Source organism: Bradyrhizobium sp. SZCCHNS1050 (assembly GCF_032484785.1).
Lineage (GTDB): Bacteria > Pseudomonadota > Alphaproteobacteria > Rhizobiales > Xanthobacteraceae > Bradyrhizobium.
On sequence record NZ_JAUETR010000001.1, the window covers coordinates 2,132,050 to 2,188,839 of the forward strand.

The following is a 56,790-nucleotide window of genomic DNA, read 5'->3' on the forward strand; positions in this document are numbered from 1 at the left end:
TCCCTCGATGCGCTGGAGCATATCACCGAGCCGCTTCAGATCGAGCAGGCCGGTGGCGGCATCGGCGCGCGCCGCGCGCAACAGCATGTGATCGGGCTGATGCCGGCGCAGGACGTCATAGACCAGATCGGTCGAGAACAGCACCTGGCGGCGCGTCTTCTCCTCGGTCGTCGACCGCCGCGCGATCAGGCCGGAGATGATGGCGCACGAGCGGAACGTGCGCTTCATCAGCGCGGATTCGGCGAGCCACGCCTCGAGATCGTCGCCAAGCATATCCGGGTCGAACAACGCGGCGAGATCGAGCCGCCCCTGTTTGACCATCAGCGACATGTCGCCGAGCCCCCACACCGCAAGCGCATATTCGTTGGCGACGAAGCCGAGCGGCCGGGCGCGCGCCCGCTCGAGCCGGCGCGTCAGCAGCATGCCGAGCGTCTGATGCGCGAGGCGGCCCTCGAACGGATAGCAGACGATGTAGTGCTTGTTGGAGCGCGGGAAGGTCTCGACCAAAAGCTCGCGCCGGGCCGGGATGCGCGACACGTCCTTCTGCAAGGACAGCCAGTCGCGCACCTGCTCCGGCAACGCGCTCCAGGCGGTGCGGTCGTCGAGCAGGCCGCGCACGCGCTCGGCGAGATAGGTCGACAGCGGAAACTTGCCGCCCATGTAGGACGGCACCTTCGGATCGGAATCATTGGCGCGCGACACATAGACCTGGTCCTCGGCCAGCGCCTCGTAGCGCACGATCTCGCCGCTGAACACGAACGTATCGCCGAGGGTGAGGCCTTCGATGAACGCCTCCTCGATCTCGCCGAGCAGCCGTCCGCCGCGCGCGATCGCGCCGGTCGTGCCCTTGGCCCCGCCGCGCGAGCGCACCAGCCGCACCTTCAGCATCGCCTCCTCGACAATGGTGCCGACGTTCAGGCGATAGCTCTGCCGCACCTTGGGATTGGCGACGCGCCAGCGCCCCCTCGCATCCTGCTTGATGCGGGCGAACCGCTCATAAGTCTTCAGCGCATAGCCGCCGGTGGCGACGAAGTCGACGACATCGTCGAAATCAGCGCGCGACAGCGACGCATAGGGGGCCGCCGTGATGACCTCCACATAGAGCTCGTCGCTGAGAAACGGCTCGGCGCAGGCGCAGCCGAGCACGTGCTGCGCCAGCACGTCGAGCGCGCCGGTACGCAAAGGCGGCGTGTCCTGCGCATTGTCGGCGATGGCATCGATCGCGACCGAGCATTCCAGCACCTCGAAGCGGTTGGCCGGCACCAGCACCGCCCGCGAAGCCTCGTCGAGCCGGTGATTGGCACGGCCGATGCGCTGCATCAGCCGCGAGCAGCCCTTGGGCGCGCCGACATTGATCACGAGATCGACGTCGCCCCAATCGACGCCGAGATCGAGCGAGGAGGTGCAGACGACGCCGCGCAGCCTGCCGGCCGACATCGCATCCTCGACCTTGCGGCGCTGCGCGACGTCGAGCGAGCCGTGATGCAGGGCGATGGCGAGATTGTCGTCGTTGATGCGCCAGAACTCCTGGAACAGCATCTCGGCCTGACTGCGGGTGTTGACGAACACGAGCGTGGTCTTGTTTCGCTTGATCAGCTCGTACATCTCGGCCAGCGCATGGCGCGCGCTGTGGCCGGCCCACGGCAGCCGCTCCTGTGTATCGAGCATCTCGACCACCGGCGGCGCGGCGCCGCCGGCGACCACGACGTCGGCCGCGGCTATGCCGCCGCACGGCTGCGGCACCAGGAAGCGCGCGAGTTGCTCCGGCTCGGCGACGGTCGCCGACAGGCCGATCATGCGCATGTCCGGCGCAAGCCGCCACAGCCGCGCCAGCGCGAGCGACAAGAGATCGCCGCGCTTGGAGGTGACCAGCGCATGCAGCTCGTCGAGCACGACGCGCTTCAGCGAGGAAAACAGGAACGGCGCATCGTCGGACGACAGCAGCAGCGCCATCTGCTCCGGCGTGGTCAGCAGGATATCCGGCGGATAGCGGCGCTGCCGCTGCCGGCGGGACACCGGCGTGTCGCCGGTGCGGGTCTCGACCTTGATCGGCAGGCCCATCTCGGAGATCGGCGCCTCGAGATTGCGCGCGATGTCGACCGCGAGCGCCTTGAGCGGGGAGATGTAGAGCGTGTGCAGGCCGGCGGGTCGCGGGATGCGGTTCACCGTCTGCTTGCTCTTTTCCGTGTTCGGGAGTTCGACCAGTGCATTCGGCTCGGTGCCGGGTGTCACCATCGACACCGCCGCCGGAGGCCCCCCTCCCCGCCGTTCCCCCACAAGGGGAGCGGGAGTGGAGAGAGCGGATGTCTTGGCAAGAACAGAACGATGCTTCGGCGCGACGGCGGAGCCGAGCTCCACCAAGGTCGGCAGGAACCCGGCGAGCGTCTTGCCGGCGCCGGTCGGGGCGATCAGCAGCGCCGAGCGTTGCGCGCGAGCCTTCTCCAGCAGTGCCAGCTGATGCGCGCGCGGCGCCCAGCCGCGCGCTGCGAACCATTCGGTGAAATGGTCGGGCAGCGGAGCGCTGGGCTCATTCGAGGCTGGTGAGGTACGGGGCGGCACCAGAGACAGGTAGGCAGTCCCGCGCATTTCGTCGAGGGCCGCAGTACTTGCACCGGCCTGCCTCCCCGCCCTCTGCCGTCGTCCCTGCGAGCGCAGCGACCCATGCAGCGGGATCGATCGGTGAGACGCAACTGCCGGTCATCGTCCCACCCGAGCCGGTGGTTATGCGTTCGCAGGGACGACAGCAGAGGTTCGGGCTGCATCCCTGACACCATCGTCTTTGCGAGGAACGAAGCGGCGAGGCAATCCAGACTGCGTCCGCGAAGGAAGTCCGGATTGCGTCGCTTCGCTCGCAACGACGACTGAGACGCAGCGCCACGCCTACTCCGTCATCGGCTTCTCGGAGATGCTCCAGTCCTTGCCGTCGAAGATCGAGATGTAGAGCGTCTTCATCGGCGTATAGTCGTCCGGCGTGTAGGCGTAATTGACGCCATCGAGGAAGAAGGGCGAGTGGAAGCCGGCGAGTGTCGTGGCGTGCTTGAGCACGTTCTCGCGGGTCAGCGTGTCGCCGCAGCGGCGCAGGATCTCACCCATCGACACCGCCTGGCCGTAGCCGGCATAGGCGATGGTGTTGTCGGGATCGATGTTGGGCAGGTACTTGGCGCGCAGCGCCTCGAAGCCCTTCACGTCGGGATCGTCCTTCCATTGCGGCACGCCGGCGTCCTTGGAATAGCGGATCGCGACGATGTCCTTGGCATTCTCGAGGCCGGCGGCAGACAGGATCGAACGGCCGGTCGAGCCCGCCGACAGCAGCTGCAGCGGCTTCCAGCCGAGCTCGGCCACCTTGCGGATCGACTGCGACGAGGCCTTGCCCGTGCTGATGTTGTAGAACACGTCGGCGCCCGACTTCGACAGGTTGATCAGCTGCGAGTCCACCGTCGGCTCGGTGAGATCATAGGTCTGCTCCATGATCACCTGCGCCTTGCCGCCGGCGTCGGCCAGCACCTTCTTGAACGGCTCCAGGAAGTCACGGCCGAAATCGTCGTTCTGATAGAGGATGCCGATCTTGGCTTCCGGCTTCACGCTCAGCACATGCTTGGCGAGAATGCGCGCCTCCGTCGGATACAGCGGCAGGCCGGCCATGGTCCATTTGTAGTTCTTGGGGTCGTTCCACTTCGAGGCGCCGGTGTTGAGCAGGAGCTGCGGCACGCCCTTGGAGTTGAGGTATTTGTGCACGGCGGTCTGCGGCGCGGTACCGAGCGAGCCGTACAGCGCCAGCACCTCGTCCTGCTCGACCAGCCGCCGCGTCGCCTCGACGCATTTGGGCGCGCTATAGGCATCGTCCATCGTCAGGAACTTGACCTTGCGCCCGTTGATGCCGCCCTGCTCGTTGAGCATCTGGAAATAGGCCTCGCCGACACGGCCGAGCACGCCATACAGCGAACCGGGGCCGGAATGCGGAATGGTCTGGCCGATCTTGATCTCGGTATCGCTGGCGCCGGCATCATATTTCTTCTCGGCGGCCCAGACATGGGGCGAAGCGATCGTCGAGGCGCCGATGGTCGCAAGCGCGGTGGCGCAGAAATCGCGCCGCGTCAGATGTTTTTTCATTTTTGTCTCTCCCTAGACTGCCGACATTTTTTGGCATCGGGAGAGCTGCGGCAAGAGCGAAGTTGCCGCATTGGACGCCGCGTGCAGCGCATTCAATAGCGTCTAGACTCAAGTCCTGGCCGCGACCACGGCCAGCCCGCGCACCGGCAACTGCTCCTCGGTCCGCGGCGACGCCGGCGCGAGATGGGCCAGCTTCAATCCCGCGGCTGCGATCACGCCACGGACATATTCCGCGCCATGGGCATAGCGCAGCCCCTTGCCCATGATGACACCGTCGCCGTCATGGGTCTCGACGGTCAAGGCCAGCAGTCCGCCCGGCCTCAGCACACGTTGCGCCTCGCGCAACACCGGGCCGAGGTCGCCGACATAGACCATCGCATCGGCAGCAAGAATGAGATCCGCAGACGCATCGTCCTGGCGCTGCAGCCCTGCGGTCATGTCGTCGACCTCGAGCCCGGCGTAGAGCCCGGTGGCGCGCGCTTCCGCGATCATGCCGGCCGACAGGTCGATGCCGATGATGCTGTCGACGTTCTTGGCGAACGCCGCCGCGCCCAGCCCGGTGCCGCAGCCGAGATCGATCGCGCGCTTGAAGTAGGCCGGCTTGCGCTCGGCCGCGCGCACCGCGAGCACCGCCTTGAACAGGATCGCCGGCGCGCGGTAGTTGAGCCGCTCGGTCAGCTCGGCCTCGAAGCGCGGCGCATACTGATCGAACAGCGACTGCACATAGGCCTTGGGCATGTCCGACAGCGGCGCGGCGCCGAGCTGCATCAGATGCACGGCGGCGCCGTGACGATCATCCGGATCGGCGGCACAGGCGTTCTGGAAGGCCGAGATCGCCTTGTCGGTTTCGCCCAGACCGAGACGGATCTTGCCGAGCTCGAACCAGGCCGAGGCGAAGTTGGGGGCGACCTCGATGGCCTGCTCCATCACCTCGGCGGCCGCGACCAGGTCGCCCTTCAATTGCAGGTCGCGGGCGAACTCGTAGCGGCGGTCGGCGATCAGATCGCCGGAGGACAGGAACAGGCGGTGGGGCATGGGAACCATCGTCGTCAATGCGAACTTCTCATCGAGGAGATGGATGCGCGGGTCAAGCCCGCGCATGACGAGATGGAAACTGGGACGGCCTGAAAACGCGTCTTGCATGACCTATATGACCCACATGCGTCCGCAAGACATTCTGCTGCCCGTTCCGTCCGGCCTCTGCTGCAAGGCCGGCGGCTTTCACATCGATCCCGTGCGCCCGGTCGAGCGGGCGCTGATCACCCATGGCCATTCCGACCACGCCCGCCCCGGCCACGGCGCGGTGCTGGCGACCCAGGAAACGCTCGACATCATGCGGCTGCGCTATGGCGACAACTTTGCAGGCTCCACGCAGGCGATCGGCTATGGCGAACGGATCAGGCTGGGTGACGTCACCGTCAGTTTCCACCCTGCGGGCCATGTGCTGGGCTCGGCGCAAATCAAGGTGTCCTGCGGCGGCACCTGCATCGTCGCCTCCGGCGACTACAAGGATGCGCGCGATCCGACCTGCGCACCGTTCGAGCTGGTGCAATGCGACGTCTTCATCACCGAGGCGACGTTCGGCCTGCCCGTGTTCCGTCACGGCGACGCGGCGCTGGAGGTGAACAAGCTGCTGGCCTCGGTGGTGCTGTTTCCCGAGCGCGCGCACCTGGTCGGCGCGTACTCGCTCGGCAAGGCGCAGCGTGTCATCGCGCTGATCCGCGAGGCCGGCTATGATCGGCCGATCTACCTGCATGGCGCGATGGACAAGATCACGCGCTACTATCAAGACAAGGGAATCGCGCTCGGCGAGCTCCGGCCCGTGAAGGGCGTCAAGAAGGCCGAGCTTGCCGGCACCATTACCCTGGCGCCGCCGAGTGCGACCTCCGACCTGTGGACCCGCCGCTTTCCCGATCCCGTCACCGCCTTCGCCTCGGGCTGGATGCGGGTGCGCGCACGGGCCCGGCAGCGCGGCATCGAGCTGCCGCTGGTGATCTCGGATCATGCCGACTGGGACGGGCTCACCACCACCATCGCCGCGACCGGCGCAAGCGAGGTGTGGGTCACCCATGGGCAGGAGGACGCGCTGGTGCATTGGTGCCAAGCCAAGGGACTCGCGGCCCGGCCGCTCGATCTGGTCGGCTACGGCGACGAGGAGGAAAGCGAGGTGGTGGCCACGGAGGACGCCGAGGCATGAACCGCTTCGCCGAGCTGCTCGACCGCCTCACCTATGAGCCCGGCCGCAACAACAAGCTGCGCCTGCTGACGTCGTATTTCCGCGAGGTCGAGGATCCCGATCGCGGCTACGCGCTGGGCGCGCTCACCGGCGCGCTGTCGTTCAAGCACGCCAAGCCGGCGCTGATCCGCGACCTGATCGCCGCGCGCACCGATCCGGTGCTGTTCGCGCTGTCGTATGATTATGTGGGGGATCTCTCGGAGACCGTCGCGCTGATGTGGCCGAAGGGCGTTCACAATCAGCCGGGCGTCGCGGGGCACCCCCCTCCCCAGCCCTCCCCCACAAGGGGGGAGGGAGCGCAGTTCGGCGCGGAGTTGCCGTCCCGGACGATATCGAGCACCGCTCCCACCTCACTTCTGGCGTCCCCAAGCACCACTCCCTCTATTCCCTCCCCCCTTGTGGGGGAGGGGCAGGGAGGGGTGTACCCCACGGGCGGTCTCACGAGGGACCCCACACCCGGCCACAACAACCCGCCACCGCCGACGCTGACCGAGGTTGTCACCACCTTGCGCACCCTCGGCAAGACCGAGATGCCGCGGCAACTCGCGCAATGGCTGGATGAGCTCGACGAGACCGGGCGCTGGGCACTGCTGAAGCTGGTCACCGGCGCTTTGCGCATCGGCATCTCCGCGCGCCTGGCCAAGACCGCAGCGGCCGCGCTCGGCGACAAGGACCCGCACGAGGTCGAGCTGATCTGGCCGGGGCTGTCGCCGCCCTATCTCGACCTGTTCGCCTGGCTGGAAGGCCGCGGCGACAAGCCGGTCAATCGCGATCCCGCGCCGTTCCGGCCGGTGATGCTGGCGCATGCCGTCGAGGACGACGACTTCGCCGGCATGAACGCGGCCGACTACATCGCGGAATGGAAATGGGACGGCATCCGCGTGCAGGCGGTGAGCGGCCGCGAGGCCGACGGCCGCGTCGTCACACGGCTGTATTCGCGCAGCGGCGAGGACATCACGGCGAGTTTCCCGGACCTGCTGCCGTCGCTGCATCTGCCCGGCGCGCTCGACGGCGAGCTGCTGGTGGTGCGCGATCACCGCGTGCAGAGCTTCAACGTGCTGCAGCAGCGGCTGAACCGCAAGACGGTGTCGCCGAAGCTAATGAAGGAGTACCCGATCCACCTGCGCGCCTACGACCTGCTCGGCGACGAGGAGAACGATCTGCGTGAGCTGCCGTTCGCCGAGCGGCGTGAACGGCTCGAGGCTCTCATCAAGCGACTCGACGAACCGCGTGTCGACTTGTCGCCGACCATCGCGTTTTCCACCTGGGACGAGTTGAAGGCCGCGCGCGCCGATCCCGCATCTGCCGGCGCAGGAGACGATGCCGACGCGGTGGAAGGCGTGATGCTGAAGCGGCGCGACGCGCTGTATCTGCCCGGCCGGCCCAAGGGACAATGGTGGAAGTGGAAGCACGATCCGCACATCATCGATGCCGTGCTGATGTATGCTCAGCGCGGCCACGGCAAGCGCTCCTCCTATTACTCCGACTACACGTTCGGTGTCTGGACAGCGGGAGACGGCGGCGATCAGCTCGTGCCGGTCGGCAAGGCCTATTTCGGCTTCACCGACGAGGAGCTCTTGCAGATCGACCGCTTCGTCCGCCGCAACACCACCGAGAAGTTCGGTCCCGTGCGGCATGTCGTGCACGAGCCCGAGCAGGGGCTCGTGCTCGAAGTGGCGTTCGAGGGCCTGCAGCGCTCGCCGCGGCACAAATCCGGCATCGCGATGCGCTTTCCGCGCATCAGCCGGCTGCGCTGGGACAAGCCGCCGCGCGAGGCCGACCGGCTGGAGACCCTGGAGCGGATGTTGAAGAGCGAGGCGCCGGCGTGACAGCGCCGGGAACATTAATTGCCGGTAACCGGCTTGCGGCGCTGAGCCGGGTTCCCCACCTGCCCTGCCGTGCCTTATAATCGGGATCGCGAATCCGACGAACCCGCCTGGAGACGATGCCATGTCGAACGACGTCAGGGACTATCCGGCCCGCGCCCGCAGCTCGGATGGCCTGTACCGTTTTCTCGGCGGCTCGCCGCTGTCGGTGGCGTTCCGGCTGGTGCTGCTGTCGATCCTGGTCGGCGTCGTGCTGTCGGCGATCGGCTTCGATCCGCTGAACATCCTGCACAGCATCCGGCTGCTGTTCATCCGGCTCTACGAGCTCGGCTTCGACGCCTTCAACTGGCTGTGGCGCTACTTCCTGCTCGGCGCGGTGATCGTGATCCCGGTCTGGCTCCTGTCGCGGCTGTTCGCCCCGCGCGGCCGATAGAGAGCCACAGCCGATGCAGCTCCGCTTCGTCGGCTGCGGTGACGCGTTCGGCTCGGGCGGCAACTCCAACACCTGCTTCCATCTGATCGGCGCGCAGACGAACCTTCTGATCGACTGCGGCGCCTCGTCGCTGCCGGCGCTGAAGCGGCTCGGCATCGCCAGCAACGCCATCGAACTGATCCTGATCACGCATTTCCATGGCGATCATTTCGCCGGGCTTCCCTTCCTGCTGCTCGACGCGCAGTTTTCGAAGCGGACGCTGCCGCTGGTGATCGCCGGCCCCGCCGGCATCACGGCGCGGCTGACGCAGGTGATGGAAGCGCTGTTCGAGCATTCGTCGCGCACGCCGCGGAAATTCGAGCTGTCCGTGATCGAGCTTGAACCGGAGCAGACGACGCGCATCGGCGAGGTCTGCGTGACGCCGTTTCCAGTCGTCCACGGCAGTTCGGGCGGGCCGTTTCTCGGCTACCGGATCGAGGCGGAGGGCAAGGTCGTCGCCTACACCGCGGACACCGAATGGACGGAGAGCCTGATCCCGCTCGGCCGCAACGCCGACCTGTTGATCGCCGAGGCCTACACCTACGACAAGGCGGTGAAGAACCACCTCAGCCTCGCGGTGCTGGAGGCGCATCTCGACGCGATCCGGCCGAAGCGGCTGGTGCTCACCCATATGAGCGACGACATGCTGGGCCGGCTGGACCGCATCGGCCACGTGGCCGCGCATGACGGCATGAGCATCGACCTCTAGCCGGGAGGCGCGAAAGGCCGCTAAGAACGGCAGAAGCGCGCGTGCCGCGCACATTGCCAATCAACGGGCCATTCTTGACCGCTTCAGCCAAAGTCACGACCGCGCAGGTGTTCGACATCGCGGGGCCTGCGATGATCGCCAACCTGACGACGCCGCTGATCGGCATCGTCTCGACCACGGCGATCGGCCGGCTCGGCGAAGCGGCCATGCTCGGCGGCGTCGCCATGGCCTCGGTGATCTTCGACTGCCTGTTCTGGCTGTTCGCGTTCCTGCGCGCCAGCACGCTCGCCTTCACCGCGCAATCGCTCGGAGCCGGCGAGACCGACGAGATCCTGATGGTCCTGATCCGCGGCCTGGCGCTGGCCGCACTGATCGGCGTCAGCCTGATCGCGCTGCAACTGCCGCTGGGGGCAATCATCTTCGACCTCATGGGCGGCAGCGACGCCGTGCTCGGCGCGGCCCGGACCTACTTCATGGTCCGGATCTGGTCGGCGCCGCTGGCGCTCGCCAACTACGTGCTGCTCGGCTGGCTCGTCGGACTGGCACGCGCACGGCTGGCGCTGGGCATTCAGGTCGCGATCAACCTGATCAACATGGCCGCGACCATCCTGTTGGTTCAGATGCTGCAGGCCGGCATCGCCGGCGCGGCGATTGCCGCCGTCATCGCGGAGACGGTCGGTGTCGCGATCGGCCTCGTGCTGGCGCGCCGATTGGTCAAGGCCGACGCCCGGATGTCGCGGGCGGCGCTGCTCGACCGAGCCAAGCTGATGCACATGATGGCCGTCAACCGCGACATCATGATCCGCACTGCGGCGATGATCGTCGCCTTCCTGTTCTTCACCTCGCAGGGCGCGCGCGCCGGCGACACGACGCTGGCCGCCAACGCGGTGCTGAACAATTTCCTGCTGATGGCCGCGTTCTTCCTCGACGGCCTCGCCAACGCCGCCGAGCAGCTCTGCGGCTATGCGTTCGGCGCGCGCAACCGCGACGCCTTTTCCGGCGCCACAAGGCTGGTGCTCGCCTGGGGCTTCGGCTTCGCGCTCGCGGTGGCCGCGATCTTCGCGCTGTTCGGGCCGGTGCTGATCGACGTGATGACGGCAAGCGATGCGGTGCGCCGCGCGGCGCGCGACTATCTGCCGTTCGTGGTGGCATCGCCGCTGCTGTCGGTGTTCGCCTTCGCATTCGACGGCGTCTATATCGGCGCCACCTGGGCGCGCGACATGCGCAACCTCATGGTGGCGGCGCTGGTCGTCTTCCTCGGCACCTGGCTGGCGCTGCGCGGCTTCGGCAATACGGGCCTGTGGATCGCGATGCTCGGCTTCTACGCGGCGCGCGGCGGCTTCCAGGCTGCACGCTATCCGGCGCTGCTGCGGGCGTCGTTCAGCAACAAACAGAGTTTGTAGAGGGCGCTGTATCGCGCAGCGCGCTCTGCGATCTCGCTCGCCCTACACTCTTCGCCGAAGATCAAGCGCGTCTAAACCGGCCAATCCTCGGCGGTGATCGTCGCGGCGTCCGCACCGACGATCTCCGACAGCGAATCGCGTCCCGTCCGCAGCAGGGTCGAGGTCAGGTCGGCCTTGATGCTCTCGACCAGGCCGAGGCCCTTGTAGACCAGCGAGGAATACAGCTGGATCAGGCTGGCGCCAGCGCGGATCTTGGTGAGCGCGGCGCCGCCGGTGTCGATGCCGCCGACGCCGATCAGCGGGAACGCACCTTCGACGCGCACGAAGGTCTCGGCCACCATGCGGGTCGACAGCCGGAACAGCGGCCGCCCGGACAGGCCGCCCTGCTCCTTGGCGCGCAACTGCTCGCGCAGCGAGCTGGGCCGGGCGAGCGTCGTGTTCGACACGATCATGCCGTCGACGCCGCGCGAGCGGGCGACATGGACGACGTCGTCGAGCTCGGCGAGGCTGAGATCGGGTGCGATCTTGAGCAGGACCGGCGTATCGCCGGCTTTCCGCCGCACGCGGTCGCGCGCCTCGAGCACCTTGGACAGCAGCTCGTCGAGCTGAGACGCCTGCTGCAGGTTGCGCAGGCCCGGCGTGTTGGGCGAGGAGATGTTGACGGTGAAATAGCTCGCCACCGGCGCGAAGGTCTCGATCAGCCGGACGTAGTCGGCGACACGGTCGACCGAATCCTTGTTGGCCCCGACATTGACGCCGACGATGCCGCCCTGGTGGGCGCGCCCGGCCAGGCGCCGCAGCACGATCTCGGCGCCGTCATTGTTGAAACCCATGCGGTTGATGACCGCCTCGTCGCGCTCCAGCCGGAACAGCCGCGGGCGCGGATTGCCGCTCTGCGGCCGCGGAGTCACCGAACCGATCTCGACGAAGCCGAAGCCGAGCCGCAGCAGCGCGTCCGGCACCTCGGCGTTCTTGTCGAAGCCGGCGGCCATGCCGACCGGATTCGGGAAGTTCAGGCCGAAGGCGCGCACCGCGAGCTTGGCATCATCCGGTCGCGGCTTGATCGCCGGCAGCAGCTTCAGGCCCTGGATGGCGAGCCGGTGCGCGTCCTCGGCGTCGAGCCAGCGGAGCAGCGGCAGCGAAAGCTGGTCGAAGGCGCGAATCACGGCTTCAGGTCCGGAATGTCGTGGCCGCCATCGGCACGGCTGTGCATCTGGTGCACGCCGGTCACGGCGCCGAGATCGAGCTCGCCATACAGATGCGGGAACAGCTCGTCATTGCGCGAACGCTCCCAACGCAGCGCATGGCCGAGCGCGTCCGCCTCGACCTCGACCAGGAACAGCGCGCTCTGCCCCGAAAAGTGCTTCCGCGCCGTCTCCGGCACCTGGGAGGCGGTCGAAAAATGGATGAACCCGTCGCGCAGATCGTCCGCGCTGCCGCGGTAGACGCCCAGCCGCTCTGCCTCGCGCCAGGCCGAAGCTGAGCAGATTTTGTAGATTTTGGGCACCTTTGCGCGGTCCTGGCTTGAGCTTGAGTTTGCTGATGTTTTCGGGAGCGGCCGACCGTATCGGCAGGGGGCAGCGAACTCAAGCATCGTTTGCCCGGGACAGTCCGGCGGCCGACCCGCTCAGGTTGTATCCGAGTGATGCGAGCTCGCGGGGATGCAACCGGTTCCTCAGCAAGAGTTAACCCGATTCGGCTTTCCTGTTGCGCGCGATTCGCAACCGATCATGCCCGCGCTTGAACCTTTGGAGATTGTCATGGACCGCCGCCACGTCTTGAAGGCCCTTGCGGGGCTCGCCCTGTGCCCCGTCTGCGCTACCCCGGGCTTTGCCGCCGAAGGCGCCCCGCATTGGAGCTATGAGGGCGCGACCGGGCCGGCCAAATGGGGCGATCTCGATGCGGCCAACAAGGTCTGCAGCGTCGGCACCCAGCAATCGCCCATCGACATCGAGCACTCGACCCGGGCCCAGCTTCCCGACTTCCGACTGAGCTGGGCCAGGACCGCCGACACCATCGTCAACAATGGTCACACCATCCAGCTCAACTTCGCCGACGGCAGCAGCACCATGAAGCTCGAGGGCACCACCTACAAGCTGCTGCAGGTGCATTTCCATCGTCCGAGCGAGCATCAGATCGGCGGCAAGAACTATCCGATGGAGGCGCATTTCGTGCACCGCGCCGCCTCCGGCGGCCTCGCCGTCGTCGGTGTTCTCATGACCACCGGGCGTCCGAACCCCGCCTTCGCTCAGATCGTCGCGACGATGCCGGACAAGGAGGGTCCCGCGGTCAAGGCCGATCCGCGTATCAACCCCAACATGATGCTGCCGGCGCGCCGCTCCTATTATCGCTATGCCGGCTCGCTGACGACGCCGCCCTGCTCAGAGGTGGTCGAATGGCTGCTGCTGAGCGAGCCGGTCTCGGTCGCGGAAGCGGACGTGGCGAAATTCGCCAAGCTGTATCCGATGAACGCCCGCCCGGTGCAGAAGCTCGACCGCCGCTTCGTGCTGCAGGGGGCGTAGGACGCAGGCCGCGCAGCGGGCGAAGGCGCCGCCGCGCATTCGGCCGTCGTCTCGGCGAACGCCGGGACCCATGCCGCGGAAGCTTGATTGTCTTGGAAGGTGGCGGATATCAGCCGCCTCACGACGGCCGGTGGTTATGGGTCCCGGCGCAAGGCCGGGACGACACCTTTGGTGGCGCGATGAGCTTGGCAATCACGCGCTGCGTGCCAATGCCCCGTCGATCATCGCCACCGCATTGTTGACGCCGTAGACCGCGACGAAGGACCCAAAGCGCGGGCCCTTCTCCTGGCCGAGCAGCACCTGGTAGAGCATGTTGAACCAGTCGAGCGAGACACCGGGGCGGCCGTCCTTGCCCTTCTTGGCGTGGTCGAGGAACGGCTCGCGGCGGCCGATCTCGTAGACCACGTTCTGAATGTCCTCGGCCGTCGCGTCAGCCGGCAGGTTCGACAGCGCATCGCGCAGGTCCTGCAGCGCCACGCGCTCACCCTCGGTCGGCTCGCGGAAGGTCTTGGTCGGCGCCACGAAGTCGCGATAGTAGTTGATGGCGTAGCCGACCATCGCGTCGAGCTTGGGATGGGTCTGCGGCGTCACGCCGGGCCGGTAGCGGCCGATGAACCCCCACAGCGTCTCGGCATTCTCCGCGTTCGACGACGACACCAGGGTCAGCAGCAGCTGGAAGGTGACGGGCATGTCGGCCTTCGGCGGCTTGCCGGAATGGATGTGCCAGACCGGGTTGCCGAGCTGCTGCTTGGCGTCCTGCTTCGGAAAGCCTTCCAAGAACTGCTGGTAATCGTCGACGTTGCGGGGGATGACGTCGAAATACAGCCGCTTCGCCGCCTTGGGCTCGCGATACATGAACAGCGACAGCGATTCCGGCGAGGCGTAGCGCAGCCATTCGTCGATGGTCAGGCCGTTGCCCTTCGACTTCGAGATCTTCTGGCCCTTCTCGTCCAGGAACAGCTCGTAGTTGAAGCCCTCCGGCGGCGTGCCACCGAGCGCCGCGCAGATCTTGCCCGACAGCTTCACCGAGTCGATCAGGTCCTTGCCGGCCATTTCATAGTCGACGCCCAGCGCATGCCAGCGCATCGCCCAGTCCGGCTTCCATTGCAGCTTGCAATGGCCGCCGGTGACCGGAACGGTCATGCGCTCCCTGGTTTCGGGATCGTCATAGGAGATGGTGCCGGCCTTGGCGTCGTGCTCGACGATCGGCACGTACAGCACGAGGCCGGTGCGCGGGCAGATCGGCAGGAACGGCGAGTAGCTCGCCGCGCGCTCCTCGCGCAAGGACGGCAGCATGATCGCCATCACCTTCTCCAGCCGCTCCAGCATCCGCAGCAGCGCCGCGTCGAACTTGCCGGAGGTGTAGTACTCGGTCGACGAGGCAAACTCGTAGTCGAAGCCGAACCGGTCGAGGAAGGCGCGCAGCCGCGCATTGTTGTGCGCGGCGAACGAGGGATATTCGTTGGAGAACGGGTCGGGGATTCGCGACAGCGGCTTGCCGAGGTGGGTGGCCAGCATCTCCTTGTTCGGCACATTGTCCGGCACCTTGCGCAGGCCGTCCATGTCGTCGGAGAAGGCGATCAGGCGGGTCTTGATCTTGTCCTCGGTCAGCACGCGGAAGGCGTGGCGCACCATGGTGGTGCGCGCGACCTCGCCGAAGGTGCCGATATGCGGCAGGCCGGACGGACCGTAGCCGGTCTCGAACAGCACCTCGTCCTTCGGATTCTTCTTCAGCCGGTTGACGATCGCCTTCGCCTGCTCGAACGGCCAGGCGTTGGAGTTTTCGGCAAGCGCGCGCAGGTCGCTCGGGCTGGTTGGGACGAGATCGATCGTGGACATCGTGAAAAAGACTTCTCCGAAGACGTCAGTGCAAAACAGAGGTCATGATACCCGTCATTCCGGGGCGATGCGAAGCATCGAACCCGGAATCTCGAGGTTCCGGGTTCGCGTCTTCGACGCGCCCCGGAACGACGGCAAGCGCTAGAACGGGCTGATCGAGAAGTAGCGCAGCCACAGGTCGGTGTAGCGGCCTTTTTCCCAGACCCGGAACAGCGCCCAGTTCAGCGCCTGGCGCAAGAGGTCGTTGCCCTTGCGCACGGCGATGCCGACGCCCTCGCCGAAATAGCGGCTTTCGACGAAAGGTCCACCGGAAAAGGCGCAGCAATCGCCGGAATCGGTGCCATTGACCCAGAACGCCAGCGAAATGCCGTCGCCGAAGATCAGGTCGACCTCGGCCCGGCGCAGCGCCTGCCGCAGCGCCTCGTCGTTCGGATAGCTCTTGATCTCGGCGTCGGTGAACATCGCCTTGAGGTAAGCCTCGTGCGCGGTGCCGGCGACGGCGCCGATCTTCTTGCCCTCGAGAAATTCGGGGCGGATCTCGGTCATGACGGCGTCGCGGCGGGACACGAAACGCGCGGGCGCCCGGTAATACGGATCGGAGAAATCGGCCCGCGCCCGCATCTGCGGCGTCACCGCGATCGAGGCGATGATCGCATCGCCCCGGTTGGAGGACAGCGCGTCGAGCAGGGTTTCGAACCGGCGCATCTGGACGGTGCAGGTCACCCTGATCTCGTCGCAGATCGCCCTGGCAAGATCGACGTTGAAGCCGGCCGGATTGCCGTCCGGACCGGTGAAGTTGAACGGAGGATAGTCGGTCTCGGTCAGGAACCGAATCACCGTGAGGCGCGACAGATCGGGCCGCTCCGGTCGGCGTCGCGGGTCCCAGAACCCAGGGACGGCCTGCGGCGCCGCTTCGACCGCCGGCCGCACCGGCGCCTGGGCGCGCGCCTCCGAGCCGGCTGCGGCCAGGCCGAAGCACAGCAGCGCGCCGGCAATGGCGGCGCCGGCCGCAGGCGCGGATTTCACGGGCTTTGACAAGACGGTCGGCATCAGCGGTCCCGATGGTCAGCGCCTTATAGACCATCCATGCGCAAATTCGAGGCTGGATTCGGCCCGGAGGCGGCCGCCCGGCTGGAGCGTTAACGCGCTCAGAGGTATTTCTTGAGATCCGCCGCGGCTTCCTCGGGCGTCCGCTTCAGGTTGAACGGTGCGACGAACCGGCCGTTGCGGTCCATCAGATACACCAAAGCGGTGTGGTCCATGGTGTAATCGCCGTCCTTCAGCGGGACCTTCTTGGCATAGACCCGGTACTCGGTGAGAACCTTCGCCAGCACCTCGGGATCGCCGGTCAGGCCCTTCAGATGCGGGTCGAAGCTGGAGAGGTAGTCCTTCATCGCGGCCGGATTGTCGCGCTCGGGGTCGACCGAGACGAAATAGGCGTTGACGCTATCGGCGTCCTTGCCCATCGCGCGCAGCACCTCGGAGATCTCGAACAGCGAGGTCGGACAGACGTCCGGGCAATGGGTAAAGCCGAAGAAGATCAGCGTCGGCCGCCCTTCCAGGCTCTTCTCGGTGACGACGGCACCGCTCTGGTCGGTCAACTGAAACGGGCCGCCGATCGCGGCCGGCGCCGCGATGTTGCGGCCGCCGCCCATGACAAGGAACATCAGCGACAACCCGACCACCAGGCTGGCGGCGAAGGCTCCGACGATCACCAGCGGACGGGTGACATTGGACGGCATTGCGCGCTCCTTCACTGTCTCTCAGAAGCAGGCCTGCCAGCCGGCCGCGATGGTCTCGAAGAACACCGCGGTCCCGTACTGCACCCACATCGTCACGGCGCCGACGACGAGCCCGATCGCCGCGATCCCCGCCGCGAGGGCCGGAGCAGAGGCCGGACGCCGGGCTCGCGATGCGGACGGTATCTCTTGGGGCGCTGAAAGAGGCTGCATGATGGCGTACTCATCGGCCGGAGCCGGCCAAGCGGCCCACCCCTCTCGCTCCAGATAAGCCCCGCAGCCGGTCCAGGCAAGCGCCGCAGTCGGGCCGCGATCACCCGAAGCGACTAGTGCCTCAGTGTGATCAATGGGAGGCAGAGGCCTTGGCGGCAGCCGGCGAGATGGTCGGTGCATTGGGCACGACGTGCGAGGAGGCCGGAGAGGACGCCTGGGCATCCATATAGCAGGGCTTGTACATTGCCTGCAGCTCCCTGCCCTTCAGGAAGATCATCCGGGGCGTCAGGCCGCCGCGCTGGGTGATCCAGCGGCGGATCGGCGAAGGGTACATCGAGTACAGCATCTGGGTCGCCTCGGGATTGGTGACGGCGCGGCCGTTGGCGCCGAAATCCCAGGCGGCGTGGAAGCCGAGATTGGCATGCGAGGTGACACAGATCTTCTCGTGCGGGATCGCCCCAAGCACGATGGTGCAGGCCGATGCGCAGAGCCCGTCGATGATCACATACTCACCGGAGGATCGCAGGCCCTGGTACTTGTCGACATAGGTTCCGATCCGGCCACCGCGGTCATCGGCGATCCGGACCACGGCCTGGCTGGCGCCGACCCCCGACAGCAACAGAACGACCGCAAGCAATCCCGTCCAGAATTTCATGTCGAGCCCCAGTGCAACCCGGCGAAAACCGATCTGACCGACTTTGGCACGCTTCGTGTGATGCGCTTCTTGTGATGCTTGGACTGCGGTGGACCTTGCAATCACGACCCCATCCGCAGAACCGGAACGCGAAAGCCAAATCCAAATCGCAAATGCAGCGTGTTTCGAGATCGTGTTTTTGTCCAGGAGAGCGCAGCTGCGAAAGCCAAATTCACCGCGAGTGTTGCAAGCCCGCTGCACCAATGAGTCGCTACCACCGAAAATGGACCAACGCTGGTTCCGGACATGGCGGTGGCGCCACGAGCAAGGCAGAGGCCCGGCATGATTCGCCCATCGGCGCGGCAGCGGCGTCACGGCGGCACAAACGACACTCCGGAGAAACCCGGGGCCGAGCTTCCGCGCGACACGCGCCCCGCTGCCCAGTGACGGCGGGACGCTCGCCCGCTCATCGCCGGCCCAGGGGTGCTCGTGCGATCACGATCGCAGGTGCGGGCTTCCGCCAGCCCCGACGGCATGGCCGAAATCCGGAGATGCGACGGATGCAATCACAAGGTTGGACCGTTCGGCCGAGCCCTCGCGCCGCAAGCGGGCGCGGCAGGGTCTCTCCTCGCACCGCGCCGTCTGGATCGGGAGATGGAGCGAGGTCGGGCCGATATCGCGCTGGCAGCCGGGGAGACGATCTGCCTCCCGATGCTTTCGCCGTCTGGACCGAACTAATTATCGGGCAGCCGAATCCGTGCACCAAAGGTGACGAGCGGCGCATCGGCGGCGCCGAGCTGGATCTGCCGCTCCGGCACCTCCTGATAGCTGCCGTCTTCAATCTTTCTTAATTCATATTGCCAGACCGTTAACGTCTCGCCGCGCGCGAGCGCATCGCGGATGCGGCTGGCGCCGCGTCCCGGCAGCTTGACGAGGTCGTCGCGCATCATGCCGATCATCGTCGGGCTCTCGCCGCGATGCAGCTCGAAGAACACCATGCGATTGGGCTTGTCCTGCGGCTTGAGCACGGTATCCGCCGTGAACAGCACAAGACAGATTGCGACGGCAATCCACTTCCAAGTGTCGGACATCATGAGACGCATTCCCCGCACCGCCTCTGCGCGTGGCGTAGCCCTCGCGCAAACGGGCGGCAACTTACAGTTCTGTCATTCCGGATGAGATGACGTTCGACGTAATCGATTCGCTGCGCGCCGGGCGCGATGATGGGCTCCTCATCGTTCACAACATGGAGAGCACCAATGACCAACCCGACCGAGATCGCCGAGAGCTACATCGCGCTGTGGAACGAACGCGATGCCGCGCAGCGCGGCGCATTGCTCGCACGTCACTGGACCGCGGATGCGCTCTATGTCGACCCGCTGATGCGCGGCGAAGGACGCGATGCCGTGGACGGCCTGGTCGCGGGCGTGCAGCAGCGCTTTCCCGACTTCCGCTTTCGCCTGATCGGCTCCGCGGACGGCCACGGTCGTCATCTCCGCTTTTCCTGGGAGCTCGGCCCCGAGAATGCGGAAGCCCCGATCCTGGGCACGGATTTCGTCGAGCTGGCCGACGGCCGCATCCAGCGCGTCACCGGGTTTCTCGACAAGGTCCCGCAGGGCGCCTGACGGACGCCCCGATCCGCCCGACCTCCCACAGCGGGGTCGGCCTGCCGCGATTGCCGGGCTCCCATGCGCAGACGCACGATCTGTCTCGTGGTGATTGCGCTACGTCAACGTCGGACCCGGTCCGCCGCTGCAGAGCTTCTGCTTCGCGACGGAGTTCAGGATCGCCGGAGACGGGCGTGCAGCACTCAAATCCCATCGATGATCACGCCATGGCGGCCGACACGCTGGCCGGTATCACCACCTTGCCCGAACTCTGGCGCTGGCGCGTCGAACGGAGCCCGGACAAGCAGGCCTACCGACATTTCGACGCAGGAAGCGGCCGATGGGCGAGCTTCTGCTGGCGCGAGATCGATCTCGTCGTCGAGCGATGGCGGCGAGCGCTCGCGGCCGAGGGCTTCGCCCAGGGGGAGCGTGTCGCCATCCTGATGCCGAACGGGATCGCGCATCTCGCCATTGACCAGGCCGCGCTCTCGCTCGGCCTGGTGCCGGTGCCGATGCATGCCGTCGATAATGCCGACAGCATCGCCTACATCCTCGCCGATTCCGGTGCCCGGCTGCTGCTGGTCGATTCGGACACACGCTGGGATGAGATCGCAGCGGTCGGCGAGGCCCTGCCCGACCTGGGGCGGATCGTCTGCGCCGACCGGCAAACGACCCCGCCGACCGGCGATCCGCGCCTCGTCGATCTGGAGGCGTGGTTGAAGGCGGCCGGCGATGCCACGCCTCCCGGCACCCGGATCGCCATCGCGCCGCACGACCTCGCCGCCATCGTCTACACCTCGGGCACGACGGGCCGACCCAAGGGTGTGATGCTGTCGCACGACAACGTCGTTTCCAACCTCAAGGCCATTCATCAGCGGCTGGCGGCCGATACCGACGACGTATTCCTGTCGTTCCTGCCGCTGTCACACACGTTCGAGCGCACCGCGGGCTACTACTACCCGATCGCCATCGGCGCCTGCGTCGCCTATGCGCGCTCGGTGAAGCAGCTGTCCGAAGATCTGGTGGAGGTCCGTCCGACCATCCTGATCTCCGTGCCGCGCATCTATGAGCGCATCTACTCGGTCATCATGCATCACCGCGCGATCGCAAACCCGCTGGAACGGGTGCTGCTCGACCTGACCATCGCGATCGGCGGCCGTCGCTTCGATGCGCAGCATGGGCGCGGGACGAGACTCTCGGCGTTCGACCGTATCGCGTGGCCGCTGCTGCAACGCCTGGTCGCCGCCAAGGTACTGGCTCGATTCGGCGGACGGCTGCACGTCGCCGTCAGCGGCGGCGCCCCGATCGCCGAGCCGGTGGTGCGGCTGTTCCTGGCGCTCGGGCTCGAGGTGCTGCAGGGCTACGGCATGACCGAGACATCGCCCGTCGTCAGCGTCAACACGCCTGACGACAACGACCCGCGCACCGTCGGCCGCGCCCTGCCGGGCATCGAGGTGCGCATCGGCGACAATGACGAGTTGATGGTGCGCGGCCCAAACGTGATGCTCGGCTATTGGCACCGGCCGGAGGAGACCGCGCGCACCAGGGAAGCCGACGGCTGGCTGCACACCGGCGACCAGGCCCGCATCGACAGCGGACGCATCACCATCACCGGTCGGATCAAGGACATCCTCGTCACCTCGACCGGCGAGAAGATTGCGCCCGCCGATCTGGAAACCGCGATCCTGACCGATCCGCTGTTCGAGCAGGCCATCGTGATCGGCGAGAACCGGCCGTTCCTGACCGCGATCGTCGTGCTCAACGCCAAGGGCTGGGCTGAGCAGCAGGCGAGGCTCGCGGCGCACGGCCAGCGCGGCACCGAGGCCGAAGCGGCCTCTCTGCTGCGCCACATTGCGCGAGCCGCGAAGGCCTATCCGTCCTACGCGACGCCGAAGGCGGTGCATTGGACCTTGGAGCCGTGGACCGTGCAGGAAGGCCTGATCACGCCGACGTTGAAGAACAAGCGTCCGGCGATCGAGCGGAGCTTTGCGAAGGAAATCGAGGCGATCTATGCAAAACGCCCGTCAGCTTCGCGGCCGTCGGCTATCGTACGAAGCTGATCTTGCAGGGCACCGCAGCAGGACATTGCGGCATTGGAGCGGGCGAAGGGAATCGAACCCTCGTATGCAGCTTGGGAAGCTGCCGTTCTACCATTGAACTACGCCCGCGCTCGCCAATGCTTAGCCGAGACCATGCGTTTCGCCAAGCGGCTTGTTGCCGCGAGACCGCCAAGGCCCCGGAGGGCAGACGCAAGAGTTCTACCACCGGCCTGATCTCCCGATCGTGATCGGCCGCAACCGCAGGCTCCGGAACGGATCGGGCCGATCGCGCTTTTGCCCGTTGGAAGCGGCGCCTCTCCCTGTTTCGCCACGCCGTGAAGGTCCTGGGAGCTCACATCATGCAAAGCCACAGCCCCGCGTCTCAGACCGCCCCCTCGAAAGCCCTCGCCGTGATGTCGGGTCCGTCGGCGCTCGACCTTTACACCCTCGGCTGCGGTCTGTTCCTGGCCGTCGCGCCCTGGCTGTTCGGCTTCGTCGGCAGCGTCGGCCGCATCAACGCTGAGTTGGCGGGGGCTGCCGTCATCGTGCTCTCGCTCGGCGGCCTTCTTGCGTTTGCCGATTGGGAGGAGTGGCTGAAGGTCGCGCTTGGAGTGTGGCTGGTTGCAGCCCCATGGCTGCTCGGATTCGTGCATACGTCGGCGATGCATGTCAGCATCGCCATCGGGATCACCGTGACCTTCCTGAGCCTGCTCGAACTGTGGCTTGCGCATGATCCCGATTTCGCCGGCGATAGGCCTGTATCGGTGAGCCGGCCGTAGCGGCTCTGGTCGATCGCGCCTCGCCTGCGTGCGGCGCCGCATTCCGCGATCGCAATGCCGATGACAGAGATCGCAGACAGCGATCGCAACGGCACGCTTGACAACCATCACCCAAATCAGGGCAAACCCGCCCCGGTCAGGTCACGCTGTTAACACTTTGTAAACAAAGTTGATGCGGGCGATCGTGACGATGATATGATGTGGTGTGGGTTGGGGTGGCGTCATGGGGCGTGGGTATACGATCTTTGATACGGCCCTCGGCCGTTGCGGCATTGCGTGGAGCGATGTCGGAATCACCGGCGTACAATTGCCGGAAGCACGGGAAATCGAGACGCGGCGGCGCCTGTTTCGTCAGTTTCCCGACGCACGGGAGCAGCGCCCGTGTTCGAATACTGAACTCGCCATCGAAGGCATCGCGGCCATGCTGCGCGGGCAGGACGTCGACTTCTCCGACGTTGCGCTCGACCTCGACGGCGTCACGCCGTTCAACCAGCGCGTCTATGATTGCATTCGCGCCATTCCGCGCGGCGAGACGCGCACCGCCGACGCGATCGCAGACGAACTGCACGTTCCCAAGGCGCTAAATTCGATCGCGCAGGCGCTGAGTAGGAATGCGCTCGTGCTGATCGTTCCCTGTCACCGCGTGCGTGACATCGGCAACGGACTCGACAAGCCGTCGCCCAACAGCGGCATCGTCTCCAAGCGTCGGCTGCTGTCGCTCGAAGGCGCAAAGCCTCATGCGGGCCTGACGTTGTTCGACGCGTTTCTCGCCATCGACAGGCCGCGCGCATTGTAAGCCCGCCTTCGCGCGTCGCGCGATATTATCTCGCACGACGCCCTCCTCTTTCCGCCGCAATGCGCTAGATTTACAGGATGACCACCACCATCCTGTTCGAAAGCCGCGACGTCACCGTGTCCGAGTTCCGCTGTGCAGCGGTCCCTGGCGAGCGTCCCTATGTCGAGCAGTATGCCGGCTACTCGCTGTCCTATGTGCGCAAGGGCAGCTTCGGCTGCCGGCACCGCGGCCGCTTCTTCGAGCTGGTCACCGGCTCGCTGCTGGTGGGCCATCCCGGCGATGAGTTCATGTGCACGCACGATCACGTCTGCGGCGACGAATGCCTGTCATTCTTCTTCGATGATGCGCTCATCGACGAGATCGGCTGCGACAGCCAGGCCTGGCGGGCTGGCGCGATGCCGCCGCTGCCGGAGCTCATGGTCCTCGGTGAGCTCGCGCAGGCCGTCGCCGCGCGCGAGCAGGACCTCGGTCTGGACGAGGTTGGACAGATCATCGCCAGCCGCTTCGTCGCGACCGCCACGGGCCGGCAGGAACGGGCGGCGACGCCGAGCCTGCGCGATCGCCGGCGCGCGGTGGAGAGCGCATTGTGGATAGACGACAATGCGGAGCGCGACATCGACCTGGCGGCTGCGGCGCACGAAGCCGGCGTCAGCCCGTTCCATTTCCTGCGGCTGTTCGCGGCGACGATCGGCGTGACGCCGCATCAATATCTGATCCGCTCCCGCTTGCGGCGCGCCGCGCGGCGTCTCAGCGAGGAGGACACGCCGGTCACCACCATCGCCTATGATTCGGGCTTTGCCGATCTGTCGAATTTCACCCGCACCTTCGCGCGCGCTGCCGGCGTGTCGCCGGCGAAGTTTCGCAAGGTCTCCCGCGGCGAGCGCAAGATTCTCCAAGACCATCTGAGCCGCCATTGATTGGATGATCCCAGCGCGTGCGGCAGCCGCATGCGAAGCATGGAGATCATCGATGTACGATCATATCGGCCTCAAGGTCGGCAATCTGGACGCCAGCGTCCGCTTCTACACATCGGCGCTGGCGCCGCTCGGCCACATCCTCTGCTCCAAGGACGAGGCGTCGGCGGGCATCGGCCCGAAGGGGGAGCCGGCGCTGTGGCTGTATGTCGACAAGGGCGCCAGCAAGGGCGCCGCCCATATCGCGTTCCGCGCCCAGGACCACGCGGCCGTCGCCAGATTCCACAGCGAGGGGCTGAAGGCCGGCGGCAGCGACAATGGCGGCGCCGGGCCGCGCGCGGACTACAGTCCGACCTACTACGCCGCCTTCCTGATCGATCCCGACGGCAACAACATCGAAGCCGTGTGTCCGTGAGGTCAAGCCCATGGCATCCATCCAGAAGGACATTCCGATCGCAGCCCCGGCGGGTGCAGTGTGGGACGCAGTGCGGGATTTCGGCGCTGTTCATACCAGGGTGGCGCCCGGCTTCGTCACCGGCACCACGCTCGACGGCGACGTCCGCATTGTCAGCTTCGCCAACGGCAGCGTGGTGCGCGAGCAGCTGGTCGACTGCAACGATCAACGCCGGCGCCTCGTCTATGCCATCAAGAACGAACGCATCAGCCAGCACAGTGCGTCGTTTCAGATCATCCCGGAAGGAGAGGAGCGCTGCCGGGTGATCTGGACCACCGACGTGCTGCCGCACGAGATCGCGCCCTATATCGATCAGCAGATGGAGCTCGGCGCGCGCGCGATGCAGGACACGTTGGGCAGGCTGCGCGGATAGCGGCTCAGCCGATACGCGCCGGCGGCGGCCCGCGCGAGTCAAGGCCGCGTCCGGCCGTCAGCACGGCCGGGCGCAGCTCCAGCGCTACGGCCGGCTTCGGGCCCCAGCGGGTGAGCATGAAGCTGGCGAGCGTCAGCACCCCGAGCAGGACCATCGAGGACGCCGCCAGCATGAAGAAGTCGCCCTCGGTCGCGGCACGGCTCAGCAGATAGCTGCCACCCGCAGCGATGAACACCAGCCGCACCGTCTGTGCCAGCACCGGACCGAGCACCCTGGCGGCGCCCTGCGAGGAGAAATACATCGAGATCGCCAGGCCGATGAAGGCATACATCGGCGCCGCGACCTGGAGATAGTGCCGGCCCGCGCTGCGCGCGCTCTCGTCCTGGGTGAAGATGTCGACCCACAATTGCGGGACGATCGCGATCAGCGTCGACAGCGCGCCCACCGACGCGAACGACACCAGTCCCGCCGTCCAGGCGATGCGGCGGGCGCGCGCGATTCTCCCCGCACCGATCGCCATGCCGACCATCGGCACCGAGGCCATGCCGACGGAGAATGCGACCGTGGTCATCATGAACTCGAGCCGCGCGCCGATGCCGTAGCCGGCGAGCACGGCGGTGCCGAACGACGCCAGCATATGCGTGAAGATCGCGATCGACAGCACGGATTGCAGCGGCGAGAAGCAGGCGACGGCGCCGACCTTGAGAATGTCGGCGAACATCGCGCCGCTGATCTTCAGGCCCCGCAGCTTCGGCCGCACGCGCGCGCGGCCGGAGAACAGGTACCAGCCCATCACCGAGATGCTGACGCAGAACGCCAGCAGCGCGCCGGCGGCGACGCCGCGCATGCCGAGCCCGAGGACCAGGCTGAGCGTGCCGCCCAATACGATCTGCAGCAGCGCCGAGCTGAGGATCATGAACGACGGCAGCTTCATGTTGCCGGTGCCGCGCAGGATGCCAGCCATCGAGTTCATCAGCCAGGGCAGGATCGCGCCGCCGAAGAAGATCTGCAGATAGGCCGTGGCATGGCTCAGCACCGCGCCGCGGCCGCCGAGCACCTCCAGCAAGGCAGGGCCGAACGCCAGCATGCCGATCATGAAGGTCGCGCCGAACAATAGCGCGATCAGCAGCGCGTGCGTGGCGAGCGTCGAGGCCCGCTCGGCGTCGCCGGCGCCGAGCGCGCGCGCGATCGCCGAGGCCACGCCGCCGCCCATCGCGCCGCCGGACATCGTCATGGTCAGGATCACCAGCGGAAACACCAGCGCCATCGCCGCCAGCGCCTCGATACCGAGCCGGCCGATATAGGAGGTCTCGGCGATGACGACGCAGGTGCCGGCCGTGTTCGCGATGATGTTGGGCCAGGCCAGCGACAGCAGGGTGCGCAGGATGGGTCCGTCGACGAGCTTATTCCGGACCGGCTTCTCGGGGGGCGGCAACGCACGCCCCTCGCCGACCGGATTGTCGGCCAGGCCGATCTCGGACATCTCAGCTCCCCGCTCGGCCGCGCAGGCCGCGGCCGTGTTATCGTTCGATTGCTCTCGCTTTCCTAGCACGGCGCTGGCGCGCGCCCTGTGCGGCTGGCGCATTGGGGGTGCGCGGCAGACGCAGCCGCGCTCAGAGACGGAAATGCTTGGAGAGCTTCAGGCCCTGGGCCTGGTAGTTGGAGCCGATGCGGCTGCCATACATCGCATTCGGTCGCGCCAGCATCTTCTCGTAGACGAGACGGCCGACGATCTGGCCGTGCTCGAGGATGAACGGCACCTCGCGCGAGCGCACCTCGAGCACCGCGCGCGAGCCCTGCCCGCCGGCGCCGGCATAGCCGAAGCCGGGATCGAAGAAGCCGGCATAGTGGACGCGGAATTCGCCGACCAGCGGATCGAACGGCACCATCTCCGCGGCGTAGTCCGGCGGCACCTGCACGGCCTCCTTGGAGGCCAGGATGTAGAACTCGCCGGGATCGAGAATGAGGCTGCCGTCGGGACGTGCCTTGATCGGCTCCCAGAACTCCTCGACCGGATAGCCGGCGCGGCGGTCGACGTCGACGACGCCGGTGTGGCGCTTGGCGCGATAGCCGACATTGCCGTTCGCATTGCTGCCGGACAGGTCGACGGAAAGCGCGACGCCGCCGGTGAGATCGGCATCGTCGCGATCCACCAGTCGCTCGGCCTGGTGCAGCGCGATCAGTTCGTCCTCCGACAGGACCGCGTCGCGATAGCGGAAGCGAACCTGGGACAGGCGCGAGCCCTCGCGCAGCAGGACCGGGAACGTCTTCGGGCTGATCTCGGCATAGAGCGGGCCGTGATAGCCCGCGCCGATCATGTCGAAGCGTCGCGTGCCGTCGGCGATCACGCGGGTGAACACGTCGAGCCGCCCGGTCGAGCTTTTCGGATTGGCGGCCGCGACGATGTCCTTCGGCAGCGCCAAGCTCTCCAACAGCGGCACGATGTAGACGCAGTTGGTCTCCAGCACCGCGCCGTCGGCAAGTGCGAATTCGTGCAGCTTGAGCTCGTCGATGCGCTCGGCGACCGTCGCGCCCGGCCCGGGCAGGAAGCTCGCACGCACGCGATAGGCGATGTCGCCGAGCCGCAGATCGAGGCTCGCCGGCTGGATCTGGCTCTCGACGAAATCATATTCGGGGATGATCAGGCCAGCCTCCGTCATCGCCACGATCATGCGATCGGGGAGGATGCCGTGGGCGTCGGGGCTGAGCGAAAACGGCAAGACCTGATCCTTTGCAGGCGCCGGAACGGCGGCTTATGGAGCCAATATAGGGTCTTTTGACCGGTTATCCGATGGCTGGCTTGACGGAAAGGCCGGTTGCGACTATGAGCACGACTTATCCCGTGGTGATTTGAGCCGGCCGGCTTGCAGCCACGTTAAATAAGTCGCTAAACAGGCCGGGGACGAATGTGATCCCGGCCTTGAGGTTTTGTCCCAGGCCGGTTTTTTTGTGCCCATCGCCCGAGGCGGTGGCCACGATGGAGGTCACATGTCGAAGTCCCCCGCGAAGGCGCCGGCGTCGTTCGCCCACTATCGTCCCGAAACGAGGCTGGTGCATTCTGGCACCTTGCGCTCCGAATTCGGCGAGACCGCCGAGGCGCTCTATCTCACCCAAGGGTTCGTCTACGCCACCGCCGAGGAATGCGAGGCGCGCTTCAAGGGCGAGGATCCCGGCTTCATCTATTCGCGCTTCTCCAATCCCACCACGGCGATGTTCGAGCGCCGCATGATCGAGCTCGAGGGCGCCGAGGCCTGCCGCTCGGCCGCAACCGGAATGGCCGCGGTCACCACGGCAATCCTGGCTCCCCTCCGTGCCGGCGACCACGTCGTCGCGGCCAAGGCGCTGTTCGGCTCGTGCCGCTACGTGGTCGAGGATCTCTTGCCGCGCTACGGCATCGAGTCGACCCTGGTCGATGGGCTCGACCTCGCCCAGTGGCAGAAGGCGGTCAGACCCAACACCAAGTCGTTCTTCCTGGAGAGCCCGACCAATCCGACGCTCGACGTGATGGACATCCCCGCCATCGCCGAGATCGCGCACGCCCATGGCGCGCGGCTGATCGTCGACAACGTGTTCGCCACCCCGATCTGGCAGAGCCCGCTCGCGCTCGGCGCTGACGTCGTGGTGTATTCCGCGACCAAGCACATCGACGGCCAAGGTCGCTGTCTCGGCGGTGTGATCCTGTCGTCGGAGGCGTTCATCGCCGAGCACATCCACAATTTCATGCGCCAGACCGGCCCGTCGATCTCGCCGTTCAACGCCTGGGTCCTGCTCAAGGGCCTGGAGACCCTGGCGGTGCGCGTGCGCGCGCAGACCGAGACGGCGGCGAAGGTGGCCGACTTCCTCGCCGCGCATCGGAAGATCTCGCGGCTGATCTATCCGGGCCGCGAGGACCATCCGCAGGCGGCAACCGTCCGCAAGCAGATGCGCGCCGGCTCGACCCTGGTCGGCTTCGAGGTCAAGGGCGGCAAGGCGGCGGCGTTCCGCACGCTCAACGGGCTCAAGCTCGCGCGCATCTCCAACAATCTCGGCGACGCCAAGACGCTGGTCACGCACCCGGCGACGACGACGCATCAGCGGCTGACGCCGGAGGCGCGCGCCGAGCTCGGCATCAGCGAGGGCTTCATCCGCTTCTCCGCCGGACTCGAGCATGCCGACGATCTGATCGAGGATCTCGACGCCGCCCTCAACGCGGCGTAGCGAATGGCGAATAGAGAGTAGCGAGTAGTAGGATCTCTTTCTCTATTCGCTACTCGCTGTTCCCCACTCGCCCTCGATCACATCGGCCGATAGGTCGGCACCTCGGCCGGTGCGTTGATGCCGAGCTTGACCTGGCCGACCGAGCGGATGATGTCGTCGCCGAGCAACTGGGCGAAGCAGGCATAGCCCCAATCGCTCATGTGCAGGCCGTCCGAGATCACGAACTCGTTGATCGGGATCGCCTGGCGCTCGTGCCAGTCGCGCATCACCTCGAAGCGCGGGAAGATGCCGGCGTGATGCAGCTCGGCAATACGCCCGAGCAGCTTGTTCATGCGGCTGGCGTTCTCCGAGCGCTCGTTGACGCGCGGCGAATATTGCAGGTCGACCAGCACGACATCGGAGGCCGCCGCCTGGATCTTGGCAACGCCATCCTCGACCAGCCTGGCGGTCTCGGCCGGATCGAGATCGCGCAGCACGGCATTGGTGCCGACCTGCCAGATCACGAGATCCGGACGCCGGTCGATCACCGACGTCTCCAGTCGCTTCATCATCTCCGGCGCATCCTCGCCGCCGACGCCGGCATTGATGACGCTGATGTCGACCATCGGATATTGCCGGCGCAACTGCGCGGCGAGCCGGTTCGGATAGGTGTAGTCCGGCGCGCTCGCGCCAAAGCCCTGCGTCGACGATGAGCCGAAGGCGACGATCACGACCGGCAGGCCGGAGGCGAGCTTGTTGGCGACGTGCGGCAGCGAAATGAAGTTCTTCTTGGCGACACCCTTCGGCGGCAGGCACGGCACGCGGTTGAAGATGTCGGTGGCCGATTTGGCGACCTGCTTGACCTTGTCGATCGCCCGCTCGGTGATGCTGCGCGATTGCGGCGGCGTGGCCGCGACGGCCTGCCCGGCTGCAGCCGGCGGCTGTGCATCGGTCATGGCCGGCGCGGTCGTCGCCGCGGGCGGCGAGGTCGTGGCCGCCGGGCGCACCGCGGCGATCGGCCCGCGCATCTGATCGTTCGCCTGCGCCAATGTGATGTGACCGGTGCTCGGTCGCAGCTCGCTGATCAACGGAGGCTTCGGACCGGAGCTCTCCACATCGGAAAGCGCGGCGGGTGCAGCCGGCGCTGCGCTCTGCGCCCGTACCTTCTGCGGGCTCAGCGCGAGGGCGATGGCAATGACCGCAACGGCCGAAAGCTTCTCCCATGTCCCGGATACGCGGTGACACTCATTCGACGTCATGAACGACATAATCCTAGTTCTGCTGCGCCGGCCCGATATGCGCCGCGTCGATGATGAACTTCGACAGCGCCCGGCCGATGCAGTCATGAACCTGCCTGGCCAGCTCGACCCCGTGCGTCGGATTGAACAGGTCGAAATCGCCCTGCTCGTTCCACTGCCGCATGATGGCAAACCGATCGAACAGCGGGATGTCGCGCTGCTGCGCCACCACACGCATGTTGTCGACATAGGGCGGCACGGAGATCAATGTTTCCGTCCGCGGACTGTATTGCAGGTTCATCAAGACGACGTCAGCTCCCGCCTTCTGCAGCGTCGCCACACCGTCGTCGACCGCCTGCCGGAACTCATCAGGATCGATCGACCGCATGGCGTCGACCGTGCCGGTCTGCCAGATGACCAAATTAGGCCGTTTTCCTTCCACCAGTTTAACGAGATTGCCCGCGACCTCCTCGGCCGTCTTCTTGGGCTGCAGTTCGACGCTGAGATTGACGGTGACGGCCGGCAGCTTGTCCTTCAGCGCCGCCTGCAGACGGGCGGGGTAGGCATTTGCGTCGGAGGTGCTGACAATGGAGGATGAGCGGCTTCCGACGACGAGAATATCCAACGTGCGGCCATTCTTGACGGCGTCTGCAACCTTCGGGAGCGGGCTCTCGGTTGTCAGCAGGTAGGCCGGCACCTCGCAGTTCTGCGGCGCATCTTCCGCGCGCGCGGAGGCCGCCAGCGAAACAGCCAGCGCTGCGATACCCAACCTTAACCACGAGACGGACTTCATCAGCCCCCTCCCGCCAGATCGGCGTTGCTGCGCGCACCTTTTCGCGCGGCCCCCTTATCGGCCTCACGCTTGTACCACGAAATCAACGACGCCACCCCCCACATGATGAGGATGCCGCAAAGGCTGATCACCGCGTGCATCATGGCGCCGCCGGACACTTCGGCAAGGACGAAGTGGCCCGCAAACGCCAGAAACACGCCAAGACAGAAGATCTCGAGCGAGTGTTGCCCACAAACAATCAGCGGACGCAGCCACGGCGACTTCAAGAGCGGCCAATCCTTGCGCAAATAGTGCACGGTGAGTGCTGCGAGTGCGAGAAAATGCGCGAAACGCAACACGTCAAGGTCGGTCTTGTCGATCGGATACATCCACTGCTCGATTCGGCGCGGCATCAGATGGCCGAGCTGCGGAATGTACCAGGTCAGGGTCACGCAGAAGGCCGCGACCAGATAGGCGACGCAGAGCCCGAGCGTGATCGGTGAGTTGATGATGCGCGACATGCGCTGGGCGCCCCCGAGCGCGCACCAGGCCCCGAACACGAACAGGAGCTGCCAGGCGAACGGGTTGAACGCCCAGAAGCCGTTCGGATAGGCCGTCAGATAGAGATCGAGCTCCCAGGTGAGTGCGTAGAGAACGACCGAGAGCCCGAGCGTGACGTCAGGACGCCAGCGCATCAGCCACAGGATCAGCGGCAGGAACAGCATCAGCACGATGTAGAGCGGCAGCACGTCCATGTTGACGGGGCGGAAGCGCAGGATCAGCGCCTGCACGATCGTCACGTCCGGCTGCTTGAGAAAGTCCATGATCCCCATCTCTTCGGTGTAGAGCGGGTTCTCGAAGCTGGTCGCGACGTAGGAGATCTCGGCAAGGAAGATCGTGAACAGGAAGACGTGGGCGACGTAGATCTGCCAGACGCGGCGCAGGATGCGCGCGGTGGCGACGATGAAGCCGGCATCCTGCATCGCCCGGCCATAGACGAATGCCGCCGTGTAGCCGGAGATGAAGATGAAGATCTCGGTGGCGTCGGAGAAGCCGTAGTTGCGGATCGTGAACCAGGTCAGCAGGTTCGGCGGCAGGTGGTCGATGAAGATCAGCCAGAGCGCCAGCCCGCGAAACAGGTCGAGCCGCAGCTCGCGCTCGCCGACCGCCGGGAAGGTGATCGCAGGAGCAGCGGTGGTGGCGGGTGCAGCGGTGACGGCCGGCGCGGCCGCGACGGCAGATGCAGATGCAGCCGCGCTCGCCGCGGCGGCAGTCTCCGCAGCCGGCGCGGGTGCGGCGCTGGCGGCGGGGGCGGACGGTCCGGCAGGGCGATCGACAATCGACGTCATCAGGCACCGCGTCAAGGCTGCCAGCCCTCGAGGCCCGGCAGGGGAAATGTAGGGCTGCGCAGATTTTACGCAAGCGATGAAGGACTTATCAGCTGGGCCGTGCCCAGTTTTTCGACCTTGGCGGACGGCTGGTGGGCGATCGCACGGCGCAGGACAGGTCGATCGCCGCCAGGGTGCTGCCTGCCGCGCCCGATCCGAGTCCAAGGAATGGATCGCGCGTACGGCCGACAAAGTCCGCGATTCTTGTGCCATAATGCGGAACTGTGTTGAAAGCACGATGGCGTCGCGATTGGTTCCGGCGCGGGTTTCCGCTACAATGCCACCATGTATCGCGCCGTGACTCGCCACATCGAAGTGACCGTCGAACCGAACTTCCTGCCTGAGAAGTCGTCGGTGGCCGATGGCCGCTGGTTCTGGTCCTATACCGTCGTCATCACCAACAGCGGGGAGGAGACGGTGCGGCTGCGCAGCCGGCACTGGATCATCACCGATGGGATCGGCCGGCAGCAGGAGGTCCGCGGCGAGGGCGTGGTCGGCGAGCAGCCGGTGCTCGCGCCGGGCGAGCGCTTCGAATACACCTCCGGTGTCCCGCTCACCACCGCGTCCGGCTTCATGGCCGGCTCGTATCAAATGGAGAGCGAGAGCGGTGAGCACTTCGACATCGCCGTGCCGGCCTTCTCGCTCGACAGCCCCGAGGGCAAGCGGGTGTTGAACTAGCTGAGAAGGCATGCAGTCCGACTGCCCCAAGTCTCGTCTGCTCGCTGTCTCTTGTGCTGCAATACGACAGATCCTGCACCCGCGCCGCACGAAATCGTTCTCGCGACGCATCCCGCGCCCGAGCCTTGTCCATTCACCCGCCCTCTGCAAATAGAGGGCGCAGGGAAGGCCGGGCCTCGGCTGAGGCCTGCGGCCCGCCTGCAGAAAAAATGCAGGCGGCAGGTACCACAGGTTCAGCCGGAACGACCCGGCCCTCCCTGCGCGACGGTTTTAACGGCTGCTTCGCGTTCTCCCTGGTGCGCCGGGCTTGTTGGCCACCATCCTCAACGCGAAGCGGAGCTTCAGCGTGAGTTGATATCAGCATCGGGATATCAGGACCGCGCGACTTGACCGTACGTGCATCGCCGTTCGTCCGCGCAGACTGAACTACGCTGCGGCAACACACGCCCGTCGCATCCCGCTGCCAACGGTCCGTGACGGTCGCGAAACGCCCCTCGTGCGGCAGCAAGACGCGCGGAAATGTGCCAGTGATTTGCCCGACGGCACAAGCGGTTTGTTGCTGCGACCAATCAACGCGACGGGCATGGATGTGGCGTCGATCAGCGAGAAAGCCGATTTTCAACAACGAACTAATCGAGATCGCCGGCGCACACGAACTCCCGACGTTTTCTCCGACGCCGTGCGACGCAGCCTATCAAGCGTCGTCGCGAGGAGCGAAGCGACGACGCGATCCAGAACTGTCGAAGGACTGCGGATCGCGTCGCTGCGCTCGCGATGACGTACGGAGGGTTGTCGCTCGACCACGATCGGTACGACGCGCGGAGCGAGCGCAACAGAGTCAGTTCTCCGTCACGCCGGCTTCGTGCGGGGTGAAGTGATAGACCGAGGAGCAGAACTCGCAGGTGACGACGACCTTGTCGTCCTTGACCATGTCGGCGCGGTCCTGGGGCGAGAAGCTCTTCAGCATGTTGGCAACCGCATCGCGCGAGCAGGAACAGCGCGCCTGCAGCGGCACGAGGTCGAACACGCGCACGCCGCGCTCATGGAACAGGCGATACAGCAGCCGCTCGCCCGACAGCGCGGGATCGATCAGCTCGATATCCTCGACGGTCGCGACCAGCGACTGGCCCTCGACCCAGGCCTCGTCCTCCTCGATCGCATGCAGCTCGGTGCCTTCGGGCGCATCGCCGGGATGCAGGTCGGCTTGGCGCAAGCGCTCCGGCGCCTGCGGCAAAAATTGCGTCAGGAGGCCGCCGGCACGCCAGCGGTGCTTGCCGCCGCTCCACTCCTCGCCGACGGCGAGGCGCACGCGGGTCGGGATCTGCTCGGAGCGCAGGAAGTATTCATGAGCGGCCTCCTCCAGGCTGCCGCCGGTGAGCGCGACCAGCCCCTGGTAGCGGCTCATGTCGGCGCCCTGGTCGATGGTCATCGCCAGATGCCCCTTGCCGAGCAGGCCGCCGGAATCCTTGGCCTCCGCCAGCCGGGCTTCGTCGAAGCGGGCATAGGCACGCAGGCGGTCGGGTGCCTGGAAGTCGACCACCAGGAACGACACCGGGCCGTCGGTCTGGGTCTGCAGGATGAAGCGGCCGTCGAATTTCAGCGCGGAGCCGAGCAAGGTCGTCAGCACGATGGCCTCGCCGAGCAGCTTGCCCACGGGCGCGGGATAAGCGTGCTTGGTGAGAATGTCGTCGAGCGCCGGGCCCATGCGGGTCAGTCGCCCACGCAGATCGAGCGCCGCGACCTCGAACGGCAGCACGGCGTCGTCGACCGGCACCGCCGAGGGGGCGCGGCTGGTATCGAGGTTGATGTCGGTGTCGGGGGGATTGGTTGTCATGGGGCGTATTTGGGGATGATTGAAACGAATGGAAGGGCATCCCCGGCTGTCGTTCCGGCCTTGAGCCGGGACTCATACCGCGGATGCTATCGAGGAACGCCGGTGGTAGTCGCCGACGCTAAGCCGTAACCGACGAACCACGATCGCTCCAACTACGCCGAGCAACGGCCACAGCTGCAAATCAGTTCGATCACGCGGTATGGGTCCCGGCTCAAGGCCAGGACGACACCGGTGAAATTGCGCCGTCGAACCCTAAGCCCGCTCGCCGAAGCACCAGGCCAAGATGCCCTTCTGCGCATGCAGGCGGTTCTCGGCTTCGTCGAACACCACCGACTGCGGGCCGTCGATCACCTCGTCGGTGACCTCCTCGCCGCGGTGGGCCGGCAGGCAGTGCATGAACAGCGCCTCGGGCTTCGCCAGCGACATCAACTTGGAATTGACCTGATAGGGCTTGAGCAAATTGTGCCGATGCTCGCCATCCTTGTCGCCCATCGACACCCAGGTGTCGGTGACGACGCAGTCGGCGCCGGCGACAGCGACTTCCGGATCGTGGCCGAGATGGATGTCGGCCCGGGTGGCGCGGATGAAATCCTTCATCGGCTTGCCGGGCGACAGCTGCGGCGGGGTGGCGACGTTGAGCCGGAACTTGAAGCGCTCGGCGGCATGGGCCCAGGAGGCCAGCACGTTGTTGTCGTCGCCGGTCCAGGCCACGGTGCGGCCCTCGATGGAGCCGCGATGCTCCTCGAAGGTCATCACGTCGGCCATCACCTGGCAGGGATGCGAGCGCCGGGTCAGGCCGTTGATCACGGGCACGGTGGCATGCGCGGCAAGCTCGAGCAGCGCCTCGTGGCTGAGGATGCGGATCATGATGGCGTCGACATAGCGCGACAGCACGCGCGCGGTGTCGGCGATGGTCTCGCCGCGGCCGAGCTGCATCTCGGTGCCGGTCAGCATGATCGCCTCGCCGCCGAGCTGGCGCATGCCGACGTCGAACGACACGCGCGTGCGCGTCGACGGCTTGTCGAAGATCATCGCCAGCACCTTGCCCTCGAGCGGCTTCTTCGCCGGCTCGCGCGCCTTCAAGGTCTTCTTCATCGCGCTGGACAGCGCCAGCACGTTGCGCAGCTCCTCCACCGGCATCTCGGTGAGATCGAGGAAATGACGCGGCGTATTGCCCATGGTCTTGCTCATGATGCGGCCGCCTGCTTGGCAGGCCCGCCCGACAGCGCCGCACAGGCGCGATCGAGCATCTCGACCGATTGTTCGATTTCGGATTCGTTGACGATCAGCGGCGGCAGGAAGCGCACGACGTTGTCGCCCGCGCCGACGGTGAGCAGCTTCTGATCGCGCAGCGCCGTGACCAGATCGCCCGACGGCACCACCGCCTTGACGCCGATGAGAAGGCCCTCGCCGCGGATCTCGGAGATGATGTCGGGATGACGATCGAGAACGGCGGCGAGCTTCTGCTTCAACAGCAACGACATCTTGCGGACGTGATCGAAGAAGCCGGGCGCCAGCATCACGTCGAGCACGGCGTTGGCCGCGGCGACCGCCAGCGGATTGCCACCGAAGGTCGAGCCATGCGAGCCCGGCGTCATGCCCGACGCGGCCTCGGCCGTCGCAAGCACGGCGCCGATGGGAAAGCCGCCGCCGAGCGCCTTGGCCAGCGACATCACGTCCGGCGTGACGCCGAGCCAGCGATGCGCGAACAGATCGCCGGTGCGGCCCATGCCGGTCTGGACCTCGTCGATGACCAGCAACAAACCGTTGTCGTCGCAGAGCTGGCGCAGCGCCTTGTAGAACGGCAGCGGCGCGGTGCGCACGCCGCCCTCGCCCTGCACCGGCTCGACCAGGATGCCGGCGGTGTGCGGACCGATCGCCTTCTTCACGGCTTCGATGTCGCCGAACGGAACCTGATCGAAGCCGTCCATCGGCGGACCGAAGCCGTCGAGATATTTGGCCGACCCTGTCGCGGCGAGCGTGGCGAGCGTGCGACCGTGGAACGCGCCTTCGAACGTAATGATACGATAGCGTTCGGGATGTCCCTTGGCGGCGTGATATTTGCGCGTGATCTTGATCGCGCCTTCCATCGCCTCCGCGCCCGAATTGGCGAAGAACACGTAGTCGGCAAAGCTCTGCTCGCACAGCCGCGCGGCAAGGCGCTCGCCATCCGGGCTCTTGAACAGGTTCGACATGTGCCAGAGCTTGGCCGCCTGCTCCTGCAGCGCCTTGACCAGATGCGGATGCGCATGGCCGAGCGAATTGACTGCGACGCCCGAGGTGAAATCGAGATAACGGTCGCCATTGGTCGCGATCAGCCACGCGCCTTCGCCGCGCTCGAACGAAAGATCGACCCGGGCGAATACGGGGAGGAGATGCGTAGCGGCAACACTGGTCATGGCGGATCACATGAGCTGACGGGCCGGCCGAGACACGCGCCACGCGGCGCCATCGCGCATCAGGGACCCCACCCTGGAAAACAAAATGTGCCGCCTTTTCAAGGCGGCACGTGCATCTATTGTATGCGGGCAGCGGTGGGAGTCAACTACGCGTCAGCTGATGCATGGGGGGCCGGCCCGTGAGATTCCGGACGCCTGACACGCCTCGAGACACGCCACAGGGAACCACGGAATGTGTGGACTGCGGCCGCCGACTCTTGCGCGGGAGTCACGCCATATTGTAGCGTTTTCAACGTCGAGTACGACATCTCGTGCGGCAGTTCTGATCCCTCTCGAAGTTCTCTGAGTTTGCGTAACGTCCGGGTGCCTTGTGCGTGCCCGGCGAGGGACAAGGGATTCTGCCGCCAGGGATTTTCTTGAGACAGCATCGCAGCGCCGTCCCGGAATTGGCCGGCGCAACGCGAAGGGAAAGGTTCGATGACCGTATTGACCTGGTCCGACGATCGCGTCGAGCAACTGAAAAAACTCTGGGAAGCCGGACTGTCGGCCAGCCAGATCGCCGCGGAACTCGGAAACGTGACGCGCAACGCCGTGATTGGCAAGGTGCACCGGCTGGGCCTGTCCGGCCGCGCCAAGAGCCCGGCCACCGCGGCACCGCGCCAGCGCAAGGCGGCCCGCCCGGCACAGCCGATGATGCGGGTGGCGCGCCCGGTGGCGCGCGGCAACACGGCGCTCGCACAGGTTTTCGAGGTTGAGGCGGAGCCCGATCCGGTTGCATTCGACAACGTCGTGCCGATGAACCAGCGGCTGTCGCTGCTGGAGCTCAACGAGGCGACCTGCCACTGGCCGGTCGGCGATCCCTCGAGCGCGGATTTCTTCTTCTGCGGCGGCAAGGCGCTTTCCGGTCTGCCCTATTGCGCGCAGCATTCGCGCGTCGCCTATCAGCCCGCGGCCGACCGCCGCCGCCAGCCGGCGAAGTCGACCACGCGCTGAGGAAGTTGGCCGCGACGGGCGATGAGGATGCTCCGCATCGCCCTGGGATCTCCGGCGGCCTCAACTCACAACGACCATGGACGTGAGCCCGGCCCGCGCCGGGCCGCAGATGCGACGGGCGATCAGGCGCCCCGCGCCGGCTTCGACTGCGGAAAGCACGCCGTGAAGGCGGCACCGTTGCGCGGCACGCTTTCGATCAGCAGCCGGCCGCGATGGCGGTTGAGGATGTGCTTCACCAGGGAGAGGCCGAGCCCGGTGCCGCCTTGCGCGCGGCTGTCGCCGACATCGACGCGATAGAAGCGCTCGGTCAGGCGCGGCAGATGCTCGGGCGCGATGCCGGGGCCGAAATCGCGCACCTTGACCCGGATCTCCGGCGCGTTCTCGGCGGAGACGGCCTGCTCCAGCGAGACGATCACGCGCCCGCCCGAGGCGCCGTATTTCAGCGCGTTTTCGATCAGGTTCTCGAACACGCGCAGCAGCTCCTCGCGGTCGCCGGCGATCGTCACCGGCACGTCCGGCAGGCTGGTCTCGATCACCACCTGGCGCTCGCGCGCCAGCGACTCCAGCCCGTCGGTGACCTGGCGGATGATGGGGACGACGTCGACCATGGCGTGGGGCTGGACATGCGCCGACAGCTCCACCCGTGACAGCGACAGCAGATCGTCGATCAGCCGCGCCATGCGCGTCGCCTGGATGTGCATGATGCCGAGGAAGCGCTCGCGCGCCTTCGGATCGTCCTTGGCCGGCCCCTGCAGCGTATCGATGAAGCCCGAGAGCGCCGCCAGCGGCGTGCGCAGCTCGTGGCTCGCATTGGCGACGAAGTCGGCGCGCATTTCCTCGACCCGGCGCAGCGGGGTCAGATCGTGGAACGTCATCAGCATGCATTTGTCCGTGCCGCCGAACGCCGTCGGCACCGGCACCGGCGTGATGATCAGCTCCATCCAGCGATCGACCGGAACGTGATCGTGATAGGTGGCACGGCGGATCTCGGTGGTGGCGATCGCCTCGCGCAGCGCAGTGATGATCTCCGGCGTGCGCAGCGCGAACTGGGCGAGCTCGCCCTTGCGCAGGGCCGGCGCGAGCTGCGCGGCAGCGGCATTGAGGTGGATGACTCGGCCGGCGCGGTCGAGCAGCACGGCGGGATCGGGGATGCCCTCGACCACCGCGCTGACGGCCGGCGCCTCGACCGGGTTGGCGTGGCGCTCCTCCTCACGCTTGGCGACCGCGCCATGCAGCCGCCACGGCACCAGGGCGGCGGCGGAAATACACAGGAATACCGCCAGGGCCCGCAGCGGCAGCAGCTCGTCCAGCAGCACGAGCCCGGCAAGCGCGAGCGCCGCAGCGAGCAGGATGATCGCGGAATGGCGCAGCCGGTCCGGCCAGGGGGTGAAGATCGAGAGCGGCGTGTCGGAGGGAGCGTCGAGGGCCATCTCGTCCTACTGTTCCCTTGAGCTGGCGTCAGGCACCGGAATCGCTGCGTTTCCTCACAAAAGCGGCTTCCGGTGGGGGGCCCGGATCGAGGCTGAGCGCGGCCTGCCGCAGCCGTTTCGACCGCGTGCTGATGATAACCTCGCGAAACGTCAGCAAGATTACAGAAATGAGGAACGGCGCCAAATAATACAGCATCCGGAACAGGAGCATTCCGGCCAGCAGCTCCTCGCGGTCCATCTGCCACAGCCCGACCAGCATCGCGGCGTCGAACACGCCGAGCCCGCCGGGGGAATGGCTGGCGAAGCCGAGCAGGGTCGCCGAGACGAAGATCACAGCCACCACGACGAAGCCGAGATTGGGCTCGTCCGGCACCAGCACATACATCGCCAGCGCGCAGAAACCGAGGTCGATGATGCCGATCGCGATCTGCAGCAGGGTCAGGGGGCCGCTCGGCAGCACCACGGTCCACGGCCCGCGGCCGACCACGCGCGGCTTGGTCCATACCCAGGCGACATACCCCAACAGACCGACCAGGATCGCGATCGCCACCATGCGGTTGACCCAGGGCGGCAGCTGGTCGATCGAGGCGGCTGCCTCCGGATGATAGCTGATGCCGAGCCCGAGCACGGCCGCATTGCCGAGCCAGAACGTCAGGCCGGCAAGGAAGCAGATCTTGGCGACGTCGATGGCGTTCAGCCCATGGGCCGAATAGACGCGGTAGCGCACGGCACCGCCGGTGAAGACGCTGGCGCCGACATTGTGGCCGATCGAATAGCTGGTGAAGGCGGCCAGCGCGTTGACGCGGTAGGGCACGTGGTCGTGGCCAATCGCGCGCACCGCGAACAGATCGTAGAAGGTCAGCGTGAAATAGCCGGCGGCGACGAACAGCGCGGCGAGCGCGATCTGATGCGGCTCCGTGCTCTTGATCGCCTCGAGCACCTCGTAGGTGTCGATGCCGCGCAGCATGTGGTAGAGGACGTAGCAGGCGACCGCGATCACAGCGATGCTGATCAGCACGCCGAGCTTGTGCAGGACTTGCTTCTCGCGCAGGAACGTGGCCGCTCTGCGTATGGCTTCAAGCATCTACACCTCTCACCGTGATCCGATCACGACGGCCGGGGACGCCGCGCCCCGGAGGCCGCAGCATCATGTGCGCATACAACGCCCTCGTAGCGCGTTTCGACGCATTGGGGAACACGGAGCGTGCGAACAAAAGCGTACACATGGATATACTTAGCAGGCTTTGCGGAAATGCGATGCACCGTTTTGCCGCACATGAGGCAAGACATCAGGCAAAGGCATCGGACAAGGCATCATGCAGGACGGCGGGGCAGCGCACGTCCCCGCCAGCCTGCAAACCCCAGGTTAAACTTTGGTGAGGAACGCGAATCTCCGGGGCTTCCGGGGCGCCCAGCGGTTCGGCGGGTCAGCATGGCTCAACGATAAGCGCGAGCTGCGCGTTTGACAGGTTCGCGCCTCGTCAAACCTTCGTGTCTCGCAGTTGCGATGACCCGGGGCACGCGGACGGCGGGCGCGCCGCCGCAGTCTCGGCAGATGGCGTCGGGTGCAGTCCGGGGCGGCGGTCTCAGGCCGCCGATTTCGTCCGCATGCTGCGGATCACCACCAGCGCCCGAAGCCAGGTGCCGATGGCGCAGCCGACGAGGTAGGGCACGAACATGATCAGCAGCAGCTCGAGCCAGTAGCCGGCCCGGCCGGGAATCAGGCAGGCCACGGCCGTCGCGACCAGGCCGGCGGCCAGCGCCGCCAGCAGCCAGGTCAGCCAGCCCGACACGCGCGGGGCGCGATGCACCACGGCGACCCAGCCCATCGCCAGCCCGATGGCGAATGCGCCGGCCAGCCAGCCCCAGTGAAAGGCAACGAGATAGGCCATGACGTTACCTCACCACGAATTCGATGCGCCGGTTCTGCGCCCGGCCGTCGGCGGTGTCGTTGGCGGCGACCGGCTGGGTGCTGCCATAGCCGATCGCGCTGAAACGGTCGGCCGGCAGTCCGGCCTTGACCAGATAATCGACCACCGCCTGGGCGCGCTTCTGCGACAGCACCTGATTGGCGGCAGAGTCGCCGTCGGCATCGGTGTGCCCGATGATCTCGACATTGGCGGAGGGACAGCGGAACGCGATCTCGACGAGGCGGTCGAGCAGACCGGTGGAATCCCTGTCGAGGTCGCTGCGGCCGGTCTCGAACCGAATCTTGGCCTTGCCGAGCAGGTCGGAGAACAGCTGCTGGCACACCGTGGGATCGACCGGGGCGGCTGCCGGCTTCACCGTGATGTCGGCCTTCACCTGCCAGCCCTGTGGGACATCTTTGGCGAGCCCGGTCCGGATCTGGGCCGCTGCGGCGTCGTAAAGCGCATCACCGGAAATCTTGATGTCACGATCGGACACCACCAGCGTGCCGGTCGACAGCCGCGACAAGGCGCCCAACGCCGGCACCACCGCATTCACGAAATTGGTTGGCGCGCCGAGGCTGTTCTTGAGATTGTCCACGACCTTCTCGCTGAAGAATTTGCGCGATGAAGAGCCGACGACGACGGCGTGGATGTTCTCGTCGGGAACGTTGCCTGCAAGCGTCACGGTGACCGCGACCGGGTCCTTGTAGGCCTGGAAGACATAGGGCGGCGCCTTGACCTCGTTGCTGGCGACCTTGAAGCCGTCCGGCAGCTTTCCGAGCGCGGCCGCGATCGCCTCGCGGCCGCCGAGCTCGCGCGCCATGCCGGACAACGTGACTTCGCCGTCGGAGATCGTGAACTTGCCGTCCTTCAGCTTGGCGATCTGGCCGATCAGCAGCAGCGCCGCATCCTCGAAGCGCGGCGGCGCGCCGCGCGCCAGGCCCATCTGATCCGCGACCTCCACGCCCGGCAACGCCGCCCGGGTCGCGTCCATCAGCTTGCCCTTCAAGGCGGGCAGCGGCGCGCTGCCGCCCAGCGTCACCCGGACGACGTCGCGCTCGGCCGACCAGACGAAGGGCTTGGCCTCGGGGACCAGCCGCGTCTCGTCGTTGACGAGCCGCACGCCGGCCACGCCGTCCACCGCAGCGACCGCATCGCGGCGTCCGGCCTCGGAAAACGCATTGGCGCGCAGCGAGACATCGCGGCCGTCCACCGTGATGCTTGTCCTGTCGAGCACCGCCCCCGTCAGGACGGCCGAACTGCGGCCGGCGAGATCATTCTCCAGGGGAACGGTGCTGGTCCAGGCCGCGAGGCCCCAAAGCACGATCAGCGGAATGACGCCAGGCCACCATTTCCCGCTCCACCTGAAAAGTCCGCGCATTCGTCATCCGTCGCATCGAGGAAGCAGAGAGAAAACAAACCCTTGCATGCCTGTCAAACCGGAAATGAGGAGCGCCGCACGGTACGTTGTGACCGCAGGCTAAGGTTTTCTTCAATCATTCGTCGGTAACCTTGTCCTGACACTCACCGGGCCGCATATTTCAGATGAGGCGATTTCGCAAAACCTTTATCCGTGCCGGCCTGGAAGCGCTGTATCTGAGCGGCGCGCATGTCTGGCTGCGCCCGATCTTCTCGGGCGTGGGTGCGATCTATACGCTGCATCATGTGCGGCCGCCCCGCGACGCCGATTTCCAGCCCAATTGTCACCTCGAGGTCACGCCGGATTTCCTGCGCGAGATGTTGTCGCACCTGCGCGACCACGACATCGAGATCATCACCCTCGACGAGTTGCACAGCCGACTGGTGGCGAAGGACTTCTCGCGCCGCTTCGCCTGCTTCACCTTCGACGACGGCTATCGCGACAATCGCGATTTCGCGCTGCCTGTCATGCGCGAGTTCGATGCGCCGTTCACCATCTATGTGACGAGCGATTTCGCATCGGGACTGGGCCGGCTCTGGTGGGTGACGCTGGAGCGGCTGGTCGCGAAGACTGACGCGATCGACATCGAGATCGGCGGGCTGTCGCTGCAACTCGATGCATCGACGCCGGCCGCCAAATGCGTGACGTTCCAGCGCCTGCACGACTGGCTGCGCGCACTGCCGGGCGAGCACGACGTCCGGCGTGAGATCAGCGCGCTGTGCGCGCGCTACGACGTCGACGAGGCCTCGATCTGCCGTGAGCTCTGCCTGTCCTGGGACGAGCTCCGGGCGCTGTCGACTGAGCCATTGATCTCGATCGGCGCGCATTCGATCAGTCACTGCAATCTCGCCAAGCAGACCGAGGAGACGGCGCGCATCGAGATCGCCGACAGCCGTGCTCGAATCGAGAACGAGTTGCAGCGGCCGGTGCTGCACATGGCCTACCCCTACGGCGACCGCGCCGCCGCTTCCCAGCGCGAATTCGTGCTGGCGGCCGCGAGCGGCTACAAGACCGCCGTCACCACCCGGCCCGGCATGATCTTCGCGGAAAGCGCCGATCATCTCACGGCCCTGTCGCGCGTCTCGCTGAACGGCCATTACCAGCACGCCCGCGTGCTGCCGGTGCTGACCTCGGGCGCGGCCACCGCGATGTGGAACGGCTTTCGCCGCATCGACGCGGCATAGCCCCGCCATAACGTTGCCCTCCGATTGAATTGCGGCGAATTCGTGCGACTGCGTCTCACTTGACGTGCTGGCGCGTCCCGCTCACAAGCGCGCATGACATAAGGAAAGGGAGGCTTCATGCTCAGGAACTTGTTCTCACTCGAAGGACGCGTCGCGCTCGTCACCGGCGGCTCGCGCGGCATCGGCAAGATGATCGCATCCGGCCTGCTCGCGCATGGCGCGGCGAGGGTCTACATCACCGCGCGCAAGGCCGGGCCCTGCGAGGCGACCGCCAAGGCACTGACGACGGAATATGGCGGCGAATGCGTCGCGCTGCCGATCGACATTTCGACGATGGCCGGCATCGAGACGCTCGCGGGCGAGATCAAGAAGCGCGAGCCCAAGCTCGACATCCTCGTCAACAATGCCGGCGCAGCATGGGGCGCCGACTTCGACGAATTCCCGGAGAGCGGCTGGGACAAGGTGATGAACCTCAACCTCAAGACGCCGTTCTTCCTGACCAAGGCGCTCGCAGCTCCCTTGCGTGCGGCGGCCAGCGCCGAACGGCCGGCAAAGGTCATCAACATCGCCTCGATCGACGGCATCTTCGTCAACCCGCTCGAGACCTATTCCTATGCGGCGAGCAAATCCGGCCTGATCCATCTGACGCGGCGCATGGCGGCCAAGCTGATCAAGGACCACATCGTGGTGACCGCGATCGCGCCCGGACCGTTCAAGTCCGACATGAACAAGGCCGCGCGCGACAACGCCGACGAGGTCGCCTCGCGCGTGCCCGCTGGGCGCATCGGCACCGACGAGGACATGGCTGGCACGGCGATCTTCCTCGCCTCGCGCGCGGGCGACTACGTGGTGGGGAATACGATCGCGGTCGATGGCGGCATCGTCTACGCGAACCCGGGCATTCCGGGTGCGGGATGGGACAGCTGAGAAGGGCGAATAGCGAATAGCGAATAGCGAATAGCGAATAGCGAATAGCGAATAGCGAATAGCGAATAGCGAATAGGCTACTTCCCCTATTCGCTACTCGCAACTCGCTATTCGCCTCTCATCAAGTCTCGATCTTCACGTACTCGAAGTCACCCGGCTTGTTGTCGATCCCGACCTTCGGGGGCGCGATCCACGAGGCGTATTCGCCGATCTCGGTGACCGGCTTCATCAGCGAGGAGATGTAGGCGCCGTCGTCGGCCGACGGCAGCCAGTCGCCCTTGCGCTTCGCCCACGTGCCCTCGTCGATCAGGATGCCGTCGGGCGTCGCATGGACGTCCTTGAACTCGCCGATGGCGCGGTGGAAGGCGGTATGCGGCAGCTTGAGCTGGAAGTCGTAGCCTGCGGTCGTGATGATCTTGTTCCAGCGCAGCAGGCCCTTGACGCAGTCCTGCGAATAGTCGTCGCGCAGGCGCATGTTGAGCGCGGTCAGCGCCGGCTCGTCGACCCGCTTGATCTCGCCGTCGACCAGCTTGAGCACCGGATAGGTCGAGTTCTTGAGCTGGTGATCGTCCTGGATCTGGGTCTCGTGATAGCGGCCCTTGATGCCGGCATTGAAGGCATTGGCCGCGTTGGTCGAGACCTCCGAGCCGAACAGGTCGAGCGACAGCGTGTAGTGCAGGTTCAACTTCTTCTGGATGGTCGGCAGGTCGATCACGCCCAGCGCGCGGACCTTGGCGATGTCGGTGGGATCGTCGATCCCGGCGGCGCGCATCGCCTCGACCGTGCGCTGGATGACGCGGCCGACGCCGGTCTCGCCGACGAACATGTGATGCGCCTCCTCCGTCAGCATGAAGCGGCAGGTGCGCGACAGCGGATCGAAGCCGGACTGCGCGAGCGAGTGCAGCTGCATCTTGCCGTCGCGGTCGGTGAAGTAGGTGAACATGAAGAACGACAGCCAGTCCGGCGTCTTCTCGTTGAAGGCGCCGAGCATGCGCGGGCTGTCCGCATCGCCCGACCGGCGGCGCAGCAGCTCGTCGGCCTCCTCGCGGCCGTCGCGGCCGAAATATTTCTGCAGCAGGTAGACCATCGCCCAGAGGTGACGGCCCTCCTCGACGTTGACCTGGAACAGGTTGCGCATGTCGTAGAGCGACGGCGCCGTCTTGCCGAGATGGCGCTGCTGCTCGACCGAGGCCGGCTCGGTGTCGCCCTGGATCACGATCAGGCGGCGCATCAGCGCGCGATATTCGCCGGGAACCTCCTGCCAGGCCGGTTCGCCATAGTGCTCGCCGAACGGGATCTTGCGATCCTCTTCCTGCGGAGCCAGCAGGATGCCCCAGCGATAGTCGGGCATCTTGACGTAATCGAACTTCGCCCAGCCGCGCGGATCGACCGAATAGGCCGTGCGCAAGTACACCAGCGACTGCTGGAAGCCCTCGGGGCCCATGTCGTTCCACCAATCGACGTAGCCGGGATGCCAGCCTTCCAGCGCCTTGAGGACCTGGCGGTCCTCGGCGAGATTCACGTTGTTCGGAATCTTGGTCGAGTAGTCGACGTTCATGATGTTCATGTTCATGGCGTGCCTCCCTGAAATCTTCCCGGTGGTCATGCCCGGCCTCGTGCCGTGCATCCACGTCGTTCGTGTCGATTAGCTCGCGGATGGCCGGGTCAAGCCCGGCCATGACGGATGATAACTACACGCGCGTCATGTCATATTGCGGCCGCTCGCCGGTGCCGTAGCGCCGGAGTGCGCCCTCCTCGCCGACCGCGTTGGGCCGCTGGAAGATCCAGTTCTGCCAGGCGGTGAGGCGGGCGAAGATCTTCGATTCCATCGTCTCGGGGCCGGCGAAGCGCAGATTGGCTTCGAGACCCGTGAGGCTGTCGGGCGAGAAGCTGGCGCGCTCCTCGAGGAAGACGCGGATCTCGTCCTCCCAATCGATGTCATCCAGCGCGAAGGTCACGAGGCCGAGCTCCTCGGCCTCATCGGCTTCGAGCGGCTTGCCGACCTGCTCACGCACACGCGCGAGATCGGTGGGATCGGCGAGGAAGCGCGACTCCAGCCGGGTCAGGCCGTGACTCATCGGATAGGGCCCGAAATTCATCGCCGACAGTTCGATCGCCGGCGCCGGGCGGTTGTCGCCCTGGATGGTGCCGATCAGCATGTAGGAGCGGTCGGAAGCGAACACCAGCTCGGCGAGCGTGCCGGCGAAGCAGGAACCGGGCTCGACCAGCGTGACCAGCGTGCGCGAGGTGACGTCGATGCGCTTCAGCACCCGCTTCCAGTAATGCCTGACCTCGTTGACCAGCCAGTGCGCCTTGTTGGCCTCAAGGAACGCGTCATGCGCGAGCACCTGGGCGCGATCGCCATGCGACTTGAACACCAGCATGGCGATGCCGAGCTCGTTGATGCGCAGATGCAGGATGGCGTCATCGAGTTCGCGCGCGACCTGCAGCGGCCAGAAGGAAGCGCCCTGCCCGATCATGCCGTCGATGTCCGCAGGTGGCGCGGCCTCGGGAGCCGAGATGGTGATCGTGGCGATGCGGGCCGTGCGGTCGATGTCGACATTGACGAAGCCGTAGCGCACGCTCGACGCATCGATGACGCGCTTCAGCGGCGTCAGCGCGACGCCCTTGCCGCTGCCGTTGCGCTTGGAGGCGGCTGCGAATTCCTTGGCGCGCTCGGCCACCTTGGCATCGACCTTGGAGTTCGGCGCGATCTCGTCGACGAGGCGCCATTGCACGGCGCGCTTGCCCTTGACCCCCTCCTCCGTGGTGCAGAACGCGTCCGCGCGATCGCGGCGGACCTTGCGCTTGTCGACGACGCGGGTGAGACCGCCGGTACCCGGCAGCACCGCGAGCAGCGGCACTTCCGGCAGCGACACCGACGACGAGCCGTCATCGGCGAGGATGATGTGATCGGTGGCGAGCGCGAGCTCATAGCCGCCGCCGGCCGCGGTGCCGTTCACCACGGTGATGAAGCGCTGGCCGGAATTCTCGGATGAATCCTCGAAGCCATTGCGGGTCTCATTGGTGAACTTGCAGAAGTTCACCTTGTGGGCGTGGGTCGCGCCCGCAAGCATGCGGATGTTGGCGCCGGCGCAGAACACGCGCGGCTTGGCCGAGCGCAGCACCACGACCTTCACTTGCGGGTGCTCGAAGCGCAGCCGCTGCACGGCGTCGGCGAGCTCGATGTCGACGCCGAGATCATAGGAATTGAGCTTGAGCTGGTAGCCCTCGAACAGGCCGCCATTCTCGTCGACGTCCATGGCGAGCGTCGCCACCTCGCCATCGATCGAGAGCTTCCAATGTTTGTAGCGGGAGGGATCGGTCTGAAAATCGATGAACGTCTTGCCTCCCGCGAGCACGCGGTCTTCCCCGGCCATGTGTCACCCTTCGTTGGAGTGCTTATCGTTGAGATGCACAATAATTCATGTTATGGCTGTCGTCTACGACAAAAAGCCGAAACATGCACTTTGTTTCATGTTCGTGATGCCGGGGCCGGCAAGGTCGCGGCCGCGAACTCGGCAATGACCCGCAAGGTGGCGTCCGGCGCCTCGCGATGCGGGGAATGGCCGGTGTTGGGCAGCATCGTCACCTCGACCGGGCAGTAGCACTCCTCCTGGATGGTCTCGACCTGGCGGATGGTGCCGTACTGGTCGTCGACGCCCTGGATCACGACCACGGGAACGCGGATGTAGGCGAGGTCGCCGGTGATATCCCAGGCCCGGAATGCCGGATCGAGCCAGGCGCCGTTCCAGCCGTAAAACGCGTTGTCGACGTCCTTGTGCCAGCGGCCGAGCTTGGTGCGCAGTTCCGTGGTTTCGTAAGTGGTCTTGATCGCGGCGATCGACGACACAGAGATGTCCTCAACGACCACATGCGGCGCGATCAGCACGATGCCGTCGAGGCGATGGTCGGCGTGGCTGCCCCCGTAGATCGCCGCGATCGACGCACCATCGGAATGGCCGACGAGAAGACCGCGCTGAAAGCCGATTTGATCGAGCAGCTTCGGCAGCACATCGCGCGCCTCGCGCTGCATGTAGTCGAGCGGCCGCGGCAGAGACACCGGGCTGGAGGCGCCGTAGCCCGCGCGCGAATAGACGAACACGGAAACGCCGGTGGCTTGCTGGAGCTTGTCGGGAAAGTCGCCCCACAACCCGACCGAGCCGAGCCCTTCATGCAGCAGCACGATGCACGGAGCGTCAGAGGGCTGCGGACCGATCAGGCGATATTCGAGATCGGCGGAATCGATGGTGAGGAAGCCGTTCGATGAAAGCTGCACGGGTCACTCTCTCCTTCGTCATGCCCGGGCTTGACCCGGGCATCCACGTCTTTCTTGTCGAGGCGGAATGGATGGCCAGGTCAAGCCCGGCCATGACGACAACCAAGAGCAGGACCACTCCGAGAGTGGGGCCAACTACTGACCCGCTCCCTCACGCAGCTTGAAGCGCTGGATCTTGCCGGTCGCGGTTTTCGGCAGGCTGTCCACCACCTCGATCCAGCGCGGATATTTCCACGGGCCGATCTTCTGCTTGACGTGTTCCTTCAGTGCCTCGTGCAGGGTCGAGCGATCGACGCTCGGGCGCAGCACGACATAGGCCTTCGGCTTCAACAGCCCCTCCGGATCGGCTTCCGGCACCACGGCAGCCTCGAGCACCGAGGGATGCGTGATCAGCGCGCTCTCGACCTCGAACGGCGACACCCAGATGCCAGAGACCTTGAACATGTCGTCGGAGCGGCCGCAGAAGGTGTAGCGCCCGTCGGCGTCGCGGACATATTTGTCGCCGGTGCGCGTCCAATAGCCCTCGAACGTCGAGCGGGTCTTGTGGCGCTGATTCCAGTAGCCCTCGCCGGCGGACGGTGCATGCACCAGCATCTCGCCGACCTCGCCGTCCGGCACGTCCTGGCCTGCCTCGTTGACAAGACGAACCTGATAGCCCGGCACGGGGCGCCCCGATGAGCCGTATTTGATGTCCCCGGGCACGTTGGACAGGAAGATGTGCAGCAGCTCGGTCGAGCCGACACCATCGAGAATGTCGACGCCGAACCGCGCCTTCCAGGCATTGCCGACCGATTCCGGCAGCGCCTCGCCGGCCGAGGTGCAGATGCGCAGAGCGCTGCCGGCCTTCTCATGGCGCAGCGACTCATCGTGCAGCATCGCGGCGAACAAGGTCGGCACGCCGTAGAAGATGGTCGGATTGTAGCGGTTGAGGAGCTTGAACATCAGCGCCGGCGTCGGGCGCTCGGAGTTGAGGATCGTAGTTGCGCCGACCGACAGCGGGAAGGTCAGCGCATTGCCGAGGCCATAGGCGAAGAACAGCTTTGCGGCTGACAGACAGACATCGCTCTCGCGGATGCCGAGCACTTGGCTGGCATAGGTCTCGGCCGTTGCGGCGAGATTGCCGTGCAGATGGCGCACGCCTTTGGGCATGCCGGTCGAACCGGATGAATACAGCCAGAACGCAGGCTCATCCTCGTGGGTCGCGACCGTGTCGAACTGATCGCTCTCGCGCGCGAGCTCCTCGGTGAGCAGCTTGTGGCCGAAGGCATTGGCGCCGGACACGACGACGCAATCGAGATCCGGCATCCGGCCGACAATGTCCTTCACCACCGGATACAGCGCCTCGGACACGAACAGCACGCGGGCGCGGCAGTCGGCGAGCACATACGCGTATTGTTCAGAGGTCAGCAGCGTGTTGAGCGGCACCGGGACGACGCCCGCGCGCATGGCGCCAAGAAACACCGCGGGGAAATCCACCGTATCGAGCATGATCATCGCCACGCGCTCCTCGCGGCGGACGCCAAGGCGGCGCAGCATGTTGGCGACGCGGCAGGTCTGCTGTTGCAGACCGCGATAGGTCAGCTCCGAGACCGTGTCCGTGTAGGCGAGCTTGTCGCCGCGCCCCGCCTCGACATTGCGGTCAAGCAGCCACGATACCGCATTGTACGACTTCACGGCATTCTCCCCGGATTTTTGAATTATAATTCATACAAGGCCACCAACATCGCTTGCTGTCAATCCTCCCCGGCATTATGTTTCCTACTCAAAAGAGTGCCTCAGGGATATGACGCCACACAGCGATGCCCCGCGCGACGACGGCCAGTCCGCGGCCGAGACCGATTTCCTCGACCAGCTGGGCCAGCGGGTGCGGCGGATGCGCGGCCTCGCCGGCATGTCGCGCAAGGTGCTGGCCGAGGTCTCCGGGATTTCCGAGCGCTACATCGCCCAGCTCGAGAGCGGCAAGGGCAATGTCTCGATCGTGCTGCTGCGCCGCATCGCCAACGCGATCAACGCGCCGCTCGACGACATCATCCCCGGCGGCGAGCCATCGCCGGACTGGCCGGTCATTCGCGATCTCCTGAAGAAGGCGAGCCCGAGCCAGATCGCCGAGGTCAAGGAGCTGCTTGCCGGGGGCGCATCGGCGCCGCTGCGGCGTTCGTTCTCAGGCATTGCGCTGATCGGCCTGCGCGGTGCCGGCAAGTCGACGCTCGGCAAGATGCTGGCGGAGCGGATCGGCTGGAGCTTCGTCGAGCTGAACAAGGAGATCGAGCGGCAGAACGGGCTTTCGGTTGCCGAGATCATCGCGCTCTACGGCCAGGAAGGCTTTCGCCGCATGGAGCAGGCCGCCCTGGTGCAACTGCTCGCGCGCAAGGAGCCGATGGTGCTGGCGACCGGCGGCGGCATCGTCTCCGAGCCGGTCACCTTCGACCTGATCCTGACCTCGTTCTACACGATCTGGCTCAAGGCCGAGCCGGAGGAGCACATGGGGCGCGTGCGTAAGCAGGGCGACCTCCGCCCGATGGCCGACGACCGCTCGGCGATGGCCGAGCTGCGCAACATCCTGGCGAGCCGCGAGCCGCTGTACGCGAGGGCCAATGCGGTGGTCGATACGGCGGGACTGTCGGTCGAAGCGGCGGCCGCACGGCTGGGCGAAGCCGTGAAGCCGGTGCTGACTGGCGACGCCCGGATGTTCGCGCGGGCGTGAGACGTCGTGCGACTTCGATCGCGCCGCAAGCGTCCGGTACGCATTAACCACCACCCACATTTCAATACCGGCGAGACTCGCCACACACCCTCCGATTGATTAATCAATCGTTAAGTCACTGGAGGACGTGGGATGCAAAATCGTCGTCGCGAGGCTCGCCAGCGCGTCTACTATGGCGGCGTGCTGACCTTCAATTCAGGCTGCTCGACGCTGGCCTGCGTCGTGCGCAATTTCAACCACCGCGGCGTCAAGGTCGAGCTCGAGGGCAGCGTGCTGCTGCCGGACCGCGTCGAGATCAGCATCGAACGGCGCGGATGGTCACGACCGGCGCAGATGGTGTGGCGCGACGGCGCGGGCGCCGGCCTCGCCTTCCTTCACGACGATGGCGAGGTGATCGATCTCGAAACGGCGCGCGCCTTGCGCCTGCAGGAGCGCGCCAACAGGCAGCTCAAATCGCGCCTTGAGCAATTGCTCTCGGGGCACTGAGCAATGTCCGAATCCTCGCAAGAGCACGATGACTGGCTGATCGCCTCCGATGCGCCGCCGCCGGTCGCGGCGCGCGCCGCCGAGCGCCCGCGATCGCACTGGCTCCGGCGCGTCACGCTGCTGCTCGCCGCCCAATATGTCATCGTGCTGGTGATCGGCGTCGCGGCGGCCTCGACCGTGCGCGCATTCGTGCTGCCGGAAGTCACCGGTCGCTTCGAGGCGCTTGCAGCGGCGCTCAAGCGAACGCCGCTGCCTTGAGTTCTGAGCTGGTCACTCGATCTCCCGCAGCTCCGCATAGGTCAGCGGCTTGAGGCTGGCGCCATCGAAATAGACGAAGCGCAGGCGGCGGCGGCGGGAGATGAAGTTCGACGGCAGCGGATCGTAGCGGAAGGTGACGCCACCGAGATGCGGCGTCAGGCTGCCGACGTCCGTCAGCGCGTCGATCTCGACGCGCAGCAGCTTGAGGCTCGTGCCGTCGCGCAGGATCTCGAACGGGACCCGCGCCAGCCGCAGGAAGCTGGTCGGATCCGGCGCGGCGATGAAGCCGTCGACGAAGGCGGCTTCGACCTTGTCGAGATCCGGCTCGACCACCGCGGCAGGCTTGGCGCCCTCAGGCTGATGCGGCGTCTGCCATTGCACCGGCGAACGGTGGCCGTGCGGATGGTTGTGGCCGGGGCCATGCGTCGGATGGTCGTGATGATGGTCGTGGCCATGATCGTGGTGATGATCATGATGATGGCCGTGATGGTGGTGATGATGACGCATCGCGGACCTCAGTAGCTGACCGGCTTGTTGATGATATGCTTGTGGCTGCCAAGCTTGCCGTGGGCGACCATCGAGCCGAGCGCCTCGACGACGACGCGGACGCCGATCAGCGCGGTAATGTCGGAGGTGTCGTAGGGCGGCGAGACCTCGACCACTTCGAGCCCGCACAGGCCCTCGGCGGCGACGAGACCCAACAGCTTGAGCGCCTCGCGCGGCAGGAAGCCGCCGGGCTCCGGCCAGCCGGTGCCGGGCACGAAGCCGCAATCGATGGAGTCGACGTCGAACGAGATGTAGACCGCGTCGGCATCCTTCCAGGCCAGCTCGAGCGCGATCTCGGCGGTCTTCTCAAGGCCGATCTTCTCGATGTCGGCGATGGTCAGCACGTTGGTGTTGCGCTTGCGCGCGACCTCGACGCCCTCGCGCGGCACCTGCCAGCCGCCGATGCCGAGCTGCACCAGATTGGTCGGCGACACGTTCGGCAGGTTGGTCGCCCAATACCATGGCGTGGTGTGCATGCGCTCGTCGAGATCCTTCTCCTGGATGTCGATGTGGCGGTCGAAATGGATGATGCCGATCCTCTTGTCGGTGCACTGCGCGATGCCGCGCACGCAGGGAAAGCCGATCGAGTGATCGCCGCCGAGCATGATCGGCAGCGCGCCGGACGAGAACACATGCGCGACGCCGCGGCTGATCTGGTCAAAGCTCTTTTCCAGATTGGCGGGAATCGTGAAGACGTCGCCGGCATCGCACAAGGTCATCTGCTCGCGCAGGTCGACGCCCAGCTCGTAGTTGTAGGGCGTGTAGAGCGCGGAGATGCGGCGGATGCCCTGCGGCCCGAAGCGGGTGCCGGGCCGATAGGTGGTGCCGGAATCGAAGGGGATGCCGATCACCGCAGCGTCGTATTTGCCGACGTCGCGGACGTTCTCGACATACGGCGCCTTCATGAAGGTGTTGATGCCGGCGAAATGCGGCAGCTCGCCGCGGGCGAAGGTCGGGATGTCGCGGTCCGTCAGCGTGTCGGCGCCGGGCAGGCCCATGTCGAGCGCCCATTGTCGCTCCTTGCGCCAGCCGTTGGTCGGCAGCTTGCCCTCGGCCTCCAGCGCCTGCCAGCCTTGCGTGGCCATCTTGTCGAAGTCCGGATGGTGACGGCGCATGCACCGGCGCTGCGAGTGCAATCCGGCGCGGCGCGACCGGCGCATGAATGGGAATGACATGGGAGACTCTCCTTCGTTTCTTTCGACGTTTCTTGAACTGACTATTGCGTCGCCTGCAGGCTGGCGCGGATGAATCCGAGCACGGGCACGGCGCTGTCGCGGGTGAGATCGAGATCGTAGGTGATGCGCGCGCCGAACCGCTCCGGCGCCTGCGGATCCTTGCGCGGACGGTCGAGCGCGATCAGCCGCGTTGCGAGCCCGAACGCCTCCTTGATGTCGTGGGTGACCATCACGATGGTCATGTTGTGCTGGCGCCACAGCGGCTTGATCAGCGCATGCATCTGGGCGCGGGTGCCGGGATCGAGCGCGCCGAAGGGCTCATCGAGCAGCAGCACGCGCGGCTGCTTCGCCAGGGCCTGCGCGATAGCCAGGCGCTGCTGCATGCCGCCGGACAACGCGCTTGGGTATTTGTCGCGATGCTCGGCCAGGCCGACGGCCTCGATCAGCGCGAGGCTCTTCTCCATCGCCGCCTTGCGCGCCGATCCGAACAGCCGCGCCGTGAACGGGCTGCCGGCAAGCTCGTAGCCGAGCAGCACATTGCCGAGCACGGTCAGATGCGGGAACACCGAGTAGCGCTGGAACACGATGCCGCGGTCCGGTCCGGGCTCGGCCGGAAACGGCCGGCCGTCGAGCAGCACCGCGCCCTGGCTCGGCCTCTCCTGGCCGAGGACCAGGCGCAGGAAGGTGCTCTTGCCTGCGCCGGACGGGCCGACGATCGACAGGAACGTGCCGGAGGCGATCTCGAGATTGATGCGCTCGAGCACGACCTGGTTGCCGTATTCGACCCAGACGTTGCGGAAGGAGAGCGTGCTCATCAGCGGCTCCCTCGCGCATATGCCCACGGAAAGGCGTGCCGTCCGAACCAGACCAGCGCGTAGTCGAGGATGTAGGCAAGCAACGTGATCCAGACGACGTAGGGCAGGATCACATCCATCGAGAGATAGCGGCGGACCAGGAAGATGCGGTAGCCGAGTCCGACATCGGAGGCGATCGCCTCGGCCGAGATCAGGAACAGGAAGGCGGGCCCGATCATGAGCCGCAGCCCCTGGATCAGGCGTGGCATGATTTGCGGCAGCACCACCCGGATCGCGACCTGCCAGGTCGAGGCGCCCAGGGTCTGCGCCTTGATCAGCTGCTCGCGCGGCATGTTCTGCACCTCGAGCGAGAGGTCGCGCACCAGGGTCGGCGTGACGCCGATGATGATCAGCACCACCTTGGACAGCTCACCGAGGCCGAACACGATGAACAGAACCGGCAGCACCGCCATCGGCGGGATCATCGACAGAACCGCAATCAGCGTGCCGAAGCCGGCGCCGGCCACCGGCAGCAATCCGATGGCGAGTCCGAGCACGAGACCGATGGCGGCGGAAATGCCGAGGCCGAGCGCGAGGCGCTGCAGGCTCGCCGACGTGTCGGACCACAGCACGTAGTCGCCGGAGCGGCGATCCGGCTCGGTCGCGAGCCGCTTGGAGGTCGCGACCATCTCGGAGACCGGCGGCAGCAGCTTGTCGTCGGGATTGTCCGCGCGCCGCTGCGCCGATCCGACCACGTAGATCAGCGCGATCAGCAGGAACGGCAACAGGGCCAGCAACAGCCGGCTGCCCCGGTTCGGAACGACGTTCATGGCACGCGGCATCAACAGGCTCCCTCAATCCTCATGGTGAGGGGCGCGTCAGCGCCGTCTCGAACCATGAGGCCCCGATGTGGGCCTCATCCTTCGAGATGCTTGCGCTCGCGCAAGCTCTTCAGGATGAGGGGTGGCACCGGCGGCGGTCCAGGAAGCGGATCAGAGCTTCCCTTCGGCCGCCATCTTCATGAAGGTCGGATCGAAGCGCAGCTTGACATTGCTGGCCGCGCCCAGCGCCTTCGTCGGCGTGGAGATGCCGACCGCGTCCTTCGACTTCACGTTCTCGCCGAGCAGGTTGTGATCGAAGCAGAAGGTGCGCACGAGATCCATGATCTTGGGCAATTCCGGTCCGGTCACGAAGGCGAGCGCGTCCTTCGGCTCGTAGTACATGAACGTCGTCTTGAGCTGGGTCTCGAAGCCGGCGAGATCGGTGCCCGACAGCTTGGCCATCGCCTCGCGCGCGGCCTTGCCCTTCTCGCTCTGGTCCTTCATCAGCGCGATGGTCTCGTACCAGATGCCGACCAGCGCCTTGCCGAGCTCCGGATTGTCCTTGAGCGTCGCGCTGTTGACGACCAGGAGATCCTCGATCTCGCCTGGGATCTTGCTGGAATCGAACACCAGCGTTGCCCCCGGCTCGGCCTTCACCTCCAGCAGTTGCGGATTCCAGGTGACCACGGCCGTCGTGTCCGGCGACTTCGCGG

At 66.2% G+C, this 56,790-nt stretch carries 53 protein-coding genes, 1 tRNA gene and 1 riboswitch (2 of these 55 cut by a window edge); of the genes, 21 read left to right on the plus strand and 33 right to left on the minus strand.

All coding sequences use genetic code 11. The annotated features are described in order from the left end of the window. From QX094_RS09715 to QX094_RS09725, 3 genes are all read right to left on the minus strand, one after another. A protein-coding gene (locus QX094_RS09715) for a ligase-associated DNA damage response DEXH box helicase (protein WP_316187869.1) crosses the window boundary here: on the minus strand, window positions 1-2,586 show its 5' portion. Its footprint begins 147 nt before the window's first position; only the first 2,586 of its 2,733 coding nucleotides appear in the window; it begins with the start codon at window positions 2,584-2,586; its stop codon lies off the left edge, out of view. Between the two features lie 294 nt (window positions 2,587-2,880). Beyond that, window positions 2,881-4,110 carry an ABC transporter substrate-binding protein gene (locus tag QX094_RS09720; RefSeq protein ID WP_316187870.1) on the minus strand — a complete coding sequence of 410 codons (1,230 nt, stop codon included), beginning with the start codon at window positions 4,108-4,110 and terminating at the stop codon, window positions 2,881-2,883. A 108-nt stretch (window positions 4,111-4,218) separates the two neighbouring features. After that, window positions 4,219-5,145, minus strand: coding sequence for a class I SAM-dependent DNA methyltransferase (locus QX094_RS09725; protein WP_316187871.1), 927 nt, complete (start codon window positions 5,143-5,145; stop codon window positions 4,219-4,221). Between the two features lie 115 nt (window positions 5,146-5,260). On the opposite strand from QX094_RS09725, the gene QX094_RS09730 reads away from it, so the two are divergent. From QX094_RS09730 to QX094_RS09750, 5 genes are all read left to right on the plus strand, one after another. After that, window positions 5,261-6,307: a ligase-associated DNA damage response exonuclease gene (locus tag QX094_RS09730; RefSeq protein ID WP_316188204.1), complete on the plus strand. Its 1,047-nt coding sequence runs from the start codon at window positions 5,261-5,263 to the stop codon at window positions 6,305-6,307. Then, window positions 6,304-8,175, plus strand: a complete 1,872-nt coding sequence (locus QX094_RS09735; protein WP_316187872.1) for an ATP-dependent DNA ligase — start codon at window positions 6,304-6,306, stop codon at window positions 8,173-8,175. The genes QX094_RS09730 and QX094_RS09735 overlap by 4 nt, the downstream gene beginning before the upstream one ends. Before the next feature lie 121 nt (window positions 8,176-8,296). Continuing rightward, window positions 8,297-8,605, plus strand: a complete 309-nt coding sequence (locus tag QX094_RS09740) for a DUF6460 domain-containing protein (protein WP_315717950.1) — start codon at window positions 8,297-8,299, stop codon at window positions 8,603-8,605. Window positions 8,606-8,618: 13 nt separating this feature from the next. Then, window positions 8,619-9,353, plus strand: coding sequence for an MBL fold metallo-hydrolase (locus QX094_RS09745; protein WP_316187873.1), 735 nt, complete (start codon window positions 8,619-8,621; stop codon window positions 9,351-9,353). A gap of 107 nt (window positions 9,354-9,460) precedes the next feature. Continuing rightward, window positions 9,461-10,756: an MATE family efflux transporter gene (locus QX094_RS09750; protein ID WP_316188205.1), complete on the plus strand. Its 1,296-nt coding sequence runs from the start codon at window positions 9,461-9,463 to the stop codon at window positions 10,754-10,756. A gap of 71 nt (window positions 10,757-10,827) precedes the next feature. Here QX094_RS09750 and QX094_RS09755 read toward each other — a convergent pair whose 3' ends face one another. Next, a complete protein-coding gene (locus tag QX094_RS09755; RefSeq protein WP_315717952.1) occupies window positions 10,828-11,922 on the minus strand; it encodes a quinone-dependent dihydroorotate dehydrogenase in 1,095 nt (364 codons plus the stop codon). Further along, window positions 11,919-12,263 carry a DUF952 domain-containing protein gene (locus tag QX094_RS09760; RefSeq protein ID WP_315717953.1) on the minus strand — a complete coding sequence of 115 codons (345 nt, stop codon included), beginning with the start codon at window positions 12,261-12,263 and terminating at the stop codon, window positions 11,919-11,921. Before QX094_RS09760 ends, QX094_RS09755 begins: the two co-directional genes overlap by 4 nt. A gap of 253 nt (window positions 12,264-12,516) precedes the next feature. Between QX094_RS09760 and QX094_RS09765 the strand changes: the two genes are divergently transcribed. Further along, window positions 12,517-13,278 carry a carbonic anhydrase family protein gene (locus QX094_RS09765; RefSeq protein WP_315717954.1) on the plus strand — a complete coding sequence of 254 codons (762 nt, stop codon included), beginning with the start codon at window positions 12,517-12,519 and terminating at the stop codon, window positions 13,276-13,278. Between the two features lie 192 nt (window positions 13,279-13,470). On the opposite strand, the gene QX094_RS09770 is transcribed toward QX094_RS09765, so the two are convergent. The 6 genes from QX094_RS09770 to QX094_RS09795 form a co-directional block, all read right to left on the minus strand. Continuing rightward, window positions 13,471-15,117 carry a lysine--tRNA ligase gene (locus QX094_RS09770; RefSeq protein ID WP_315751260.1) on the minus strand — a complete coding sequence of 549 codons (1,647 nt, stop codon included), beginning with the start codon at window positions 15,115-15,117 and terminating at the stop codon, window positions 13,471-13,473. Window positions 15,118-15,258: 141 nt separating this feature from the next. Beyond that, window positions 15,259-16,167: a transporter substrate-binding domain-containing protein gene (locus tag QX094_RS09775; protein ID WP_316187874.1), complete on the minus strand. Its 909-nt coding sequence runs from the start codon at window positions 16,165-16,167 to the stop codon at window positions 15,259-15,261. A 98-nt stretch (window positions 16,168-16,265) separates the two neighbouring features. After that, window positions 16,266-16,859, minus strand: coding sequence for an SCO family protein (locus QX094_RS09780; RefSeq protein ID WP_315717162.1), 594 nt, complete (start codon window positions 16,857-16,859; stop codon window positions 16,266-16,268). Between the two features lie 21 nt (window positions 16,860-16,880). Next, window positions 16,881-17,069: a hypothetical protein gene (locus tag QX094_RS09785; protein WP_315751257.1), complete on the minus strand. Its 189-nt coding sequence runs from the start codon at window positions 17,067-17,069 to the stop codon at window positions 16,881-16,883. A gap of 130 nt (window positions 17,070-17,199) precedes the next feature. Continuing rightward, window positions 17,200-17,724, minus strand: coding sequence for a hypothetical protein (locus tag QX094_RS09790; protein WP_315751255.1), 525 nt, complete (start codon window positions 17,722-17,724; stop codon window positions 17,200-17,202). A gap of 713 nt (window positions 17,725-18,437) precedes the next feature. Further along, on the minus strand, window positions 18,438-18,797 hold the full coding sequence (locus QX094_RS09795; RefSeq protein WP_315717159.1) for a hypothetical protein: 360 nt from the start codon (window positions 18,795-18,797) through the stop codon (window positions 18,438-18,440). 165 nt (window positions 18,798-18,962) lie between these two features. Here QX094_RS09795 and QX094_RS09800 point away from each other — a divergent pair, with 165 nt between their 5' ends. Together QX094_RS09800 and QX094_RS09805 are read left to right on the plus strand one after the other, a co-directional pair. Continuing rightward, window positions 18,963-19,328 carry a nuclear transport factor 2 family protein gene (locus QX094_RS09800; protein ID WP_316187875.1) on the plus strand — a complete coding sequence of 122 codons (366 nt, stop codon included), beginning with the start codon at window positions 18,963-18,965 and terminating at the stop codon, window positions 19,326-19,328. A 176-nt stretch (window positions 19,329-19,504) separates the two neighbouring features. Further along, window positions 19,505-21,370: an AMP-dependent synthetase/ligase gene (locus QX094_RS09805; protein ID WP_316187876.1), complete on the plus strand. Its 1,866-nt coding sequence runs from the start codon at window positions 19,505-19,507 to the stop codon at window positions 21,368-21,370. A gap of 34 nt (window positions 21,371-21,404) precedes the next feature. On the opposite strand, the gene QX094_RS09810 is transcribed toward QX094_RS09805, so the two are convergent. Next, window positions 21,405-21,478 (minus strand) — tRNA-Gly (locus QX094_RS09810). Between the two features lie 230 nt (window positions 21,479-21,708). Between QX094_RS09810 and QX094_RS09815 the strand changes: the two genes are divergently transcribed. From QX094_RS09815 to QX094_RS09835, 5 genes are all read left to right on the plus strand, one after another. Next, window positions 21,709-22,128 carry an SPW repeat protein gene (locus QX094_RS09815; protein ID WP_316165596.1) on the plus strand — a complete coding sequence of 140 codons (420 nt, stop codon included), beginning with the start codon at window positions 21,709-21,711 and terminating at the stop codon, window positions 22,126-22,128. A 223-nt stretch (window positions 22,129-22,351) separates the two neighbouring features. Then, window positions 22,352-22,924, plus strand: coding sequence for a methylated-DNA--[protein]-cysteine S-methyltransferase (locus tag QX094_RS09820; protein WP_315827965.1), 573 nt, complete (start codon window positions 22,352-22,354; stop codon window positions 22,922-22,924). A 77-nt stretch (window positions 22,925-23,001) separates the two neighbouring features. Beyond that, window positions 23,002-23,841, plus strand: coding sequence for an AraC family transcriptional regulator (locus QX094_RS09825; RefSeq protein WP_315751249.1), 840 nt, complete (start codon window positions 23,002-23,004; stop codon window positions 23,839-23,841). Between the two features lie 52 nt (window positions 23,842-23,893). After that, window positions 23,894-24,253, plus strand: coding sequence for a VOC family protein (locus QX094_RS09830; RefSeq protein WP_315751247.1), 360 nt, complete (start codon window positions 23,894-23,896; stop codon window positions 24,251-24,253). Between the two features lie 10 nt (window positions 24,254-24,263). Then, complete coding sequence (locus tag QX094_RS09835; RefSeq protein WP_315827963.1) at window positions 24,264-24,665, plus strand: SRPBCC family protein; 402 nt, start codon at window positions 24,264-24,266, stop codon at window positions 24,663-24,665. 4 nt (window positions 24,666-24,669) lie between these two features. Here QX094_RS09835 and QX094_RS09840 read toward each other — a convergent pair whose 3' ends face one another. Continuing rightward, on the minus strand, window positions 24,670-26,148 hold the full coding sequence (locus tag QX094_RS09840) for an MATE family efflux transporter (protein ID WP_316187877.1): 1,479 nt from the start codon (window positions 26,146-26,148) through the stop codon (window positions 24,670-24,672). A 130-nt stretch (window positions 26,149-26,278) separates the two neighbouring features. Then, window positions 26,279-27,385, minus strand: a complete 1,107-nt coding sequence (locus tag QX094_RS09845; RefSeq protein WP_315717150.1) for a 2'-deoxycytidine 5'-triphosphate deaminase — start codon at window positions 27,383-27,385, stop codon at window positions 26,279-26,281. Window positions 27,386-27,497: 112 nt separating this feature from the next. Next, window positions 27,498-27,577: riboswitch (SAM riboswitch) on the plus strand. A gap of 76 nt (window positions 27,578-27,653) precedes the next feature. On the opposite strand from QX094_RS09845, the gene QX094_RS09850 reads away from it, so the two are divergent. Further along, window positions 27,654-28,862, plus strand: a complete 1,209-nt coding sequence (locus tag QX094_RS09850; RefSeq protein ID WP_315717149.1) for an O-succinylhomoserine sulfhydrylase — start codon at window positions 27,654-27,656, stop codon at window positions 28,860-28,862. Between the two features lie 77 nt (window positions 28,863-28,939). Here the strand turns inward: QX094_RS09850 and QX094_RS09855 are convergent, their stop codons facing one another. From QX094_RS09855 to QX094_RS09865, 3 genes are read right to left on the minus strand one after another with little or no spacing between them, the layout of a single operon-like run. Beyond that, on the minus strand, window positions 28,940-30,100 hold the full coding sequence (locus QX094_RS09855; RefSeq protein ID WP_315717148.1) for a GDSL-type esterase/lipase family protein: 1,161 nt from the start codon (window positions 30,098-30,100) through the stop codon (window positions 28,940-28,942). 13 nt (window positions 30,101-30,113) lie between these two features. Then, window positions 30,114-30,872, minus strand: coding sequence for an SGNH/GDSL hydrolase family protein (locus QX094_RS09860; RefSeq protein ID WP_315717147.1), 759 nt, complete (start codon window positions 30,870-30,872; stop codon window positions 30,114-30,116). After that, on the minus strand, window positions 30,872-32,200 hold the full coding sequence (locus QX094_RS09865) for an OpgC domain-containing protein (protein ID WP_315717146.1): 1,329 nt from the start codon (window positions 32,198-32,200) through the stop codon (window positions 30,872-30,874). The genes QX094_RS09860 and QX094_RS09865 overlap by 1 nt, the downstream gene beginning before the upstream one ends. A 324-nt stretch (window positions 32,201-32,524) precedes the next feature. Between QX094_RS09865 and apaG the strand changes: the two genes are divergently transcribed. Next, a complete protein-coding gene (apaG, locus tag QX094_RS09870) occupies window positions 32,525-32,917 on the plus strand; it encodes a Co2+/Mg2+ efflux protein ApaG (protein WP_315717145.1) in 393 nt (130 codons plus the stop codon). Window positions 32,918-33,755: 838 nt separating this feature from the next. On the opposite strand, the gene QX094_RS09875 is transcribed toward apaG, so the two are convergent. The 3 genes from QX094_RS09875 to QX094_RS09885 form a co-directional block, all read right to left on the minus strand. Beyond that, window positions 33,756-34,751, minus strand: a complete 996-nt coding sequence (locus tag QX094_RS09875; RefSeq protein ID WP_315717144.1) for an Hsp33 family molecular chaperone — start codon at window positions 34,749-34,751, stop codon at window positions 33,756-33,758. Between the two features lie 252 nt (window positions 34,752-35,003). Beyond that, a complete protein-coding gene (gene argF / locus QX094_RS09880; RefSeq protein ID WP_315717175.1) occupies window positions 35,004-35,930 on the minus strand; it encodes an ornithine carbamoyltransferase in 927 nt (308 codons plus the stop codon). A gap of 8 nt (window positions 35,931-35,938) precedes the next feature. Next, window positions 35,939-37,150: an aspartate aminotransferase family protein gene (locus QX094_RS09885; protein ID WP_315717143.1), complete on the minus strand. Its 1,212-nt coding sequence runs from the start codon at window positions 37,148-37,150 to the stop codon at window positions 35,939-35,941. A 477-nt stretch (window positions 37,151-37,627) separates the two neighbouring features. On the opposite strand from QX094_RS09885, the gene QX094_RS09890 reads away from it, so the two are divergent. Further along, entirely contained in the window at window positions 37,628-38,143 is a 516-nt protein-coding gene (locus QX094_RS09890) for a GcrA family cell cycle regulator (protein ID WP_315717142.1), read from the plus strand. Between the two features lie 122 nt (window positions 38,144-38,265). Here the strand turns inward: QX094_RS09890 and QX094_RS09895 are convergent, their stop codons facing one another. From QX094_RS09895 to QX094_RS09910, 4 genes are all read right to left on the minus strand, one after another. Further along, window positions 38,266-39,573, minus strand: coding sequence for an ATP-binding protein (locus QX094_RS09895; RefSeq protein WP_315717141.1), 1,308 nt, complete (start codon window positions 39,571-39,573; stop codon window positions 38,266-38,268). A 28-nt stretch (window positions 39,574-39,601) separates the two neighbouring features. Continuing rightward, window positions 39,602-40,657: a lysylphosphatidylglycerol synthase domain-containing protein gene (locus QX094_RS09900; protein ID WP_315751236.1), complete on the minus strand. Its 1,056-nt coding sequence runs from the start codon at window positions 40,655-40,657 to the stop codon at window positions 39,602-39,604. A gap of 502 nt (window positions 40,658-41,159) precedes the next feature. Next, complete coding sequence (locus QX094_RS09905; protein WP_315717139.1) at window positions 41,160-41,465, minus strand: hypothetical protein; 306 nt, start codon at window positions 41,463-41,465, stop codon at window positions 41,160-41,162. 4 nt (window positions 41,466-41,469) lie between these two features. Then, window positions 41,470-42,864 (minus strand): OmpA family protein, encoded by a 1,395-nt coding sequence (locus QX094_RS09910; RefSeq protein WP_316173219.1) that lies wholly within the window; start codon window positions 42,862-42,864, stop codon window positions 41,470-41,472. 164 nt (window positions 42,865-43,028) lie between these two features. Between QX094_RS09910 and QX094_RS09915 the strand changes: the two genes are divergently transcribed. Together QX094_RS09915 and QX094_RS09920 are read left to right on the plus strand one after the other, a co-directional pair. After that, on the plus strand, window positions 43,029-44,087 hold the full coding sequence (locus tag QX094_RS09915) for a polysaccharide deacetylase family protein (protein WP_316173220.1): 1,059 nt from the start codon (window positions 43,029-43,031) through the stop codon (window positions 44,085-44,087). 117 nt (window positions 44,088-44,204) lie between these two features. Beyond that, on the plus strand, window positions 44,205-45,014 hold the full coding sequence (locus QX094_RS09920) for an SDR family oxidoreductase (RefSeq protein WP_316173221.1): 810 nt from the start codon (window positions 44,205-44,207) through the stop codon (window positions 45,012-45,014). A 121-nt stretch (window positions 45,015-45,135) separates the two neighbouring features. Here the strand turns inward: QX094_RS09920 and boxB are convergent, their stop codons facing one another. The 4 genes from boxB to QX094_RS09940 form a co-directional block, all read right to left on the minus strand. After that, on the minus strand, window positions 45,136-46,587 hold the full coding sequence (boxB, locus tag QX094_RS09925) for a benzoyl-CoA 2,3-epoxidase subunit BoxB (RefSeq protein WP_316187878.1): 1,452 nt from the start codon (window positions 46,585-46,587) through the stop codon (window positions 45,136-45,138). Window positions 46,588-46,705: 118 nt separating this feature from the next. Beyond that, window positions 46,706-48,394 (minus strand): 2,3-epoxybenzoyl-CoA dihydrolase, encoded by a 1,689-nt coding sequence (gene boxC / locus QX094_RS09930; protein ID WP_315827955.1) that lies wholly within the window; start codon window positions 48,392-48,394, stop codon window positions 46,706-46,708. Window positions 48,395-48,489: 95 nt separating this feature from the next. Further along, window positions 48,490-49,293 (minus strand): alpha/beta hydrolase, encoded by an 804-nt coding sequence (locus QX094_RS09935; protein ID WP_315751226.1) that lies wholly within the window; start codon window positions 49,291-49,293, stop codon window positions 48,490-48,492. A gap of 135 nt (window positions 49,294-49,428) precedes the next feature. Further along, entirely contained in the window at window positions 49,429-50,967 is a 1,539-nt protein-coding gene (locus QX094_RS09940; protein ID WP_315827954.1) for a benzoate-CoA ligase family protein, read from the minus strand. Between the two features lie 109 nt (window positions 50,968-51,076). Here QX094_RS09940 and QX094_RS09945 point away from each other — a divergent pair, with 109 nt between their 5' ends. From QX094_RS09945 to QX094_RS09955, 3 genes are all read left to right on the plus strand, one after another. Next, a complete protein-coding gene (locus tag QX094_RS09945; protein WP_315717131.1) occupies window positions 51,077-51,997 on the plus strand; it encodes a helix-turn-helix transcriptional regulator in 921 nt (306 codons plus the stop codon). Window positions 51,998-52,129: 132 nt separating this feature from the next. After that, window positions 52,130-52,483 (plus strand): PilZ domain-containing protein, encoded by a 354-nt coding sequence (locus QX094_RS09950; protein ID WP_315717130.1) that lies wholly within the window; start codon window positions 52,130-52,132, stop codon window positions 52,481-52,483. 3 nt (window positions 52,484-52,486) lie between these two features. Then, window positions 52,487-52,741: a hypothetical protein gene (locus QX094_RS09955; RefSeq protein ID WP_316173223.1), complete on the plus strand. Its 255-nt coding sequence runs from the start codon at window positions 52,487-52,489 to the stop codon at window positions 52,739-52,741. Window positions 52,742-52,753: 12 nt separating this feature from the next. On the opposite strand, the gene QX094_RS09960 is transcribed toward QX094_RS09955, so the two are convergent. The 5 genes from QX094_RS09960 to QX094_RS09980 form a co-directional block, all read right to left on the minus strand. Beyond that, complete coding sequence (locus QX094_RS09960) at window positions 52,754-53,122, minus strand: hypothetical protein (protein ID WP_315717174.1); 369 nt, start codon at window positions 53,120-53,122, stop codon at window positions 52,754-52,756. Between the two features lie 134 nt (window positions 53,123-53,256). Continuing rightward, window positions 53,257-54,462, minus strand: coding sequence for an agmatinase family protein (locus QX094_RS09965; protein ID WP_316165610.1), 1,206 nt, complete (start codon window positions 54,460-54,462; stop codon window positions 53,257-53,259). Window positions 54,463-54,503: 41 nt separating this feature from the next. After that, window positions 54,504-55,277: an ABC transporter ATP-binding protein gene (locus QX094_RS09970; RefSeq protein ID WP_315717127.1), complete on the minus strand. Its 774-nt coding sequence runs from the start codon at window positions 55,275-55,277 to the stop codon at window positions 54,504-54,506. Then, window positions 55,277-56,098, minus strand: a complete 822-nt coding sequence (locus QX094_RS09975) for an ABC transporter permease (protein WP_315717126.1) — start codon at window positions 56,096-56,098, stop codon at window positions 55,277-55,279. Before QX094_RS09975 ends, QX094_RS09970 begins: the two co-directional genes overlap by 1 nt. 150 nt (window positions 56,099-56,248) lie before the next feature. After that, on the minus strand, window positions 56,249-56,790 hold the 3' portion of the coding sequence (locus tag QX094_RS09980; protein WP_315717125.1) for a putative urea ABC transporter substrate-binding protein. Its footprint extends 529 nt past the window's final position; 542 of the gene's 1,071 nt are visible here — the last part of the coding sequence; its start codon lies off the right edge, out of view; its stop codon occupies window positions 56,249-56,251.

Coding starts and splice junctions, on each gene's coding strand:
- QX094_RS09905 (WP_315717139.1), bottom strand. CDS start 41,465: ATGGCCTATCTCGTTGCCTTTCACTGGGGCTGGCTGGCCGGCGCATTC.
- QX094_RS09900 (WP_315751236.1), bottom strand. CDS start 40,657: ATGCTTGAAGCCATACGCAGAGCGGCCACGTTCCTGCGCGAGAAGCAA.
- QX094_RS09745 (WP_316187873.1), top strand. CDS start 8,619: ATGCAGCTCCGCTTCGTCGGCTGCGGTGACGCGTTCGGCTCGGGCGGC.
- QX094_RS09780 (WP_315717162.1), bottom strand. CDS start 16,859: ATGCCGTCCAATGTCACCCGTCCGCTGGTGATCGTCGGAGCCTTCGCC.
- QX094_RS09860 (WP_315717147.1), bottom strand. CDS start 30,872: ATGAAGTCCGTCTCGTGGTTAAGGTTGGGTATCGCAGCGCTGGCTGTT.
- argF (WP_315717175.1), bottom strand. CDS start 35,930: ATGGGCAATACGCCGCGTCATTTCCTCGATCTCACCGAGATGCCGGTG.
- QX094_RS09730 (WP_316188204.1), top strand. CDS start 5,261: ATGACCCACATGCGTCCGCAAGACATTCTGCTGCCCGTTCCGTCCGGC.
- QX094_RS09830 (WP_315751247.1), top strand. CDS start 23,894: ATGTACGATCATATCGGCCTCAAGGTCGGCAATCTGGACGCCAGCGTC.
- apaG (WP_315717145.1), top strand. CDS start 32,525: ATGTATCGCGCCGTGACTCGCCACATCGAAGTGACCGTCGAACCGAAC.
- QX094_RS09950 (WP_315717130.1), top strand. CDS start 52,130: ATGCAAAATCGTCGTCGCGAGGCTCGCCAGCGCGTCTACTATGGCGGC.
- QX094_RS09915 (WP_316173220.1), top strand. CDS start 43,029: ATGAGGCGATTTCGCAAAACCTTTATCCGTGCCGGCCTGGAAGCGCTG.
- QX094_RS09835 (WP_315827963.1), top strand. CDS start 24,264: ATGGCATCCATCCAGAAGGACATTCCGATCGCAGCCCCGGCGGGTGCA.
- QX094_RS09775 (WP_316187874.1), bottom strand. CDS start 16,167: ATGCCGACCGTCTTGTCAAAGCCCGTGAAATCCGCGCCTGCGGCCGGC.
- QX094_RS09890 (WP_315717142.1), top strand. CDS start 37,628: ATGACCGTATTGACCTGGTCCGACGATCGCGTCGAGCAACTGAAAAAA.
- QX094_RS09965 (WP_316165610.1), bottom strand. CDS start 54,462: ATGTCATTCCCATTCATGCGCCGGTCGCGCCGCGCCGGATTGCACTCG.
- QX094_RS09815 (WP_316165596.1), top strand. CDS start 21,709: ATGCAAAGCCACAGCCCCGCGTCTCAGACCGCCCCCTCGAAAGCCCTC.
- QX094_RS09825 (WP_315751249.1), top strand. CDS start 23,002: ATGACCACCACCATCCTGTTCGAAAGCCGCGACGTCACCGTGTCCGAG.
- QX094_RS09865 (WP_315717146.1), bottom strand. CDS start 32,200: ATGACGTCGATTGTCGATCGCCCTGCCGGACCGTCCGCCCCCGCCGCC.
- QX094_RS09875 (WP_315717144.1), bottom strand. CDS start 34,751: ATGACAACCAATCCCCCCGACACCGACATCAACCTCGATACCAGCCGC.
- QX094_RS09840 (WP_316187877.1), bottom strand. CDS start 26,148: ATGTCCGAGATCGGCCTGGCCGACAATCCGGTCGGCGAGGGGCGTGCG.
- QX094_RS09735 (WP_316187872.1), top strand. CDS start 6,304: ATGAACCGCTTCGCCGAGCTGCTCGACCGCCTCACCTATGAGCCCGGC.
- QX094_RS09790 (WP_315751255.1), bottom strand. CDS start 17,724: ATGAAATTCTGGACGGGATTGCTTGCGGTCGTTCTGTTGCTGTCGGGG.
- QX094_RS09920 (WP_316173221.1), top strand. CDS start 44,205: ATGCTCAGGAACTTGTTCTCACTCGAAGGACGCGTCGCGCTCGTCACC.
- QX094_RS09885 (WP_315717143.1), bottom strand. CDS start 37,150: ATGACCAGTGTTGCCGCTACGCATCTCCTCCCCGTATTCGCCCGGGTC.
- QX094_RS09770 (WP_315751260.1), bottom strand. CDS start 15,117: ATGTCCACGATCGATCTCGTCCCAACCAGCCCGAGCGACCTGCGCGCG.
- QX094_RS09785 (WP_315751257.1), bottom strand. CDS start 17,069: ATGCAGCCTCTTTCAGCGCCCCAAGAGATACCGTCCGCATCGCGAGCC.
- boxC (WP_315827955.1), bottom strand. CDS start 48,394: ATGGCCGGGGAAGACCGCGTGCTCGCGGGAGGCAAGACGTTCATCGAT.
- QX094_RS09895 (WP_315717141.1), bottom strand. CDS start 39,573: ATGGCCCTCGACGCTCCCTCCGACACGCCGCTCTCGATCTTCACCCCC.
- QX094_RS09850 (WP_315717149.1), top strand. CDS start 27,654: ATGTCGAAGTCCCCCGCGAAGGCGCCGGCGTCGTTCGCCCACTATCGT.
- QX094_RS09820 (WP_315827965.1), top strand. CDS start 22,352: ATGGGGCGTGGGTATACGATCTTTGATACGGCCCTCGGCCGTTGCGGC.
- QX094_RS09910 (WP_316173219.1), bottom strand. CDS start 42,864: ATGCGCGGACTTTTCAGGTGGAGCGGGAAATGGTGGCCTGGCGTCATT.
- QX094_RS09855 (WP_315717148.1), bottom strand. CDS start 30,100: ATGACGTCGAATGAGTGTCACCGCGTATCCGGGACATGGGAGAAGCTT.
- QX094_RS09945 (WP_315717131.1), top strand. CDS start 51,077: ATGACGCCACACAGCGATGCCCCGCGCGACGACGGCCAGTCCGCGGCC.
- QX094_RS09970 (WP_315717127.1), bottom strand. CDS start 55,277: ATGAGCACGCTCTCCTTCCGCAACGTCTGGGTCGAATACGGCAACCAG.
- QX094_RS09795 (WP_315717159.1), bottom strand. CDS start 18,797: ATGATGTCCGACACTTGGAAGTGGATTGCCGTCGCAATCTGTCTTGTG.
- QX094_RS09800 (WP_316187875.1), top strand. CDS start 18,963: ATGACCAACCCGACCGAGATCGCCGAGAGCTACATCGCGCTGTGGAAC.
- QX094_RS09720 (WP_316187870.1), bottom strand. CDS start 4,110: ATGAAAAAACATCTGACGCGGCGCGATTTCTGCGCCACCGCGCTTGCG.
- QX094_RS09975 (WP_315717126.1), bottom strand. CDS start 56,098: ATGCCGCGTGCCATGAACGTCGTTCCGAACCGGGGCAGCCGGCTGTTG.
- QX094_RS09955 (WP_316173223.1), top strand. CDS start 52,487: ATGTCCGAATCCTCGCAAGAGCACGATGACTGGCTGATCGCCTCCGAT.
- boxB (WP_316187878.1), bottom strand. CDS start 46,587: ATGAACATGAACATCATGAACGTCGACTACTCGACCAAGATTCCGAAC.
- QX094_RS09740 (WP_315717950.1), top strand. CDS start 8,297: ATGTCGAACGACGTCAGGGACTATCCGGCCCGCGCCCGCAGCTCGGAT.
- QX094_RS09765 (WP_315717954.1), top strand. CDS start 12,517: ATGGACCGCCGCCACGTCTTGAAGGCCCTTGCGGGGCTCGCCCTGTGC.
- QX094_RS09725 (WP_316187871.1), bottom strand. CDS start 5,145: ATGCCCCACCGCCTGTTCCTGTCCTCCGGCGATCTGATCGCCGACCGC.